General features: G+C 58.5%; 46 protein-coding genes and 1 pseudogene (1 of these 47 cut by a window edge). 32 read left to right on the top strand and 15 right to left on the bottom strand.

What is annotated here, in order from left to right:
• The first annotated feature begins 160 nt into the window (after positions 1 to 160).
• From CFN46_RS01770 to CFN46_RS01750, 5 genes are all read left to right on the top strand, one after another.
• The gene (locus tag CFN46_RS01770) at positions 161 to 511 is read left to right on the top strand and encodes a PilZ domain-containing protein (RefSeq protein WP_024950595.1); all 351 of its coding nucleotides are present in this window, start codon (positions 161 to 163) and stop codon (positions 509 to 511) included.
• Positions 512 to 707: 196 nt separating this feature from the next.
• Complete coding sequence (locus tag CFN46_RS01765) at positions 708 to 1541, top strand: TatD family hydrolase (protein ID WP_024950594.1); 834 nt, start codon at positions 708 to 710, stop codon at positions 1539 to 1541.
• A 44-nt stretch (positions 1542 to 1585) separates the two neighbouring features.
• Entirely contained in the window at positions 1586 to 2194 is a 609-nt protein-coding gene (locus CFN46_RS01760) for a DUF1285 domain-containing protein (protein ID WP_088742539.1), read from the top strand.
• A gap of 71 nt (positions 2195 to 2265) precedes the next feature.
• The gene (locus tag CFN46_RS01755) at positions 2266 to 4821 is read left to right on the top strand and encodes an ATP-dependent helicase (protein WP_254918374.1); all 2556 of its coding nucleotides are present in this window, start codon (positions 2266 to 2268) and stop codon (positions 4819 to 4821) included.
• A 92-nt stretch (positions 4822 to 4913) separates the two neighbouring features.
• Entirely contained in the window at positions 4914 to 5840 is a 927-nt protein-coding gene (locus tag CFN46_RS01750; protein WP_254918373.1) for a sulfurtransferase, read from the top strand.
• A gap of 84 nt (positions 5841 to 5924) precedes the next feature.
• Here the strand turns inward: CFN46_RS01750 and CFN46_RS01745 are convergent, their stop codons facing one another.
• Together CFN46_RS01745 and CFN46_RS01740 are read right to left on the bottom strand one after the other, a co-directional pair.
• Positions 5925 to 7154 carry a dicarboxylate/amino acid:cation symporter gene (locus CFN46_RS01745; RefSeq protein WP_088742538.1) on the bottom strand — a complete coding sequence of 410 codons (1230 nt, stop codon included), beginning with the start codon at positions 7152 to 7154 and terminating at the stop codon, positions 5925 to 5927.
• 312 nt (positions 7155 to 7466) lie between these two features.
• Positions 7467 to 9110: an electron transfer flavoprotein-ubiquinone oxidoreductase gene (locus CFN46_RS01740; RefSeq protein ID WP_088742537.1), complete on the bottom strand. Its 1644-nt coding sequence runs from the start codon at positions 9108 to 9110 to the stop codon at positions 7467 to 7469.
• A 726-nt stretch (positions 9111 to 9836) separates the two neighbouring features.
• Here CFN46_RS01740 and CFN46_RS01735 point away from each other — a divergent pair.
• The 8 genes and pseudogenes from CFN46_RS01735 to CFN46_RS01700 all read left to right on the top strand — a co-directional run bounded on the left by CFN46_RS01735 (position 9837) and on the right by CFN46_RS01700 (position 17462).
• Positions 9837 to 10589 (top strand): electron transfer flavoprotein subunit beta/FixA family protein, encoded by a 753-nt coding sequence (locus CFN46_RS01735; RefSeq protein WP_024952558.1) that lies wholly within the window; start codon positions 9837 to 9839, stop codon positions 10587 to 10589.
• Complete coding sequence (locus tag CFN46_RS01730; RefSeq protein WP_024952559.1) at positions 10586 to 11512, top strand: electron transfer flavoprotein subunit alpha/FixB family protein; 927 nt, start codon at positions 10586 to 10588, stop codon at positions 11510 to 11512. Before CFN46_RS01735 ends, CFN46_RS01730 begins: the two co-directional genes overlap by 4 nt.
• Positions 11513 to 11832: 320 nt before the next feature.
• Entirely contained in the window at positions 11833 to 12690 is an 858-nt protein-coding gene (locus tag CFN46_RS01725) for a DUF3450 domain-containing protein (RefSeq protein ID WP_024952560.1), read from the top strand.
• Complete coding sequence (locus tag CFN46_RS01720; RefSeq protein WP_088742536.1) at positions 12690 to 14147, top strand: MotA/TolQ/ExbB proton channel family protein; 1458 nt, start codon at positions 12690 to 12692, stop codon at positions 14145 to 14147. Before CFN46_RS01725 ends, CFN46_RS01720 begins: the two co-directional genes overlap by 1 nt.
• Positions 14140 to 14700 (top strand): annotated as a pseudogene (locus tag CFN46_RS01715) (MotA/TolQ/ExbB proton channel family protein); the annotation flags it as partial. The gene CFN46_RS01720 and the pseudogene CFN46_RS01715, both read left to right, overlap by 8 nt.
• A gap of 82 nt (positions 14701 to 14782) precedes the next feature.
• Positions 14783 to 15181, top strand: a complete 399-nt coding sequence (locus CFN46_RS01710) for a biopolymer transporter ExbD (RefSeq protein ID WP_024952562.1) — start codon at positions 14783 to 14785, stop codon at positions 15179 to 15181.
• Between the two features lies 1 nt (position 15182).
• Positions 15183 to 15974: an energy transducer TonB gene (locus CFN46_RS01705; protein ID WP_088742535.1), complete on the top strand. Its 792-nt coding sequence runs from the start codon at positions 15183 to 15185 to the stop codon at positions 15972 to 15974.
• 237 nt (positions 15975 to 16211) lie between these two features.
• Complete coding sequence (locus tag CFN46_RS01700) at positions 16212 to 17462, top strand: hypothetical protein (protein WP_141103616.1); 1251 nt, start codon at positions 16212 to 16214, stop codon at positions 17460 to 17462.
• A gap of 164 nt (positions 17463 to 17626) precedes the next feature.
• On the opposite strand, the gene xthA is transcribed toward CFN46_RS01700, so the two are convergent.
• Positions 17627 to 18442 (bottom strand): exodeoxyribonuclease III, encoded by an 816-nt coding sequence (gene xthA, locus CFN46_RS01695; RefSeq protein WP_088742533.1) that lies wholly within the window; start codon positions 18440 to 18442, stop codon positions 17627 to 17629.
• Positions 18442 to 18708, bottom strand: coding sequence for a hypothetical protein (locus tag CFN46_RS01690; RefSeq protein ID WP_024952566.1), 267 nt, complete (start codon positions 18706 to 18708; stop codon positions 18442 to 18444). The genes xthA and CFN46_RS01690 overlap by 1 nt, the downstream gene beginning before the upstream one ends.
• A gap of 826 nt (positions 18709 to 19534) precedes the next feature.
• On the opposite strand from CFN46_RS01690, the gene CFN46_RS01685 reads away from it, so the two are divergent.
• Together CFN46_RS01685 and dinG are read left to right on the top strand one after the other, a co-directional pair.
• Complete coding sequence (locus tag CFN46_RS01685) at positions 19535 to 20848, top strand: DEAD/DEAH box helicase (protein WP_024952567.1); 1314 nt, start codon at positions 19535 to 19537, stop codon at positions 20846 to 20848.
• Positions 20849 to 21010: 162 nt separating this feature from the next.
• Positions 21011 to 23149 carry an ATP-dependent DNA helicase DinG gene (dinG, locus tag CFN46_RS01680; RefSeq protein WP_088742532.1) on the top strand — a complete coding sequence of 713 codons (2139 nt, stop codon included), beginning with the start codon at positions 21011 to 21013 and terminating at the stop codon, positions 23147 to 23149.
• A 130-nt stretch (positions 23150 to 23279) separates the two neighbouring features.
• Here dinG and CFN46_RS01675 read toward each other — a convergent pair whose 3' ends face one another.
• Positions 23280 to 24371 (bottom strand): 3-deoxy-7-phosphoheptulonate synthase, encoded by a 1092-nt coding sequence (locus CFN46_RS01675; RefSeq protein WP_024952569.1) that lies wholly within the window; start codon positions 24369 to 24371, stop codon positions 23280 to 23282.
• Positions 24372 to 24901: 530 nt separating this feature from the next.
• Here CFN46_RS01675 and rpoE point away from each other — a divergent pair.
• A complete protein-coding gene (gene rpoE, locus CFN46_RS01670; RefSeq protein ID WP_088742531.1) occupies positions 24902 to 25504 on the top strand; it encodes an RNA polymerase sigma factor RpoE in 603 nt (200 codons plus the stop codon).
• 322 nt (positions 25505 to 25826) lie between these two features.
• Entirely contained in the window at positions 25827 to 26564 is a 738-nt protein-coding gene (locus CFN46_RS01665; RefSeq protein WP_084488101.1) for a sigma-E factor negative regulatory protein, read from the top strand.
• Positions 26565 to 26699: 135 nt separating this feature from the next.
• Here CFN46_RS01665 and CFN46_RS01660 read toward each other — a convergent pair whose 3' ends face one another.
• Positions 26700 to 26945, bottom strand: coding sequence for a VF530 family DNA-binding protein (locus CFN46_RS01660; protein ID WP_024952571.1), 246 nt, complete (start codon positions 26943 to 26945; stop codon positions 26700 to 26702).
• Between the two features lie 150 nt (positions 26946 to 27095).
• Here CFN46_RS01660 and CFN46_RS01655 point away from each other — a divergent pair, with 150 nt between their 5' ends.
• The 9 genes from CFN46_RS01655 to acpS all read left to right on the top strand — a co-directional run bounded on the left by CFN46_RS01655 (position 27096) and on the right by acpS (position 36398).
• Complete coding sequence (locus CFN46_RS01655; protein WP_024952572.1) at positions 27096 to 27566, top strand: SoxR reducing system RseC family protein; 471 nt, start codon at positions 27096 to 27098, stop codon at positions 27564 to 27566.
• A 245-nt stretch (positions 27567 to 27811) separates the two neighbouring features.
• Complete coding sequence (locus tag CFN46_RS01650) at positions 27812 to 29206, top strand: DegQ family serine endoprotease (protein WP_281284645.1); 1395 nt, start codon at positions 27812 to 27814, stop codon at positions 29204 to 29206.
• Positions 29207 to 29405: 199 nt separating this feature from the next.
• Positions 29406 to 31226 carry a translation elongation factor 4 gene (lepA, locus tag CFN46_RS01645; protein WP_088742530.1) on the top strand — a complete coding sequence of 607 codons (1821 nt, stop codon included), beginning with the start codon at positions 29406 to 29408 and terminating at the stop codon, positions 31224 to 31226.
• A gap of 57 nt (positions 31227 to 31283) precedes the next feature.
• A complete protein-coding gene (lepB, locus tag CFN46_RS01640; RefSeq protein ID WP_088742529.1) occupies positions 31284 to 32087 on the top strand; it encodes a signal peptidase I in 804 nt (267 codons plus the stop codon).
• A 332-nt stretch (positions 32088 to 32419) separates the two neighbouring features.
• On the top strand, positions 32420 to 33112 hold the full coding sequence (rnc, locus tag CFN46_RS01635; RefSeq protein WP_024952575.1) for a ribonuclease III: 693 nt from the start codon (positions 32420 to 32422) through the stop codon (positions 33110 to 33112).
• Positions 33113 to 33336: 224 nt separating this feature from the next.
• On the top strand, positions 33337 to 34242 hold the full coding sequence (era, locus tag CFN46_RS01630; protein WP_254918390.1) for a GTPase Era: 906 nt from the start codon (positions 33337 to 33339) through the stop codon (positions 34240 to 34242).
• 140 nt (positions 34243 to 34382) lie between these two features.
• Positions 34383 to 35099: a DNA repair protein RecO gene (gene recO, locus CFN46_RS01625; protein WP_024952577.1), complete on the top strand. Its 717-nt coding sequence runs from the start codon at positions 34383 to 34385 to the stop codon at positions 35097 to 35099.
• Positions 35100 to 35202: 103 nt separating this feature from the next.
• Positions 35203 to 36024 (top strand): pyridoxine 5'-phosphate synthase, encoded by an 822-nt coding sequence (gene pdxJ / locus CFN46_RS01620; RefSeq protein WP_088742528.1) that lies wholly within the window; start codon positions 35203 to 35205, stop codon positions 36022 to 36024.
• A complete protein-coding gene (acpS, locus tag CFN46_RS01615) occupies positions 36021 to 36398 on the top strand; it encodes a holo-ACP synthase (RefSeq protein ID WP_024952579.1) in 378 nt (125 codons plus the stop codon). Before pdxJ ends, acpS begins: the two co-directional genes overlap by 4 nt.
• 110 nt (positions 36399 to 36508) lie before the next feature.
• On the opposite strand, the gene CFN46_RS01610 is transcribed toward acpS, so the two are convergent.
• Positions 36509 to 39490 carry an ATP-binding protein gene (locus CFN46_RS01610; protein WP_088742527.1) on the bottom strand — a complete coding sequence of 994 codons (2982 nt, stop codon included), beginning with the start codon at positions 39488 to 39490 and terminating at the stop codon, positions 36509 to 36511.
• Between the two features lie 332 nt (positions 39491 to 39822).
• On the opposite strand from CFN46_RS01610, the gene cysM reads away from it, so the two are divergent.
• The 5 genes from cysM to ppc all read left to right on the top strand — a co-directional run bounded on the left by cysM (position 39823) and on the right by ppc (position 48301).
• Positions 39823 to 40803, top strand: a complete 981-nt coding sequence (gene cysM, locus CFN46_RS01605; protein WP_088742687.1) for a cysteine synthase CysM — start codon at positions 39823 to 39825, stop codon at positions 40801 to 40803.
• Complete coding sequence (locus tag CFN46_RS01600) at positions 40803 to 42206, top strand: RsmD family RNA methyltransferase (protein WP_088742526.1); 1404 nt, start codon at positions 40803 to 40805, stop codon at positions 42204 to 42206. Before cysM ends, CFN46_RS01600 begins: the two co-directional genes overlap by 1 nt.
• Positions 42207 to 42262: 56 nt before the next feature.
• Positions 42263 to 44527, top strand: a complete 2265-nt coding sequence (relA, locus tag CFN46_RS01595; RefSeq protein WP_088742525.1) for a GTP diphosphokinase — start codon at positions 42263 to 42265, stop codon at positions 44525 to 44527.
• Entirely contained in the window at positions 44524 to 45456 is a 933-nt protein-coding gene (gene mazG / locus CFN46_RS01590; protein WP_088742524.1) for a nucleoside triphosphate pyrophosphohydrolase, read from the top strand. Before relA ends, mazG begins: the two co-directional genes overlap by 4 nt.
• Positions 45457 to 45652: 196 nt before the next feature.
• Complete coding sequence (gene ppc, locus CFN46_RS01585; RefSeq protein ID WP_024950498.1) at positions 45653 to 48301, top strand: phosphoenolpyruvate carboxylase; 2649 nt, start codon at positions 45653 to 45655, stop codon at positions 48299 to 48301.
• A 164-nt stretch (positions 48302 to 48465) separates the two neighbouring features.
• On the opposite strand, the gene CFN46_RS01580 is transcribed toward ppc, so the two are convergent.
• From CFN46_RS01580 to CFN46_RS01545, 8 genes are all read right to left on the bottom strand, one after another.
• Complete coding sequence (locus tag CFN46_RS01580) at positions 48466 to 49512, bottom strand: asparaginase (protein WP_088742523.1); 1047 nt, start codon at positions 49510 to 49512, stop codon at positions 48466 to 48468.
• 116 nt (positions 49513 to 49628) lie between these two features.
• Positions 49629 to 50288, bottom strand: coding sequence for a pyroglutamyl-peptidase I (pcp, locus tag CFN46_RS01575; protein WP_024950500.1), 660 nt, complete (start codon positions 50286 to 50288; stop codon positions 49629 to 49631).
• Between the two features lie 81 nt (positions 50289 to 50369).
• Positions 50370 to 51281 carry a DUF979 domain-containing protein gene (locus tag CFN46_RS01570; RefSeq protein ID WP_088742522.1) on the bottom strand — a complete coding sequence of 304 codons (912 nt, stop codon included), beginning with the start codon at positions 51279 to 51281 and terminating at the stop codon, positions 50370 to 50372.
• A complete protein-coding gene (locus tag CFN46_RS01565; RefSeq protein ID WP_024950502.1) occupies positions 51278 to 52063 on the bottom strand; it encodes a DUF969 domain-containing protein in 786 nt (261 codons plus the stop codon). The genes CFN46_RS01570 and CFN46_RS01565 overlap by 4 nt, the downstream gene beginning before the upstream one ends.
• Before the next feature lie 389 nt (positions 52064 to 52452).
• Positions 52453 to 53652: an MFS transporter gene (locus CFN46_RS01560; RefSeq protein WP_088742521.1), complete on the bottom strand. Its 1200-nt coding sequence runs from the start codon at positions 53650 to 53652 to the stop codon at positions 52453 to 52455.
• Between the two features lie 184 nt (positions 53653 to 53836).
• Positions 53837 to 54451, bottom strand: a complete 615-nt coding sequence (locus CFN46_RS01555) for a hypothetical protein (RefSeq protein ID WP_088742520.1) — start codon at positions 54449 to 54451, stop codon at positions 53837 to 53839.
• 257 nt (positions 54452 to 54708) lie between these two features.
• On the bottom strand, positions 54709 to 55323 hold the full coding sequence (locus tag CFN46_RS01550) for a CBS domain-containing protein (RefSeq protein ID WP_024950505.1): 615 nt from the start codon (positions 55321 to 55323) through the stop codon (positions 54709 to 54711).
• A gap of 297 nt (positions 55324 to 55620) precedes the next feature.
• On the bottom strand, positions 55621 to 56121 hold the full coding sequence (locus CFN46_RS01545; protein ID WP_024950506.1) for a hypothetical protein: 501 nt from the start codon (positions 56119 to 56121) through the stop codon (positions 55621 to 55623).
• Positions 56122 to 56915: 794 nt separating this feature from the next.
• Between CFN46_RS01545 and CFN46_RS01540 the strand changes: the two genes are divergently transcribed.
• Positions 56916 to 57671: the 5' portion of a GGDEF domain-containing protein gene (locus tag CFN46_RS01540; RefSeq protein WP_176426393.1), read on the top strand. Its footprint extends 516 nt past the window's final position; only the first 756 of its 1272 coding nucleotides appear in the window; its start codon is at positions 56916 to 56918; the stop codon falls past the right edge of the window.

Below are 57671 nucleotides of genomic sequence, written 5' to 3'. Positions count from 1 at the left end.
TGCCGACAGGCCGAGTGTGGCCAGTCGCGCTAGACTATTCAGCAGTATGCAGTAGCAAAGGATTCAATCCGCGCTGTGCCCGTCGGAGGCATGAGGTCCGTTGACACGGCGCTTGGTATCGAGACTGGATGCGCCGGCAGTGACCGGCCGGAGGTGAAGGATGCACACCGCTCCACAGCAAGGCCAGAAGGCGCTGTCGCTGACCATTCGTGATCAGAAGACCCTGCTGGCAGCCTACATGTCGACGCTAGTGCGGGGCGGCATCTTCGTACCGACCACTGAGCGCTACACCATGGGGCAGGAGGTTTATCTGCTGCTGACTCTGCCGGAAGAGTCCGAGCGGATTCCCGTCACTGGTCGTGTGGTCTGGATCTCACCTCAGGGTGTCGGTGGCCGTCGCACACCTGGCATCGGGATTCATTTCAGTGAGGAAGATCGCCAGGTACGCGACCATATCGAGAATCATCTGGCCGGTATGCTGGGCAAGGGTCACGCCACCTACACGCTATAGTCACTAGCGAGGAGCCTTGGTGAGAAGCTCTGACGACAGGGTATGGCGAAAGTATCTGGTAAAAGTAGCTGGTAAGAAGTGAGCAGGCTTCGGCCTGCCTGAATACATGTCGACCGGCCGCGCAGTAGCGCCGTGCCGGTCGTCTCCGTTTTTCGCGGCGATTCACGTTGCGCCCATCAGCAAGTGAGAGTTCTGGATGTTTGTCGATTCGCATTGTCACCTTGATCGCCTGAAGCTCGAAGAACACGGCGGCACTCTGTCCGGCGTGCTGGACGCGGCGCGTGCCCGTCACGTGCACCAGTTTCTCGCCATCGCAGTGACGCTGGATGATGTGCCGGAACTCTCCGCCATCGAGCAGGAGCACGACGACGTGGTGATCTCCGCCGGCGTGCATCCGCTGCATCAGGTAGATCCGGAACCAACGGTCGACGATATCAAGAAGTGTGCTGAGCGCTATGGCGCGGTGGCCATCGGTGAGACGGGCCTCGATTATCATTATGAGAGTGTCAGCCGTGAGGTGCAGTACGAACGCTTCACGCGTCACTTGATCGCTGCGCGTGAGCTTGAACTACCGGTCATCATTCACACGCGTGAAGCACGAGAAGACACCTTGGCGCTGATTCAGAAGCATACCGATCCGGCCGTCGGTGGTGTGCTGCACTGCTTCACTGAAGACCTTGATATGGCTCGTGTCGCGGTAGGTCACGGCTTCATGGTGTCCATCTCCGGTATCGTTACCTTCCGCAATGCTGAGCATGTCCGTGAGCTGGCTCGCGCCATCCCGCTGGATCGCCTGCTGATCGAGACTGACAGCCCCTATCTGGCCCCAGTGCCGTATCGTGGTACCTCCAACGTGCCGGGTAATGTGGTCGAGGTCGCGGAATGCATCGCAGCCGAGCGTGGTATCACCGTCGATGAGCTGGCCATGCAGACCACGGCCAACTTCTATCGGCTGTTCCGTACCGCCGCACCTGAGGCACCAGAAGGCGTGCGCGAAGCACTGACCAGCAGTGGCATGCTCAATAACTGAAGCTTCCTTGTGCGGGGAAAGCTTCCTTTAACGGGAGGTGCACCATGAATCCAGCCGCCATCTTGACGCAACTGGGCAAGCAGGCCGAGGGTAGCCAATCGCTGCCGCCAGTCGACCAGTGGCATCCCGAGCATTGTGGTGAGATGGATCTTGTCATCTGCCGCGATGGCCGCTGGTTGCATGAGGGCGCTCCCATCGGGCGGGCGCGACTGGTGCATCTGCTCTCACGGGTGCTCCGGCGTGAAGCCGATGGCAGCTATTGCTTGGTCACACCGGTAGAGAAGATGACTATCCAGGTCGAAGACCGCCCCTTTTTGGCAGTAGATTGCGCGCTCGTTGCAGAGACAAGTCCTTCTAGTGTCGTCTCAGGTGATCACCAAGCGGTATGGCAGCTGACGACCGATCAAGGCGATATCGTGCGCCTTGAAGGCGAGACCTGTCTTGAACTCAGCGAGACGCCAGAGGGCGAGTGGCTGCCCGAAGTGGTGGTCCGCTTCGGACTGGCGGCGAGGCTGCATCGCAATCTCTATTATCGCCTGCTGGAAACGGCTGATATCCGTGAGCTAGACGAGGGTGGTCAGGCGCTAGGCTTCATGAGTGGTGGGCGCTGGCAGTGCCTTGGGCACCTGTCTGCTGCTGAAGCCGATGGCTGACGTGACGCCAGATCGCTGAAATCGTACTCGTCCTCTGTACGCTGTTACCGATGTTTCCCACACAGGTTCTCATGTCTCAGTCATTTCCCCCTCTTGAATCTGAACGGCACGTCTCCTCGCTCAACGACACGACTGCTGAAATGTTGGAGTCGGACGCTACCTCTGACATGCCGGACGCCGCTGTCGCGGAGAGTGAACCAACACCGCTTGAGGCGGCGCTCGCTACTCTCTCACGACGACTGACGAGCCAACAACGTGCGGTGGTCGAGCATCGTGGTCGCCATGCGCGGGTAGCGGCAGTTGCCGGCTCTGGCAAGACGACGACAATGGTCGCGCGGGTGCTTGGTCTGTTGGCTGAAGGCATCGCGCCGCAGCGCATTCTGGTGCTGATGTTCAACCGCTCGGCGCGCGAGGATTTCGTTGTCAAGTTGGCACATTCAGCCCCACCCGGTACGCGCTTGCCCGACATTCGCACCTTCCATTCCATCGGCCATCGCCTGACGACCACGTTGGTGCGCTGGGGCAGTCTTGAGCCGCGCGAGTTGATTCAGCAGGACTGGGCGCTGGAGCGATTGCTCAAGCAGGCGGCCCAGCGCGCGCTGGGCGATGCAGATCGCAGTGAGCGTGAAGCCGCACTTGATGGTGAGCGTCTTGAGGCGCTTGCTCAGTTCTGTGACCTGGTCAAGGCAGAAATGTGTGAGCCGGCGCTACTCTACGAGCGCATGAATCTGGGGGAGCATACTGGTCACTTCGTGGAATCCTTCGTGCAGTTGGAGCAGTTGCTCGAGCAATATCGCCAGATGACCTACGCCGATCTTCTGTATCGGCCGCTGCGTCAGCTGGAGCGAGAGCCCGAGACACGTGCGCGGATCCAAGGGCATCTCCAGCACGTCATCATTGATGAGTATCAGGACATCAACGAAGCACAGCAGCGCATGTTGTCATTGTTGGCAGGCGCGCCTTCGGCTGAGGACGTCGCTGCGGGTGCACCGTCAGACGCCTCTGCCATTGCAGAAGTCATGGCGGTGGGAGATGCCAATCAGTGCATCTATGAGTGGAGGGGCGCACGGCCTGATTACATGTTGACGCGCTTTGCCGAGAGCTTTCCTGAACCGATGGACTTTCCGCTCAGCTATACCTTCCGTCACGGCCATCGCCTAGCGCTGGCGGCCAATCATGCTATCGCTGCCAATGCGCGCCGCCCCGATCAGCTATGCCTTGCCGCGCCCGGTACGCCGGGTACGCGTCTGGCCGAGGGGCAGGGTGCTGCTAGTCTGGTTGCGGCGCTGACAGCCTGGCGGGCGTCGGGGCGCAGTGGCGCTGAAGCCGCCGTGCTTGTTCGCAGTTGGGCATTGTCGGTACCGGTACAGCTGCAGTTGCTCAAGGCGGGAATTCCCTTTCGTCTCGGGCGCAGTGATCGCTTCGTATTTCGCTTGCCACTGGTGCAGGCGTTGGCAGGCTATCTTGAATTGTCACGTGATGCCTCACTGCTGACAGATCCCGTGCACCTGACGTTGCTGTTTACCCAGCCCACCGCCTTTGTCGCGCGCGAACGTCTTGAGCGCCTGTGTCAGCAGCTGGCGGAAAGTCGGCATTGGCCGAGCAAGGAAGACCCGATACTCGAAGGCCTCAAGCCGCTGCAGCGTCGAACGCTCAGGAAGCGCTGGCAGTTGCTGTGCGACTTGCCGAGTCTGCGCGACTGGGCACCGGCGCGCTTGTTGCGTCACGTGGTCGATGAACTGGAGGCCGACAAGATTCTGCGTCGTGCCGCGGCGCGACGCGACAAAGGTGAAGAAGATGTACGGCTGCTGGATGTACTGATCGAGCAGGCAGGTGAATTGGCCAATGATCCAGAAGCCTTCATCATGCTACTCAGAAATCCCGTCGAGGATGCTGCCGATGGTGTGTTGATTACTACGGTGCATGGCGCCAAAGGGCTTGAATGGCCCTTTGTTGGCCTATGGGGCATGAACGAAGAAGACTTTCCGGCCTATTCGCGCGACAACCCGCTGAGTAGTGAGCGCCTCGAGGAAGAGCGACGGCTGTGCTATGTCGGCGTGACGCGTGCCCGTGAACAACTACATCTATGGCGCGATGGCGGTACGCATCCGCCCAGCCGCTTCCTGGCCGAGCTCTGTGTGGATGACTGCACGCGATTGGGTGACTGGGTTCACAGTGCTGGCCAGCGCGCAAAGACCGCTGCGAACACGCAGGATGATACAGCGGCATCTGCGCAAGTCGCTGAACCAGCACTGCGTGTTGCATCGCCGGGGCTGGGGCAAGCCTATCTGGCGCGTTTGCCGCTGGCGCGCCACGGGATTACTCCGCCCACGCTTGAGGCGACACCTGCGGCCAAGGCATCAGCTACATCAACGCGGAAGACTCAGGCAAGTGCGCCACGCTCAGGAGGGACACATTCGCGCAAGGCCTCTTCACGTGCCGAGCCTGTGGTACTGCGCCGGGTGGGTGGTTGGGAGATTGGTCAGCGCCTCCATCATGATGCCTTCGGTGAAGGCGTCATCGAGGAAGTCTCCGGCAATGAAACCAACCCATTGATTGAAGTGCGCTTTGCCGATGGCAACAAGCGCCGTCTGATCGCCACGCGTGCACCGCTGAAACTGCTGTAACGGTCAATGACGGCCGGTATTTATCGATACTTTGATGGAAAACCGGCACTTTTCATTCGTCATATCATCATCACGTCAGACAAGGAGTTCTCATGGCGCATTATCCTGATCCTGCTGCCCTCGCGGCGGCCTCGTCTGCCACTTCGCTACTGACGCCAGGCCAGCGTCAGGCACCGTTGCTTGATGCGGGGCAGCTGGTGACCCAGTTGGCGATGGCCGGTCTGACGTCTCCCGTGGTACTGGATTGCCGTGCGCGTCTCGATGATGGTGACGCTGGTGAGCGGATGTGGCGTCAAGGGCATCTGCCTGGTGCCGTGCATGTTGATATGGACCGCGATCTCTCGGCCTCTGTGCGTGAAGATGGTGTCGGAGGTCGACACCCGTTGCCATCCTACGACGTTGTCGCTGGACTGTTCCGTCGCCTGGGTATCACGCCTGAGCATCAGGTGGTGGTCTATGACGACATGGGAGGTCAGATGGCTGCTGCGCGGCTGTGGTGGATGCTGGCCTGGGCCGGTCATCCGGATGTGCGTGTGCTCGACGGTGGAATTCAGGCTTGGCAGGCTGTGGGTGGTGAACTCAAGCCTGCACCGTCAGCGCCGGTGTCACTTGATACCAGTGACTGGCAGCCGAACTTCGATGACAGCCTGCTGGTCACTGCCGAAGAGGTGGCGGCCGGTCAGGCGGTGCTGCTGGATGCCCGCGGTGAAGCGCGTTTTCGTGGCGAGCAAGAGCCGGTTGATCGGGTGGCGGGTCATATTCCCGGGGCACTGTGCCGTCCGACCACCAGCAACCTCGAGGCCAACGGCCGCTTCAAGGATCGTATGAGCCTGGTACGTGAGCTGCGCAAGACGCTGCCCGATGAGAGTGACGTCGTTGCCTACTGCGGTTCTGGCATCAGTGCCTGTCAGAACATCCTCGCCTTTGCGATTGCCGGCCTACCCCTGCCGCGGCTTTACGCAGGGTCATGGAGTGACTGGATCAGTGACCCCAAGCGACCTGTCGCTACCGGCGAGTAAGGTCGAAAACACGAACACAAGAACGCCCGCCAGAGTCTTTTCTGACGGGCGTTCTTGTTTGGCTGCACAGCTGAATTACAAGGCTTATTCAGGGCTTGTCTGTTTGCGGGCGCGTGAATCAAAGCGTTCCAGTAGCGCGGCATTGGCGCAGTTGCCCATCACGTTGAGCGCCGTGCGTAATCCATCGGTGAAGCGGTCCACACCGGCAACGACAGCGACGCCTTCCAGCGGCAAGCCGGCTGCGCCCAACACAGTCGTCATTGCGACGAGTCCGGCACCTGGCACCCCTGCGGTGGAGAAACTGACCAATAGTCCGGTAGTGAAGACGGTGATCACCAACGAGGTGGTGACATCGATGCCAAAGAGCTGAGCCACGAATAACGCATTGAAGCCCTGTAGTACGGCGGCGCCGTCACGCTTGAGCGCGGTGCCAAAGGGCAGGGCGAAGCTCGCCAGCGACTCATCCATGCCGTAGCTGCGGGCATTGCCTAGTGCGAGTGGCAGGGTCGCGCCGGAACTGGCAGTCCCGAAGGCAAAGCCCAGGCTCTGGCCGAAATGTTTGATGAAGGCAATGGGTCGTGCGCCGCTGATGGTCAGCAATACCAGATAGAGCAGCGCCATCAAGGCCAGCGCGATGATCAGCCCAATTACGTACATGCCCAGTCGCTCCAGCAGGTCAAGCCCCTGGGTGGCGATGACGGAGGTGATCAGCGCGAAGACCCCCAGTGGTGCCAGCTTGAGTACGAAGGACAGCACCTTGAGGCTGATGGTGTAGCCGCTTTCGATCACGCGGTGCAGCGGGGCGCTTTCTTCAGGCAAGGCGCGCATGGCTAGCCCGATCAGGGCCGCGGCAAAGATGACCTGCAATAACCCGCCTCCGCCAAGCGCAGTGAACGGATTATTGGGCACCAGACCTACCAGCCACTGGCTGAGGCTATCGGCATTGCGTCCTTCAGGGGCTTGATTTACCAGACTCTCGGCGCCGCTACCCGGGCTAAGCCAGTAAGCCACCAGCATGCCCAATGTCAGTGCCACGGCGCTTGTCACCACGTAGCTGCCTAGCAGACGGCCCGCTCGGCGGCCAACATCAACGCCACCCTCGCGGTTGGTCAAGCTCATGATCAATGCGCCGAAGACCATCGGCACCACCACAAATTGCAGTAGACGCAGGAATATCTGCCCGACCGGTGTCAGCACATTGGTGTCCAGCCACGCCACACTGCCTTCAGGCAGGGCGTTGGCACCGGTATTCAGGGCAAGGCCACTGACGATACCCAGTACCAGGGCAAGCAGAATCTGGCGAGTGACGGACATGAGTGCTCCGATGGCAGTCGATGAAGTAGAGAAAGTCGTGTCAGCGCGATCAAACGTTATTCGACAGGGAGCGCTAATGTGCTACCGAGTGACGGTTATATCAATGATGCATGTAAGATCTTTTTAGAATATATCGAGAAGCTGCCTGCTAGCGGTCAGCATAAGTCTGGTCCGTCGACTGGCATACTGATAGAGACGACAACGCCGCCACGCGATTAGCGTGGCGGCGTTGTTTATACGGGCAATGATCTCAGCGGCTGGCCTCTCATGCAGGCCACTGGATCAGATCATGGCAGCAGGTGCGCCGTGGCCTCACATGTTCGGATAGTTTGGTCCGCCGCCACCCTCGGGAGCGACCCAGGTGATGTTTTGTGCCGGGTCCTTGATGTCACAGGTCTTGCAGTGCACGCAGTTTTGGAAGTTGATCTGGAACTGCGGCTCACCGGCTTCCTCGATGATCTCGTAGACACCGGCCGGGCAGTAGCGCTGGGCGGGCTCGGCGAAGCGCGGCAGGTTGTCTCGCACCGGCAGCGCCGGGTCGGCCAGGCGCAGGTGACACGGCTGGTCTTCCTCGTGATTGGTGTTGGAGAGGAACACTGAAGACAACTTGTCAAACGACAGCTTGCCATCCGGCTTGGGGTACTCGATCTTCGTGCACTCATCCGCCGGTCGCATGCGCGCATAGTCAGGCGTGGTGTCATGCAGCGTCGGCAGACGGCCGCCACTGAGTTGATCGAGGAAGTTGTAGGCACCGCCGAGGAGGGTGCCGTACTTGTGCATCGCGGGGCCAAAACTGCGTGAGGCTTCCAGTTCCTCATAGGCCCAGCTGTCCTTGAAGCGCTTGCCGAAGTCGACGAGGTCTTCACCGCCTTCATCGCCACCCTTGATGGCCGCGAACACGCTTTCCGCTGCCAGCATGCCGGACTTCATCGCGGTGTGCAGGCCCTTGATCTTGGCGAAGTTCAAGGTGCCGGCATCACAACCGATCAGCAGGCCGCCCGGGAAGCTCATCTTGGGCAGGCAGTTGAGGCCGCCCTTGGCAATGGCGCGAGCCCCGTAAGAGACACGCTTGCCGCCCGTCAGATGCTTGGCCAGCGTCGGATGCTGCTTCATGCGCTGGAATTCATCGAAGGGTGATAGCCACGGATTGTCGTAGGCGAGATCAACAATCAGTCCGACGACCACTTGCTGATTGTCAGTATGGTAGAGGAAGAAGCCGCCCTCGGCGTTACCTTTCAGCGGCCAGCCACTGCCATGCACTACCAGGCCCGGCTGGTGCAGCTCAGCGGGTACGTCCCACAATTCTTTCAGACCGATGCCGTAATGCTGGGCATCCGCGTCGCTATCCAGTGAGAAGCGCGAGATCAGTTGCTTGCCTAGATGGCCACGGCAGCCCTCCGCGAACAGGGTGTACTTGCCGCGTAGCTCCATGCCCGGCATATGGCCATCCTTCTCGCTGCCATCGGCGGCTACGCCCATGTCACCGACCACGATGCCGCGCACCGTGCCATCTTCGCCATGCAGCACTTCCTGGGCGGCGAAGCCCGGGAAAATCTCGACGCCCAGCTCCTCGGCCTGCTCACCCAGCCAGCGGGTCAGGTTGCCAGCACTGATGATGTAGTTGCCATCGTTGTGCATGGTCTTGGGCACCAGCGCATTGGGAATGACCTGTGCTTTCTGGTCATCTTTGAGCAGCACGACTTCATCACGGGTAACGGCGGTATGGAGGGGTGCACCACGCTCAGCCCAGTCAGGGAATAGCTCCGTCAATGCGCGCGGCTCCATTACCGCGCCAGAGAGGATATGTGCACCGATTTCGGAGCCTTTCTCGACTACGCAGACCGTCATTTCATGCTCGGCTTCGTTGGCTTGTTGCATCAGTCGGCAGGCTGCTGCCAGGCCCGAGGGGCCTGCACCGACAATGACCACGTCGAAATCCATGAATTCGCGTTCCATGACCCGTCTCCTCAGTCTTGACGCCGCGAAGGCCCCGCGGATCTGGCGGGGCGGGCGTGTCACGTCCGGTCTTTGCCGGTCGTTGGGCTGTTGATATCCATCGTGCCGCGTCTAGTCAGGGGCGCAGGCTCGACAGAGAAAATAAGAGGCGCAGCAGCGGTGCGATCGGCAAAGACCCATGATGTCATCAGGCCGGTAGACGCTGCTATACGCGATGCAACCGCATAGCATGCCGCAACAGTAGCATTTAAAACGACCGTTTGTTTATTATGCTTGGGTCTGAGGTAATGCTCCGCCGGCTGAGTCTTTTGCATTGATAAAGACTCATCGCGCAATGGTAACCGTTTTTGATAGGTGGGACAGGCAAGTGATGTCGGCAGCAGAGGCGTGTGAGAGCTTCGTGATAATCACGTCAGCGTTGCAAGAGTCAAGCTGGTAAGTTTCAGGTGTCAAGGGCGTTCGGGAGGCTGCTGGGTTTGACCCCAGCGGGCAATTCTGCGCAATATGCCCCCATGAGAATGACGATTTGCTGGCAAAATAGAGCCGGTTGTCAATGACTGGCAAGCAACGGTCAGCGAGTATCTGGGTCGTGAAGATGAAGCGTCACAACACGCGCTTGTCAGCACGACCTATTTTGGATGATATTCACCTATCAAACGCTTGCATGAATCGGGTGATGCTAGCCACGATGCAGGCTTCGCCCCATGAGAGATCAGCGAGGACACCATGAAAGTACTCGTCGCGGTGAAACGCGTCATCGATTACAACGTCAAGATTCGCGTCAAGGCAGATCAGTCTGACGTCGACCTGACTAACGTCAAGATGGCCATGAACCCCTTCTGCGAAATTGCAGTGGAAGAAGCGGTTCGCTTGAAGGAAAAAGGCGTGGCGACGGAAGTCATTGCCGTCAGCATTGGTCCGAAGGCCTCTCAGGAGCAGCTGCGTACCGCGCTGGCACTGGGGGCTGATCGTGCCATTCAGGTACTGACAGATGATCCCGTCGATTCTCTGGCGGTTGCCAAGCTGTTGGCCAAGGTCGTTGAGGAAGAGCAGCCCGGGTTGGTGATTCTCGGCAAGCAGTCCATCGATGCCGACAATAATCAGACTGGGCAGATGCTCGCAGCGTTGACCGGCATGGGGCAGGGAACCTTCGCCTCCGAAGTCGTGGTGGATGGTGAAAGCGTCAATGTCACGCGTGAGATCGATGGCGGTCTGCAAACCGTCAAGCTGAGCCTGCCGGCAGTGGTCACCACTGACTTGCGCCTCAACGAGCCGCGTTACGCCAAGCTTCCAGACATCATGAAGGCCAAGAAGAAGCCGCTGGACGTCAAGACACCGGAAGAGCTGGGTGTCTCCACGGCGTCCAAGGTCACGCTGGTCAAGGTGGCACCGCCGGCTGAGCGTCAGGGCGGCATCAAGGTCGGCTCCGTCGATGAGCTGGTAGATAAACTCAAGAACGAAGCAAAGGTGATCTCATGAGCATTCTCGTCATTGCCGATCATCACGATGGTCAGCTGACCGGCACCACTGCCAATGTGGTCGCGGCGGCAACGGCCATCGGCGGTGACATTGATGTGCTGGTCGCGGGTGAGGGCGTTGCTGGTGTTGCTGAACAGGCGGCGACGCTGGCCGGCGTCACGCGTGTGCGTGTGGCCGACAATGCCGTTTACGCCCACCAGCTGGCCGAGAATATCTCGGCGTTGGTCGTGGCACTGGTCGGTGACTACAGTCATGTGCTGTCGGGCGCCTCCACCACTGCCAAGAACTTCATGCCGCGCGTCGCTGCCCTGAAGGACGTGGCGCAGATTTCCGAGATCATCGCGGTAGAGAGCGCGGACACCTTCCGTCGCCCGATCTACGCCGGCAACGCCATCGCGACCGTCAAGAGTGATGATGTGCTCAAGGTCATCACTGTGCGCGCGACAGGTTTCGATCCGGTCGCACGTGACGGGCAGGCCGCCATTGAAGCGGTTGATGTTGTCGAAAATGCCGGTGTCTCCAGCTTCGTCAACGAGACTCTGGCCGAAAGCGAACGTCCTGAGCTGGGCGCCGCCAAGGTCGTCATCTCCGGCGGTCGTGGCATGGGTAACGGTGAGAACTTCGCGCTGTTGGATGGAATCGCTGACAAGCTGGGCGCCGCGATTGGTGCTTCACGTGCTGCGGTCGATGCCGGCTTCGTACCCAACGATATGCAGGTGGGTCAGACGGGCAAGATCGTCGCGCCGGACCTCTACATTGCCGTCGGCATCTCCGGGGCGATCCAGCATCTGGCAGGCATGAAGGACTCCAAGGTCATCGTGGCGATCAACAAGGACGAAGATGCACCGATCTTCCAGGTGGCGGATTACGGCCTGGTCGGTGATCTCTTCGAGGTACTGCCACAGCTTGAAGCCAAGCTGTAATGTCAGCGGCTGATGTCGAGGGCTGAGATTCGAACGCTGATGCATGATGAGTGCTCGACAGGTACCTGATGAATCAACAACGCGACCCGCTTTGGCGGGTCGCGTTTTTTTTGCTCGCAAGGCGCTCAGGATGATGTGAATCAGAGATCGATCAATTGATAATTGTTCTTGTTTGTAATACCGTCCGTGATAGTGATTTGCATTCCTACTCGGGAGTCGCACCACTCCTGATCCGCCACTCTGCTTGATGGAGGGCTGGCCGAGAGTGGTTTTCTCGATTCCCGAGGGTGCTTACTTGTCTTGTTTTTCAGGAGATGTCCGTGCGGCTTTCGCGTTCCCTTCTTCCCCGCCCGGCACATGCGTTGGCGCGCCTGTTGCCAGCGCTGGTGCTGATGGTGCCTCTGGCACCTGCCGCCCATGCCGATGACCTGCGCAGTAGTGCAGCCCAGCATCAGCAGACCCAGGACGAACTCCAGTCACGTATCGATGCTGCCGACGACGAGACCCGTGCGCTGCTGGTGCGGCTGCGTGAAGCGCAGCAGGAAGCCTCGCGTCTTGAAAGCTATACCGCTGAGGTCAAGCCGCTGAACGCTGATCGTGCAGCGCGTATCGAGCGCCAGCGCACGGCCTTGACCAATCTTGATGCCACGCGTGAAGCACTACCGGGCTTGCTACGGCAGCAGGTCGACGAGCTGCAAGCCTTCATCGAGCAGGACCTGCCATTTCTCAAGGAGGAGCGCCTGGCGCGTGTTGAGCGGCTGCGCGATAACCTCTCCAACGCCAGCCTGAGCAACGATGAGCGTCTCGATCAGCTGCTCAATGCCTGGAAGCTCGAGCTGAGCTATGGCCAAGGGCTGGATACCTGGCGGGATGGCTTGATCGGCGCTGAGGATACCGAGGTGCAATACCTGCGTGTCGGTCGGGTCGGGCTTTATTATCTGGCGATGGATGGCCAGCACGGTGGCGCCTGGAAGACTGCGACGGGTAGTTGGCAGGTGCTGGACGACTCGGCACTGGCGGAATTGCGCTTGGGTATCAGCATGGCGCGCGATCAGCAGGCCCCGAATCTGGTCACACTGCCGCTGTCTGTACCGGTAGAGAGTGTTGAGCTCGAACAAGCTGGCAATACTTCATCAGCTGTTACCGCTTCCCCCCGTTCCGAGCAGGAGTCCAGCTGATGTTGACGACAGCAAAGGCAACATTGGCCCCCTTGCAGCGACTGCTACTGGCAGCTGGCCTACTGGGCGCGTTATCCATGACGGCGCTGCCGGCTTATGCCGTGACAGGCACTACTGATCAGCCTTTGAGCGTAGAGCAGTTCGAGCAGGCGGCGGGTCAGGCGGAAGGACGCGACCAGCAACGTCTTGGGACGCTGTTGGAAGACAGCGCAGCGCTGAAAGCAGCGGTGACTAAAGCAGAAGCACAACGTGACACGCTGCGTGAGGCGCGCCAGCAGTTGGAGGCCGACGCTACGCAGCAGCAGGCAGTGCTCAAGACATTGGATCGCGAGCGTGAAGCGAAACAGGGCGATCTCGGCCAGGTCTTCAAGATTGCGCGCAAACACGCCCGCGAAACACGTGAAGCGCTGGCGGGTAACTGGTTGCTGGTCGGTGGGCAAGCTCAGCTGCCGGACCTTGGCCCGCGTGATGAAGTGCCGGGGCGCGAGCGCTTGGCTGCGCTGACGGCCGACATGAGCAGCATCGCACGTGAAAGTGGCCGTGCGCTGCGCTTCAATGCAGCGTTGGCGGGCACCGATGGCAGCATCAAACCGCGCGAGATCGTGCGTGTCGGTGAGCAGATGGCCTTTAGCGGTGATCATCTGCTGGCACCGTTATCTGAAGACAAGGCGGTAGATGTCGAGAGCGCACTCAAGGGACTTGGGCTGACAGCCAAGACGCCGTCGATGGTGCGTGATCAACTGGCCGCCTTCAACGCAGGTGACAGTGATCGACTGAGCTTTGATCCGACCGGCGGTGATGTCACCCAGGCATTGGCACGTGCGCCGGGTTTGGTTGAGCGTCTCAAGCAGGGCGGGGCAGTCGGTTATGTCATCGTCGGGCTTGGCGTGCTGGGGTTGATCATCGCGCTGATTCAGCTGATACGTCTTGCGCTCACACGCCGTGCCGTCAAGCGTCAGGAGGCCAATCTTGCCATCTTGCGCGACGATAACCCGCTGGGGCGTGTGCTGCAGCGATTCGAAGGCATGCGCCACGATCACGAGCCGGAAGCACTCGAAGCGCGTCTCGATGAGGCGCTACTGGCGGAACAGCCGAAGCTTGAGCGAGGCCAGGCATTGGTCAAGCTGCTGGCGGCCATCGCTCCGTTGCTTGGTCTGCTGGGCACCGTGACCGGCATGATCGGCACCTTCCAGTCGATTACCGTATTCGGTACAGGTGATCCGAAGCTGATGGCGGGCGGTATCTCCCAAGCGTTGGTGACGACCGTGCTGGGTCTGGTGACGGCCGTGCCGTTGCTGTTTGCCCAGACAGGGCTCTCAAGCCTGTCAAAAGGCATGATGGGGCGTCTGGAAGGTCGCACCAGTGCGAAGCTTGCAGATCACCTGGAGCGCCGTGCACCGAGTGTGACTGTCGAATCCACTGGCAGTGTGCACAAGCGAGCTGCCGAGCATGCCTGATTTGCTGGCATCGCCATCGTTGCTGGCGGGTGTGCTGTCGCCGATCATGCGGCTAGTGGACAGCGGTGGGCCGCTGATCGTGGTCATCTGCCTGATTGCCATGCTGTTGTTCGGGCTGGCGTTGGAGCGCGGTCTGTATTGGCAGCTGGTGCATCGTCCGGCGCGCCAGCAGCTGATTCATGACTGGGTCGCCCGCACGGAGCATCACAGCTGGTCGGCACTCACGCATCGTGAGGTGCTGACACGCGCGCTGTTGTCACGACTGCGGGCCCCGCTGCCGTGGCTCAAGCTGCTGGTGATGATCTGCCCGCTGGCCGGTTTGCTGGGCACCGTGACCGGCATGATTCATGTATTTGATTCGCTGGCGATCGCCGGTACTGGTCAGGCTCGTGCCATGGCCGACGGTGTGGCCCGCGCGACACTCCCCACGCTCGCAGGCATGGCGGTGGCTGTCGTCGGGTTGTTGTTCGTGACGCGCTTCGAGCGTGTCGTGCGTCGCGAAGACCAACGTCTGCACGACCGCCTTGCGCGTGCTGTTGATGATGCCCGTTCTGGCGAATCTCCCACTCGTGAGCCCCAGCCTGCTGCCCATCGCGCGGCTGGCTCCGTTTCCTCTGATACAAGCGAGCCCCCACATGCGTAGACGTCGCATGGATACTGCCGAAGACAGCGGCGAGATCAACCTGACGCCGATGCTGGATGTCGTGTTCATCATGTTGATCTTCTTTATCGTCACGACCAGTTTCGTCAAGGAATCCGGAGTCGAGATACAGCGCCCTGAAGCATCACATGCCACAGCACGGCCGGATGCTGCCGTCATGGTCGCCATCACTGCTGAAGGCGCTGTCTGGGTCGATGGCACGCCTGTCGATGCACATCGCGTGGGGGATGCAGTCGCAGACCTCGCTGATGGTCAGCCTGTCGTGATTCAGGCCGATAGCCGCTCGCGCACCGGGCTTTTGATCGAGACCATGGATGCCCTGCGTAGCGCCGGCGTCCAGGACATTGCGGTTGCCGCATCAAAAGGCGAATGAGATGACGCGACGCCTGTATGCCAATCGTCTGGTGGGCTTGATCGGTGGTGCCGTGCTGGCACTGGCGCTGTTCTATGCACTGGCACTGCTGGTGGCGCCGCCGGTCAATGACGCGCCGCCGCCGGAGCCGTTGTCAGTCTCGACGGTTGAGGCACCTGAGGAGGCGCCGACGACGGATGCCAGCGCCAGTGAGGCGTTACCGACACCGCCGTCACCCCCGCCTCCGCCGCCGAAGGCTGCTCCGATGCCCGCCCCGACGGCGCAGAGCCCGATTGCGATTCCTGACGTCAAGACACCGCTTCCCCCGACGCCAGAGCTGACACTGGATGACAGCCTGCCGCCGCTGGACGTCGAGCGCCCGCCAGAGCCCAAACCCAAGCCAAAGCCGACACCCAAGCCGGCGCCCAAGGCGAAATCAGAGCCCAAAGCGGTGGTAAAGTCTTCGAGCGCGTCGTCCTCAAGCGCCAACTCGTCTTCTGCCAAGTCGTCGCAGTCCGCAGCCAAGCCTTCCAAGGCGGCACCGGCGGCGCAGGGTGGTTCACCGCGCCCGACAGTGCGCACGGCACCGGAATATCCGAGTCGCGCACGTCGACGCGGAATCGAAGGCTTCGTGGAAGTCGCCTTCGTGATTCGTCCTGATGGACATGTCGATGGCAACTCTCTCAAGGTCGTGCGGGCTGAGCCTTCGGGTACCTTTGATCGCGCAGCGCTCAAGGCCATTGCGCGCTGGGAGTTCCCGACCTCGGGTTCTGCTCGTCAGGCACGACAACGGCTTGAGTTCCAGTTGCGTTGATGCAACCCATGCGAACCATCAGTGGTGTCTCTTGTTCATGTCGCCTTGACAGGATGTGGTGTAGAACATGACAAGGCAGGCATGAAGCCTGAGACGCAGAAAGCAAAGGATATCTGCATGATGTCGAAGCAAGAACGAGGACGAAAGCGCACGTCACGTGCGGGGTCATCATCGACTGAATCCTCACTCGTGGAGCCATTCACGGATGAGCTGTCGCAGCCTGTCGCGGGAAATGTCATGAACCGGTTACTGGTGCGTGTTCGGCGCGGCGGGCGACGCCTGATGCGTCTGACGCTGGTCTCCACCTGCTTGATGCTGGTGATGGAAGTCAGCGGCGTGACGACGGCCAGTGCGGCCATGCGAGTCTCTGCTGAGGTCGCCGGACAGTTGCGTACCTTGCAGTCGCGGTTGGACGAAGGCGATTACGATGAGGTCAGTGAGCGTGCCGAACGTGAGGCGAAACGTCAGCGTGGTGAGGTGCGCGCCCTGTATCTGTCCTTGGCCGCCAGCGCGCGAGCGCGACAAGGTGACCAAGCACAGGCGGCACGTCTTTACGGCGAAGCACGCCGCTTGCCGGGTGTTGATGCCAAGCAGGCCCGGGAGTGGTTGCGCCGTGAGGCGATGCTGCGTCTGCGTGCCGGTGAACAGGAAAGTGGTACGGCGCGTCTGGCGGAATACCTTCACGGCGGCTCGGCCAGTGCTGATGATCTGTGGCTGGCCGTGAGTCTTGAGGCGAATCGTGGTCAGTGGGCGCGCGCTGAGGACTGGCTAGAACGCGCCAGCAAGGCGAGTGCGCCGTCAGGCGATCGAGTGAAGCTGGCAGTGAGTATCTATCAGCAGACAGGGCGACATGCCGCGGCGGTCGCTCTCGTTGAGCAGACGCTGACTGAGAAAGGTCAGGCTGGCTCGCAGAATCTCGAGGATTGGCAGCATGCAGTAGCGCTGTATCAACGACTCAGTCAACACACGCGCGCCGCCAGTACCTGGGAGGCCGCATGGGCAGCTGGTGTTGCCAGGGGGCGCGAGGCTTATCAGCAGCGGATTGACCTGCAGTTGGCTGCTGGTGCGCCAGCGCGTGCAGCAGAGTTGATTGAGGCCGGGCTTGCCAAGGCGGCCGGCCATGCGGGTCGGCCGCTACTGGATGACACGCCGGCGCTGCGTCGGCAGTTGGCGCAGGCCTGGACGGCCGCTCGCGATACCGATCACTCTCTGGCGGCCTGGGCCACGGTGTCTGAACAGAGCGGGGCACTTGAAGATGCGCGTCAACGCGCTGAACTGGCGTATGACTGGGGCCGTTGGGATGTCGCAAGCGAGGCGCTGGCCAGCGCCGGTGAGCGTGGCGATGATTCGGCCCGCCATTGGCTGCTGTCAGGTATCGTCGCCAATCAGCTTGAGCAGTTCGATCCGGCACGCGATGCCTTCAAGAAGGCGCAAGAGCGTGGGGCCGAGGGGGCTGACGCCTGGCTGAAGTCTGTTGCACAGCGTTAAGTTTCAACAATGACCTCGGCAAGTATTGCCGCATGTGATGTAGTGACAAATAGCAGAAACGACAATGCCGCTTTCCCTTATCGTCAGTTGACGGGGGAAGGCGGCATTGTCGTTTAGGCCATTGCTCGGCTGATGACAGTTTGCTAGTGCCTGGCACCAGAAGCTCAGGCGCCGATATCTGTCCATACCGGTGCGTGATCTGATGGTTTTTCCATACTACGCAAGGCGTAGTCGACACCGGAATTCTTGATCAGCGGGGTCAGGCCCGGGCTGGTCATGATCAGGTCGATGCGCAGGCCGCGCTTCGGCTCCCGCTCGAAGGCGCGGGAGCGATAGTCGAACCAGCTGAACTGGTCGTCGACCTCCGGGTGCACATGACGGAAGCTGTCGGTCAGCCCCCAGGCATAGAGGCGATCCATCCACTCACGCTCGATAGGCTGGAAGCTGGTCTTTCCATCGCGCAGCCAGCGCTTGCGATTGGGTTCGCCGATGCCAATATCACGGTCGCTGGCCGAGATGTTGTAATCGCCCATCACCACCACGTGTTGGTCTGGGGTGTGGTCTTCTTCCAGCAGGCGGAACAGCTGCTGATAGAAGTGCGCCTTGTAGGGAAACTTCACCGGGTGCTCGATATTCTCACCTTGGGGGAAGTAGCCGTTATAGACGATCAATGGCTTGCCATCCGGGCCGTCTATCTCGACGCCGACCATGCGTTTCTGAGCGTCGTCTGCGTCATCAGGCATGCCGTAATGTACTTTCTTTGGCACCTGACGTGTCAGCATGGCAACACCGTAGTGGCCTTTCTGGCCGTGCCAGACAACGTGATAGCCTAGCGCCTCAATGTGCGCATGTGGAAATTCGCTATCTTGTACCTTGGTTTCCTGCAGGCCAATGACCTCGGGCTCATGCGTCTCGATCAGCGCTTCAAGCTGATGCGGACGTGCGCGAATGCCATTGATGTTGAAGGAGATCAGGCGCATTACTGCTCGCCTCCGCCATCATCTTTCGAACTGCTGTCCTCTGCTGCGGGAGCGCCAGGGTGTAGCGGTAGCAACGGAGCGGCCTTCATGCGTTCCAGCTTGGCAGCAGCCTGAGTCTTGCGCTGCTCCTTCTTCTTGGAAACGTAACGCGGGCCAGAATGTACCTGGTCCGGATTCTCGGCGCGCCACTTCTTGAAATCCTTGCGACGGCCGGTGCGAATCTGCACCTTGTCGGCGATGGAACGTGTCTTCTTTCTGCGTGTCATCTGCTGCTGTCCTGTTCGGTGTCGGCAGTCGCCAGCCTTGAGTCGCACGGCAAGGCCGCGGCACGCGGGCAACCGCATCAGTTGACGAGCATTCTATCAGCCTGCATGGGGCGCATGCCATGAGAGCCTGATGCCTATTCGCAGCCCTGGCAGGCGGGGTTGCATGACTGACGTGTCACCGCTCGAGATGCATGGGGCGCGGAGAGCGTATTCTGCTGGTACAATGTGACGGCGTTACCGTTGTTACCCGTGGGCGACGCTCGCGACTGGCAGCAGGATCCGGGGTCTTTCCTCAGGACGCGCCACCGTCGCAGTCGTTCCCTGCACCGTACTATCAGGCCGCCCTAGCGTGATGTGCCGTTGCACAGCATTGCCGGTTGCCCGTGAAGAAGACCATTCCACCGACACGCAGTATTGGCCGCCCTTGTGGCGACCCACGAGCCTGCTTGGCAGCGCTCCCCGGCGATGACATGTCCGGGGGGTGCGTGATCAGGCCCTCGTGGCTGACGTCCGCTTCGGACTCCTGTCGAATACTCGAGCAGGAGAATTCCGGATGCGTGAATCCGTGCAAGACAGGTGAGAGCATCCGTATATTTCTGCACCTGAGGCCTGCGTGGTCTCGGAGATGCCCGCGTCAGGCGGTGCCCGCAGAGATAGACGTGATGGCTCCCAGCTCGGCAAAGGCGCATGCAGGTCGTGATACCGGTTCATGAAGAGCCTTTATGACGCATCGGCATGACGAACCAGTCGGGTGTGGCCTGTTATAGCGGGATTCCGAGAGCGGCCCGAGCATGTCGCATACGAACCCTTGAAAAGAACGGATTACATGAGCGAGACGGATCAGACCCAGCCAGCCGCTGAGCAAACTCAGCCAGAGCCGCAGGACCCGAACCAGAAGCCAAGAAAGCCCAAGCGTCGTCGTCGCAAGCCGCGTCGCTCCCAGTCCAAGTGGAATCTCGACCAGTTCCAGGTAGCCCCAGTGGCTGACCAGTGGCGCTTCCACGATTTCGATCTGCCGTTGCCGTTGATGCGTGCGATCCAGAAAGCCGGCTTTGAATATTGCACTTCGATTCAAGCGCAGACCTTCGAAAAGGCGCTGTTGGGCGGTGATGTCGTCGGCCGCGCTCAGACAGGTAGCGGCAAGACGGCCGCCTTCTTGATCGCCACACTGGCCTATTTCCTTGAGGAAAAGGCGCCAGAAGGCCAGAAGCCGGGTGCTCCGCGTGCCGTGATCATCGCGCCGACGCGTGAGCTGGCGTTGCAGATCGAGAAGGACGCCAAGGCGTTCTCCGAATTTGCACGTATCTCCGTGGCCTGTGTCGTCGGTGGCATGGACTACCAGAAGCAGCGCGAGCGCCTCGAACGCAAGGTTGACCTGTTGGTCGCAACGCCAGGCCGTCTGCTCGACTTCCACACCAAGCGCGATGTCGATCTCTCCGAGACCGAAGTGCTGATACTGGACGAAGCGGACCGCATGTTGTCGATGGGCTTCATCCCTGACGTCAAGCGGATCATCCGCGCGACGCCGAAGCCGGAAGAGCGGCAGACATTGTTGTTCTCCGCTGAGCTATCATCCGACGTACTGGGACTGGCGGAGCAGTGGACGCACAAGGCTGCTCAGGTCGAGGTTGAGCACGAAGCTGCTTCCACCATTGCCGCGGGCGACAGCGACACCGTGCACGCTTACAGCGTCAGTGATGAAGACAAGCTTCGGCTGTTGATCAATCTCGTCAAACAGACCGAAATGGAACGTGTGGTTGTCTTCGGTAACACGCGAGAGCTGGTGCGTCGTATTGATGCGGGTCTGCGTGAGGCCGGTATCGAGGTCGGTCTGATGTCCGGCGCCGAGACTCAGGCGGCTCGTCTGGAAGCTCAGGATGCCTTCCGTAATGGCAAGCTTCAGGTGCTGGTGGTCAGTGATGTCGCGGGACGTGGTCTGCCGCTCGAAGATGCGACTCACGTCGTCAACTTCACGCTGCCGGAAGTGCCGGAAGACTATGTGCACCGTGCCAGCGGTAGCGATGTCACCCTGATCAACTTCATCGGTGAGGAAGATGTCTTCTCCCTGCCGGAAATCGAAGCGTACATTCAGGAAACATTGCCGCGTAAGGCACCGCCGCAAGGTCTGCTTCAGGTTTGAAACTGTGTGGCAGGTTTGGTAAACGGCAAGCGTAGACAGTGAATGAAGCGGTGCTGCTTGGCAGTACCAGGCAATGCAAGACGGCGGACAGCTTTGGCTGTCCGCCGTCTTGCGCTCGGGGTTACCCATCATGGGGCGGCCGGGGTGAAGGAGAGACACGCAATGCTGGAAGACAGTCTCAAGGGCGAGATTCAGACGGCCTACCGCAAGTTGCTTGAAGGACTTGAGCTGACGCCGCGTTATGGGCAGCGCCTGATGATTGCCGAGATCGCACGTACGCTGGGTAATATCGAGCAGAATGCGGAAGGCTATCGCCTCGGCAATGAGCACGTGTGCGTGTTGGAGGCCGGTACTGGTACTGGCAAGACACTGGCCTATCTGCTCTCGGCACTGCCGGTCGCCAAGGCGCGCGGCAAGCGATTGGTTATCTCTACCGCCACCATCGCGCTGCAAGAGCAGGTCATGCATCAGGACTTGCCGTCGCTCAAGAAGCATTCGGGACTCAGCTTCGACTTTGCGCTCGCCAAGGGACGCCGTCGTTATCTGTGTGTGCAGAAGTTGGATCAGGTGTTGGAGGGGGTAGAAGACAACCCCACAATGGCCCTGTTCGAGCGCGAAATGATCGCAAGCGATGGCGGGGGCTTTGTCGAGCTCGCCGGCAAGATGGCTGAGGATTATGCCAGCGGCGAGTGGGCGGGAGATCGCGATAGCTGGCCGCTGGAAGTCGAAGACCGCGACTGGGCACGCCTGACTACGGACCACCGTCAGTGCACCAATCGTCGTTGTAGCCACTTCTCGGCCTGTGCCTTCTTCCGTGCGCGCCGTCAGTTGGAGCAGGCGGATGTCATCGTGGCGAACCATGATCTGGTACTGGCTGACCTGTCACTGGGTGGTGGATTGGTACTGCCGTCGCCGAGCGATTGCATCTATGTCTTTGATGAAGCGCATCACCTGCCAGACAAGGCGCTGAATCACTTTCATCACCGTACCCCGATCAACCAGACGTTGCGCTGGCTGGGTAACCTCAAGAAGTCGCTGACAGAGCTCAATGCTGCGCTGGGGAGTCAGCCGACGATTGGTCGCTTGCTGGCACGCATGCCAGAGCTGCTGGCTGATATCGAGCCGCGTCTCGGTGAGGTATTCGCGCTGGGTCATCAGTTGGCCGATCTTCCCAATGGCGCAGGTGATGATGCAACCAATCATCGTTTCGAGCGTGGCCAGGCGCCTGAAGCACTCAAGGAAGTGGGGCATAACCTGCTCAAGGGCTTTGCCGAGCTGTCACGAGCACTGGAGCAGATTGCCGATATTCTGCGTGAGAGCCTCGATCCCGAGAAGGCGACGGGGCTGCCGAAAGAAAACGCCGAGGACTGGTTGCCACTGGTGGCCTTGCTGCATGGGCGTGCACTGGAAGCGCATGCCCTGTGGGAGGCGATTGGTATCAGTGATCCAGTGGATAATCCGCCGCAGGCGCGTTGGCTGACATTTGAGCGCTTCAATGGCGAGCCGGAAATGACGGTGTCGGCTAGCCCTGTGTCGGCTGCTGAGACGTTGGCGCGTCACCTGTGGGGAGCGTGTTTCGGTGCGGTGTTGACCTCGGCGACGCTGACGGCACTCAATCGCTTTGAGCGCTTGCAGGAGCAGGCAGGTCTCGCCAATCGCTATCGCTATCAGCGCTTGCCCAGCCCCTTTGATTACAGCAAGGCGGTGTTGTCGATACCGCGAGAAGCGGTCGAGCCAAGCCCGCCCGGTCCGCATGAGAAGGCGATCGTCGACTTTGTCAACGCGCTTGATGTGCGTGAAGCTGTGCTGGTGTTGTTCAGCTCGCGCAAGCAGCTGGCGGCGGTCAGCAAGGAAATGGATGCCCAGACGCGCAAGCGGGTGCTGGCGCAGAGTCGTCTGCCCAAGCATGAGCTGCTCAGCCAGCATCGCAAGGCGGTGGATTCCGGTCAGGGCAGCATCATCTTCGGGTTGGCGAGCTTTGCCGAGGGCATCGATCTGCCGGGGAAGTATTTGACCCATGTGGTGATTACGCGGTTGCCCTTCGCGGTTCCCGATGACCCCGTCGGCGCGACACTGGCCGAGTGGATCGAGTCGCGTGGTGGCAATCCTTTCATGCACATTGCGGTACCGGATGTATCGATCAAACTGGTGCAGGCATGTGGGCGCTTGATTCGCAAGGAGGCTGATGTCGGCCGTATCACGATTCTGGATCGCCGCATCCTGACCAAGCGTTACGGGCGGCAGTTGATCGAGGCATTACCGCCTTTCGTGCGTGAGATTGATGGCGTGCGCCAAGGCTAGGAAGTGTCGGGTAGTGGTTATCAGGCTGTCGTGCTGCACACAGAAAAGCCCCGCCAGTTGGCGGGGCTTTTTGATGACAGAAAGCAGGCTCAGGGCGCAGATTCAAGCATCTGGTGCCATGTGTCTGTCATCAGGCATCGGCAGCTTGTTCCAAGCGCGTGCGCAGCACGTCCTTGAGCTTGGCATCCATGGTTCTGAAGGTCGTCTCGGTCGTTGCCCAATCGATGCAGGCATCAGTGATGGAAATGCCGTATTCCATCTTGCTGCGGTCGGCGTTGATCTTCTGCGCGCCCCAGTTGATATGGGACTCAACCATCAGGCCCATGATGGAGCGGTTACCCTCGAGAATTTGCTGGGTGACGTTCTCCAGTACCAGTGGCTGTAGGCCCGGGTCCTTGTTGGAATTGGCGTGCGAGCAATCGATCATCAGGTTGGCGGTAGCGACGCCGGCCTTGGTCAGCTCCTGCTCGGCCAGTGCAACGCTGACGCTGTCGTAGTTAGGCTTGCCGTTACCACCTCGCAGCACGACATGACCATAAGCATTGCCGCGGGTACGGATGATCGCAACCTGACCAGCCTGATTGATGCCGAGGAAGTTGTGGCCGTGCGACACGGACTGCAGTGCGTTGACGGCGACATCCAGAGAGCCGTCGGTACCGTTCTTGAAGCCGACCGGACATGATAGGCCAGACGCCATCTCGCGGTGAGTCTGGGATTCGGTCGTACGCGCGCCGATGGCAGACCAGCTGATGCAATCTTGCATGTACTGCGGAGAAATTGGATCGAGTGCTTCGGTAGCCAGCGGCAGCCCCATCTCGGTCAGCTCGACCAGCAGGCCGCGCGCGATGTGCAGGCCTTCTTCTATTTCAAAGGAATCATTGAGGTGCGGATCGTTGATCAGCCCTTTCCAGCCGACGGTGGTACGTGGTTTCTCGAAGTAGACGCGCATCACGATATAGAGGCTATCTTTCACTTCCTCGGCCAGCACCTTGAGGCGGCGTGCATAGTCACGCGCAGCGTCGAGATCATGGATGGAGCAGGGGCCGACGACGACCAGCAGGCGGGGGTCTTCACCGTCGAGAATGCGCTGAATGGTGCGGCGACCTTCGATGACGGTGGTTTCGGCCTTCTCGGTCAGCGGGATTTCCTGCTTGAGCGCTTGTGGGGTGATCAGTACATCCTGGGACAGGACGTTGAGGTTATTGACGTGTTGTTCTGACATGACAGTGTCCTGAGCGTTGTTCATCTGCAGTTGTGACCGCAGAAGCAGGCTGGCGTCTTGGCACCGGCCGTTAATGTGTTCACGGTGTATGAGTCCATGTTATCTGCTGCTTACCTGCTTGTCAGCGCCCTTTGCTTAATATTAATCACCTGTCAAGTGATTGGGTGTTGAGAAAGAGGGTTGAATGACAAGCCATACGACGGCGTGTAAAGAAATCGTTACGAATAAACGTGTCAGCGTCGCCAATTAAAGTCAGCATGTGCAACAACACGTAAAACCTGTCGCTTTGAGCGCAACGTGTCTTGCCGTACAAATGATAAACAGGAACACTGTGCGTTGATTTTGGTCGCGTAAGCGGGTCGCCGATAGTGTTTTGGCTGTCCGCTGATCTGCGTATCCAACAGCATAAACCTCAAAGGGGCCGGATAACGCATGCGCAAGTCGCAATTCCTATCAGGTACTGATGCCCCGGGGATTCCCGATGTGGAGTCCGCAAGCGGTGCCTCCACTCCCGCGGAGGGAGCGAGTGAATGAGTGTCAATGAAACAGATCAGCAGCTGGTCGAGCGTGCCCAGAAAGGGGATAACCGCGCCTTCGATCTACTGGTCAGGAAATATCAGCACAAGATTCTTGGTTTGATCAGCCGTTATGTTCACGATCATTCTGAAGTGCAGGATGTGGCTCAGGAAGCCTTTATCAAGGCCTATCGCGCGTTACCTAATTTTCGTGCGGAAAGTGCCTTCTATACCTGGATGTATCGTATTGCCATCAATACGGCCAAGAATCATCTGGTCTCGCGCGGCCGTCGTCCGCCGGGGACTGACATGGATATCGGCGATGCCGAGATGATCGATCAGTCCGGGCGGCTCTCGGACATCGAGACGCCAGAAGCTGCCATGGCGCGTGATGAGCTTGAGAAGGTGGTTTTCGGCGCCATCGAAAAACTGCCGGAGGATTTACGCACAGCGATTACGCTGCGTGAATTCGATGGATTGTCCTATGAGGACATTGCTGAGGTCATGCAATGTCCGGTCGGCACCGTGCGTTCGCGTATCTTTCGCGCGCGCGAGGCGGTCGACAAGGCAATACAGGGGTTGGTTAGCCCTGCGTCAGTCGCAGCTGTCGCTGATTAGTGTTGTTGCTGATAAAAGTGGCAATTGACTGCTTTTGTGGCGGGCAAATATTGATGGTGAGTGGTGAGATATCGTTGCGATATTTTTTGTCGGTTATCTACGACATGAGTGTCAGTAAAAACAATGGCTTGGGTATTTTGTGGCTGAAAAGTGAATGTTTTCTGAACGCATGGTGGAACGATCCGTGCGGCACGTGATCATAGTGTGCAGATTGCCGGTTTATTCTGGCGGGCCGCCAACCGTCATGGTGAATGACGCCATTTGTTGTCAGGAGTGCAGGTTGAATCTTTTATCAGCCTGACGAGTGTGAGGGTATTTACGCATGAATCTGAAGACTACCGAATCCGTGAAAGAGTCGCTCTCCGCGCTAATGGATGCGGAGGGGGATGAGCTGGATCTGCGTCGTGTCCTCAAGGGACTCGATGAGTCTCCTGAGACTGCAGATACCTGGCGTCGTTATCATCTGGCGCGCAGTACCATGCACCGCGAACGCGAAAGCGTATTCACCATGGATATCGCAGCGGCGGTCAGTGCTGAAGTCGAGATGGTGTCTCGAGAAGCGCCGGCGGTCGAGCCGGTAGCAGAACGCCGCAGCCTATTCTCCTTCGCTGGGTCCGCAGCCATTGCCGCTGGCGTGGCCGTGATGGTGATTACTGGCGTGCAGGTCTTCAATGGCAGCGAAAGCGGTGTACCGACCAGCGTTACTGGCGGCGCAGAACTTGCCAGTGGTGTGCCAGGCACTCAGAGCGGCGGTAACTTGCGTCAAGTGAATCAATCATCGACAGCCACTGAGGCGCCTCAGTGGTCGTTGCCGGCAGCAGGTAATGGCCTGATGCAGGTAGGCGCGACGCCAATGAATACCAGGCCGATGTTCATGGCGCCTCAAGGCGAGAGCTATGGAGGTCAGAATACGTCTTCCAACGGTCTGTCTTCCAGTAACGTTGCGGCAGCGGATCTAGCCCAGCGACGTCTGCTTGAAGCCTACCTGAGCAAGAACTCCACGCGTGGCCCGGTGCCGGAGCGTAGCGAGTGGATCAGTCTGCAAGATGTCGCTCAGTAACGTATGACGCTGACAAAAAGTTTGATATGGGTGAAATAATGCCCTGTATCTGCTCATGAAAAGAGGGAGTCGCCTGAGTAGGCGCCTCCCTCTTTTTTTGCGCGTCTTTTCACGCTGTCGACTGCTTGCGTTGCTTCAGTCGTGTAGATAGCGATCCGCAGTCTGAATATACAATGTCTCTACCTTGGTGCGCGCCCAGGGTGTGCGGCGCAGAAACTTGAGGCTAGAGTTGATGCTTGGGTCACTGGTGAAACAATTGATGGGAATCAGTTCGCCGAGTGTCTCGAAGCCGTAATGATCAACTAGCCAGGTGAGCAGCGCCTTCAAGGTGACCCCATGGAGTGGATCGAGACGCGAGGTGGAGGGCGGTGCTTCGCTCATGAGAGCTCCTGCTGATGAAGTCGAAAGGGATCACTCTCAGACGTTGTGCCAAAGGTGCGCATAGGACGCAGCGTGAAGAGTGCCCCTGAATAGCGCTATTCTACCCGTATGTGCCGCCGATGCGTGGCGAGATTTTCAGGAGTCGGCAAGATGATGCAGGAAGAAGGTCAGGTCATGGGACATGGTCGGGAAGGGGTGTGGGTCGAGACCCAGCGCCGCTCGACCTGTGGCGCGTGCAATGCGCGTAGTAGCTGTGGCAGTGGCCTGCTGAGTCAGTTCTCAACGCGTAAGCCACATCGTGTGCTGATTCATGTCCCTGATGGCGAAACCTGGCCAGCGGTAGGAGAACGAGTCGTGATCGGCATCGATGAATCTGCCTTCTTGCGTAGTGCGGGTCTGCTCTATGGTCTGCCGCTGATCAGTGGAATGCTGGGCGGTATTGTCGCGGAGCAGCTTGCAGGAACTGGTGCGCTAGCGGTGCCGCTGGGCTTTGCGTTATCACTGACGGCGGGGCTTCTGGTGGTGCGCTGGCATGCGGCACGCCCTGATCAGCAAGCACTTTATCGGCCCATGTTGCTGCGTCGACTGGGAGTCGATGCGCTCGCGATCAAGGCGGTGTGATCAGTTAGCGACTCAAGCGCTTGAATATAACGCCCAGCTGCAGGATGTCGCTTCTCTGCGACTCGCGGTTGCGTTGAGCGCGGCGCCAATTGATGAACTTCAACGCCATGACGACGTCAATGAGAAGGATGCCTCGGCAGTCAAGAGCATCGGCGTCAGCATGCTATATGACAAGTGCCAGCACGTCTCATAACAAGTGACAGGACGTACCAGGAGCCGCATTGATGAAATCCCTTTCCCGCCTGATGGTACCCGCACTGGCCATGGCTGCCCTGATGGGTACTTCCATGGTTCAGGCAAACGAATTGCCCGACTTCACACAATTGGTCAAGGATTCTGCGCCGGCGGTGGTGAATATTGCGACCACTACCGAGGTCAAGCGTGCCTCGAACCCTGTATTCCGTGGGCCGAATGGCGAAGAAATGCCAGAGTTCTTCCGGCGCTTCTTCGGTGACCAGGTGCCCGGTCAGGGGCAGGGTGGCGTCGAAAAGCGTTCCAGTCTCGGGTCTGGCTTCATCATCTCCGATGACGGTTACATCATGACCAATGCGCACGTGGTGGATGGTGCCGATGAGGTGATGGTGCGTCTGAATGATCGCCGCGAGCTGAAGGCGCAGGTGGTCGGCGAGGACAAGAAGACCGATGTCGCGTTGCTCAAGGTCAGCGCTGAGGACTTGCCGACTCTGCCGTTGGGTGACAGTGGTGCGCTGGAAGTCGGTGAATGGGTCGCAGCGATTGGCTCACCGTTCGGCTTCGATCACTCCGTGACAGCTGGCATCGTCAGTGCCATTGACCGTACCTTGCCGTCAGATGCCTACGTGCCCTTCATCCAGACTGACGTGGCGATCAATCCGGGCAACTCCGGTGGGCCATTGTTCAATCTCGACGGTAAAGTGGTGGGCATCAACTCCCAGATCTATACCCGCTCCGGTGGCTTCATGGGCGTGAGCTTCGCGATTCCCATCAATGTCGCCATGGATGTTGCTGACAAGCTCAAGACAAACGGGCGTGTCGATCGCGGTTGGCTGGGTGTAGTCATTCAGCCAGTCTCCAAGGACCTCGCTGAGTCGTTCGGGCTGGATCGCGCTCGCGGTGCGCTGATTGCAGATCTCGACCCGGATGGGCCCGCTGCAGCGTCAGGCCTCCAGAGCGGTGACATCATTACGGCCGTCGATGGCAAGGATGTAGAGAGCTCTGCCAATCTGCCGCGCATGGTCGGTATCAGCTCGCCGGGTGACTCGCTGAAGCTCTCACTGCTGCGTGATGGCAAGAGCCAGACGCTAGACGTCAAGGTTGGCCATTGGCCGGGCAGCGAGAAGAATCAGGTCACCAAGGCAAGTGATGACAAGCAGGGTTTGGGTATCGCCGCCGCTGACCTCGACAAGGCTGCCTTGAAGGAGCTGAATCTTGATAACGGGGTGCGGGTGATGGAGGTAGACCCGCAGGGCGTTGCCGCCGAAGCCGGTATCGCGGCAGGTGATGTGCTAGTGGAGCTGAACCAGAAGCCACTGACGAGTGTGAAAGACTTGCGTGATATCGTTGCGGCGCTGCCGACGGATCGACCCGTTTCTCTGCGTCTGGTGCGTAATGGTCGGCCGCTCTATGTCGCGCTGCGCATGCGCAAGGACGCTGGCAAGTAATTCAGACGCCATCATCATGCCCTGTCTGTTGTCATGCGCCAGCCCCGAGTGCGGGGCGGGATAGGAGAAGGCTCAAAAGGCAACACCTTCTATCATCGCCTCAAGTCGGACTGTACAATGCGTGCAATTCGATTTCCGTTGTCTCCCGTGATGGCCATGTGTTTTCACGGAGGCGGGCACAAATACAGAGCAGTGATCCATGACCGAACGCGTAACGCCGCCGTCCTTGAAGCATATTCGCAATTTCTCAATCATCGCCCACATCGATCACGGCAAGTCCACGCTGGCTGACCGTATCATTCAGCTGTGCGAAGGGTTGAGCGTCCGTGAGCTCAAGGAGCAGGTGCTTGACACGATGGATATCGAGCGTGAGCGCGGCATCACCATCAAGGCGCAGTCGGTAACGCTCGACTACCACGCCGACGATGGCAATACCTATCAACTGAACTTCATCGATACTCCGGGACACGTCGACTTCTCGTATGAAGTCTCGCGCTCGTTGTATGCCTGTGAAGGCGCTCTGTTGGTTGTCGATGCCGGGCAGGGTGTTGAAGCTCAGTCGGTTGCCAACTGCTACACGGCTATCGAACAGGGGCTTGAAGTCCTGCCGGTGCTCAACAAGATGGATCTGCCGCAGGCGGACCCGGACAAGGTCTCTCAGGAAATCGAGGAGATCATTGGTCTGGACGCGACGGATGCCTGCCAGGTGTCTGCCAAGTCCGGTATGGGCATGGAAGCACTGCTTGAGCGTCTGGTGCGTGATATTCCGCCGCCCAAGGGCGATCCGGAAGCGCCGCTGCAGGCGCTTATCATCGATTCCTGGTTCGATAACTACCTCGGCGTCGTCTCGTTGGTGCGTCTCTTCGACGGTACCCTCAAGAAGGGCGAGAAGATTCGCCTGAAGTCTACCGGCCGCGATTGGGAAGCCGGCGCGATTGGCATCTTTACGCCCAAGCGCAAGGAAACGGGTGTCCTGCGTGCGGGGGAGGTGGGCTTCATCGTCGCCGGTATCAAGGACATCATGGGCGCGCCGGTGGGTGACACCATCGTGCACACCAAGACGGCCGACAAGGTTGAACGTCTGCCGGGCTTCTTGAAGGTCAAGCCGCAGGTTTATGCGGGCATGTTCCCGATCAGCTCCGATGATTTCGAAGATTTCCGTGATGCGCTGCAAAAGCTGGCGCTCAACGATGCTTCACTGGACTACGAGCCGGAAAATTCCGACGCACTGGGCTTTGGCTTCCGCGTCGGTTTCCTGGGCACGTTGCACATGGAGATCATTCAGGAGCGCCTGGAGCGTGAATACGGTCTTGACCTGCTGACGACCGCTCCAACGGTCATCTACGAAGTACGTATGAATAACGGTGACGTGCTACCGGTCTCCAATCCTTCGAAGCTGCCGGACATGGCCAACGTCGATGAGCTGCGTGAGCCTATTTGCCGCGCCACCATCCTCGTGCCACAGGAATACGTCGGTAACGTCATCACCGAATGCGTCTCTCGTCGTGGTGTTCAGCTCGACATGCAGTTCCTCGGCAGCCAGATTCAGCTGATCTACGAGCTGCCGATGGCAGAAGTCGTGATGGACTTCTTTGATCGCCTCAAGTCGATCTCCAAGGGCTATGCGTCACTGGATTACAGTTTCGACCGTTTCGAGGCTGCCAAACTGGTGCGCCTTGATGTGCTGATCAATGGTGACCGCGTCGATGCACTGGCTTCCATCATCCACCGTGATCATGCGCATGGCCGTGGCCGTCTGCTGGTCGAGAAGATGAAGGATCTGATTCCACGTCAGATGTTCGACGTTGCCATTCAGGCGGCTGTCGGTGGTCAGGTCGTGGCGCGCTCTACCGTCAAGGCATTGCGCAAGAACGTGACCGCCAAGTGTTATGGCGGCGATGTCAGCCGCAAGAAGAAGCTGCTCGAGAAACAGAAAGCGGGCAAGAAGCGCATGAAGCAGGTCGGCCGAGTGGAAATTCCTCAGGACGCCTTCCTCGCTGTGCTCAAATTGAACGATTGAGGTAGGCCGCCGACTGGCGGCTTGTCATCATGACCCAAGGCAGACACAGGGACGACGATGGATTTCTCGCTAGTATTGGTGATTGCCGTGGCGGTGGCTGGCGCGGTTTGGTTGGTGGACCTGATAGCGCTGCGTGGAAAGCGTAAGGCTCGGCTCGCAAGCGCCGAAGCGTCCATCGAAGGTGAGCTGGACGGTGAGTCGCGTCAGAAGTTGATGCGCGACCCCTGGCCGGTGGATTACGCCAAGTCGTTCTTCCCGGTACTGTTGCTGGTACTGGTGGTACGCTCCTTTGCGTATGAACCCTTTCAGATTCCTTCGGGCTCGATGCTGCCGACGTTGAAGATCGGAGATTTCATTCTGGTCAACAAGTACGACTACGGTCTGCGGTTGCCGGTCGTCAATACCAAGGTGTTGGAAGTTGGTGAGCCTGAGCGCGGTGATGTGATGGTATTCCGCTTCCCGGAAGACCCGTCGACCAATTTCATCAAGCGAGTTGTCGGGTTGCCTGGCGATACTGTTCGTTATGAGGGCAAGCAGCTCTACGTCAACGGCAAGTCCGTGGGTAAATCGATCAATGCGCGTAATGTCAGTGAGCAGCCCGGCGAGAATTTGCTGGACGAGACACTGGGGAAACACGCTCATCAAATCTACAATAATCCTCGAGACCCTGGCCCGCAGTTACGCGAAGTTCGGGTGCCGGAAGGTATGTACTTCATGATGGGTGACAATCGCGATCACTCCAACGACAGTCGTTACTGGGGCTTTGTCCCGGAAGAGAACATCGTTGGCAAGGCGGTAGCGATATGGATGCACTGGAAAGACGGGTTCCCTGACTTTTCCTCGGTACGCCTGATTCATTGATCAGTGCATTCACCGGGCCGCCGCAAGGCGGCCCGTTCGTGTTTGGCAGAGTCGCTTTTTTAGCAGCCTGCTGATCATTTCGACATGGGACGATGCGTCGTGCCTGCCATGTCAACCTGCTGTTCATCATGTTGGACCCGCAGCCACAAGCTGGCGGAGATCGCAGCTGACGAACATCGGATTGGGATGGTGGCAACCGGCAATTCCTCAAGCCGTGCTGGCTTCGGGCATCGCGCAGCATGTCGAAGACTACAGGCACCTGCAGAAATGACGGGTGCATCATTCGACAGGACGCCTACGGGCGTCAGCGATAAAAGAAAGTAGGGAGACCTGTGAGTAGCACGCTGAATGCCTTTATAAAGCGTATCGGCCATACCTTTGGTGATGCCAGTCTGCTGGAGCTGGCACTGACACATCGAAGCTACGGTGGTCAGAACAACGAGCGACTCGAATTTCTTGGCGATTCCATCGTCAATTTCTTGATTGCCGAAGCGTTGTTTCTGCGCTTTCCCCAGGCCCGTGAAGGCCAGTTGTCGCGCCTGCGCGCACGGCTGGTCAAGGGCCAGACCCTGGCTGAGCTTGGCCGTGAGTTCAATCTGGGTGAGAACCTGCGCTTGGGGTCCGGCGAGATGAAAAGTGGTGGTCATCGCCGTGAGTCCATCCTCGCCGATGCCGTAGAAGCCGTGATTGGCGCCATCTATCTGGATGCTGGCATGGCCGTCGTGCGTGAACACGTACTGCGCTGGTACGCCAGCCGTCTTGAAGCACTGAATCTTCAGGACACTCAAAAAGATCCCAAGACGCGTCTGCAGGAGTTTCTACAGTCGCGCCAGGCGGCATTGCCGCGCTATGAGGTGACCAGCGTCGAAGGCGAAGCACATTCGCAGACCTTCAGCGTCGATTGCCACGTCGAGATGATCGACACTAATACCACCGGCGTCGGCTCTAGCCGTCGTCACGCTGAACAGCAGGCGGCCGAGTTCGCGCTGCAACTGCTCGAACCTGCCCGCGGAGCCCGCTCATGAGCCATACCCCAGAAAACGATTCCACCTCGAGCGGCACGTCTGACGCTGCTGACGTCGCTAAAACTACTGATGTCGCCAGTGCGACTGATGCTATCGATGCTGATACGGGCGAAGCCTCTCAGCAGGCTGCTGATGTGCAAGACACCAGCGCTCAAGATGCTGATATGACAGAGCACGACACTGTAGAACATGACGTCGTAGAAGCGAGCCTGGAAGAACAGCCTCTGCCGGATACCCGCTGTGGCTTCGTCGCTATCATCGGCCGCCCCAATGTCGGTAAATCGACCCTGATGAACCATATCCTGGGTCAGAAGGTGTCGATCACTTCACGTCGTCCGCAGACCACACGCCACCAGGTGATGGGTATCCACACCGAAGGTGGCACACAGTGCGTGTTTGTCGACACCCCCGGGATTCACATCATGCAGCGCGATCGCAACAAGGCGATCAACCGTTACATGAACCAGGCTGCCACCCAGGCACTGCGTGACGTGGACGCTGTCGTCTTTATCGTCGACCGTACGCGCTGGATGGAAGAAGACCAGATCGTTCTCGAGAAACTGACCAACGTGAAGGCACCGGTCTTCTTGGTCGTCAATAAGATCGATTGGCTCAAGGACAAGAGTACTCTTGGCCCGTGGCTGAAGAGTCTGCAGGAACGTCGTGATTTTACCGCCATCATTCCGATGTCAGCCAAGCACGGTACCAACATTGATCTGCTGTTGGAAAACGTGATGGCGCATTTGCCGCAGGGCGAACACATGTTCGCGGATGACCAGATCACCAACAAGAGCTCGCGCTTCCTGGCCTCAGAGCTGGTACGTGAGAAGGTGATGCGTCAGCTGGGCGACGAGCTACCGTACCAGATGACCGTCGAGATCGAGGAATTCAAGACCGATCAGCGCGGCACATTGCACATCAGTGCGTTGATGATGGTCGAGCGTCAGGGCCAGAAAAAGATTCTGATCGGCGAGAACGGCGAGCGTATCAAGAATATCGGTCGCGAAGCGCGTCTCGAGATGGAGCGTGCCTTCGATGCCAAGATCATGCTCAACCTGTGGGTCAAGGTTAAGCGCGGCTGGTCCGATGACGAGCGCGCTCTCAAGAGCCTTGGCTACAATCACGATTAAATGTTCGTGAATCACGCCGGATCAGCCTGCGCCTCACTGCTCTGGTGCAATGGATGGCTATCCACCGCGTGGCACGATTTATCATGACCGACCGGCGCAGAAGGCTTTCTGTCTTCTGCGCCTGATGCGAGCTCTGCCTGATGACGCCGCAACCGGCCTTTCTGTTGCACCGCAAGCCCTACCGCGAAACCAGTGCCATGATCGAGCTATTGACGCTCGAGCATGGTCGCGTGCGTGCTGTTGCGCGTGGCGTACAGCGCCCGGGTAGCAAGTCACGTTCGCGACTACAGCCGTTCACGCCTCTGCATGTCACCTGGCGAGGCGAGAGTGATCTCAAGACGCTCAACCTGATGGAGACCGGCGGTAGTGCCAGTCTCTTGGCGGGCGAAGGCTTGCTATGTGGTTTCTACGCCAACGAGTTACTGACACGCACCTTGCCGATAGAAATGCCGGTACCACAGCTGTTCGCGCTCTATTCGTTGACGTTGGACGAGATTGCACTGCCGGCAAAGCGGGCTCCCGCGCTACGGCGATTGGAATACAGCCTGCTGGAAGCCCTTGAGCAGCTGCCACAGTTCCGTACGTTGGAAGACGAGATGCTGGCGCCCGATGTGCGCTATGACTATGTGGTCAGCGAGCGGCGGTTTCGTGCTCAGCCGGAGGGTGCTCGCGGTGTCGAGGGGCGTGCGCTCAAGTTGTTGGCCAGTGAAGACTGGGGGCATGTCGGATTGGCGCGTGAGAGTCTGTGGTTGGCGCGTCGCGCGCTTGCTCCATTGCTGGGTAATCGTCCGCTACGTTCGCGTGAACTGATGATGCAATTGACGGCCAGGCGTCGTGAGAGCCGTCAGGGTGCTTGAGTCATGAGTCTTGTGTCATGAGACGTGCGGCTAGTCTGTACTTCATACAAGATGTCATCTTGTAACAAAATATATTCGTGTCATCCATTTCAAGGAGCTGACCATGCATCCGCTGCGTATCCTGCTCGGGGTCAACATTGACCACATCGCCACCTTGCGTCAGGCCCGTGGTACTCGTTATCCCGACCCCGTGCAAGCTGCTCTGGTGGCTGAAGAGGCCGGTGCTGACGGAATTACCGTTCACCTGCGTGAAGACCGTCGTCATATTCAAGAGCGTGATGTGCGTATCCTCACTGAGGTGCTCAACACGCGTATGAATCTTGAGATGGCCGTCAGTGAAGAGATGCTGGCACTGGCGGAAGACGTGCGTCCGGCCAATGTGTGCCTGGTGCCGGAAAAGCGTGAAGAGTTGACCACCGAAGGCGGACTGGATGTCGCGGGTGATCTGGCGCGTATCAGTGCTGCCTGTGAGCGTCTGGCGGCAGCGGGCTGTGAAGCCTCGTTGTTCATCGATCCTGAACCCGCGCAGATTCGTGCGGCGTTCGAGGCGGGTGCTCCGGTCATCGAGCTGCATACCGGCGCCTATGCGGATGCCAGTGGCGAAGCCGCGCGTATTGAATTCGAGCGTATCGCCGCTGCCGCAGAACTGGCCAGCGAGCTGGGGCTGATCGTCAATGCCGGCCATGGCCTCAACTATCACAACGTCGAGGCGATTGCCGGTATCTCCGGACTCAACGAACTGAATATTGGCCATGCGATCATCGCACGCGCCATGTTCGTGGGCCTGAAGGATGCCGTCGTCGAGATGAAGCGCCTGTGCATTGCTGGTCAGGAAGCGGGATTGATGGCCGCATTGGATGCACATGACCACGATCATGAAGAAGATGATCATGAGCATGTACAGGGCTCGGGCTGCTGCGGATGATTGTTGGTATAGGCACGGACATAGCGCGAATCGAACGCTTCGAAGTGGCCATGGCACGACATGGCGAGCGCTTTGCCCTCCGCCTGCTCGGCGCTGAAGAGCTTGAGCGCTTTGTCGGGCATTCGCAGCCGGCGGCGTTTCTGGCCAAGCGTTTTGCGGCCAAGGAGGCCTTTGTCAAGGCGCTAGGCACTGGATTGCGTCAGGGCATGCGCTTTACCCAGATTCAGGTAGTCAATGATGCGCTGGGCAAGCCGTCATTTCTGCTCTCTGATGAAGCCGAAACGCTGACGGCACGTGCCGGCATTCGTCATTTGCACCTCTCGATCAGTGACGAGCGTGATCAAGCCATCGCTTTTGTCGTGCTGGAACGATAGTGATATAGCGGTAGCATGAAAACGACAACGCCACCCCGCCTTACGGCATCGGGTGGCGTTGTCGTTTATGGCCTCTGAGGCCATGGCACGGTTATGCCTGAGACTATTCGTCAGAAGGGGGGGGCTCCAGAAGGGGCGGCCTCGGCAGAGGGAACGACCGCATTGTCAGGTGTGGCCAGTAGTGTCTGGCCCTCGGCTGTCTCGGCCCAAACCTCGAGGCTCGCGATGGCGGCAAACAGTGCATCGACATCGCTTTCCAGCTGGGAGAGTCCGCTGACGCGAATGCGCGTTTCAAGTGCCTCGACCAACAAGGCAAGGCGCGGCACGCCACAGTAACGACAGGCGCCGTTCAAGTAGTGCACACCCTCCACCATGGCGTCGTTATCACGGCTTTCCCAGGCATTGCGGATGCGCGCTTCGCTGTCTGGCAGGCTCTGAATCAATAGTCCCAGCATTTCCAGCGCGAGTGCCTCTCGGCCACCGGCCATTTCAATGCCCAGTGACATGTCGACCACAGGGAGTTCTGCATCCTGCTCTATCGCCGCTGGTGCCACCACGGTAGCCGCCACCGTGGGAGCTGGTGCAGAGCGGTAGGTAGAGGACGAGTAGCCACGATAATGGCTAGCTGTCGGGGGAGGACTCAGCGTAATACCCAGATGACGACTCAGCATGTTGGCGAGCAGGCCCTCATCAATTGGCTTGATGAGGTAATCGTCCATGCCTTCTGCCAGCAGCTCACGGCGCTCATGTGCTAGCGCATGTGCTGTCAGTGCAATGACCGGCAGATGGCCATGTCCTTCGCGACGCAGATGGCGCAATGCATGAGTGGCTTCCAATCCATTCATGCCTGGCATTTGGATATCCATCAATACGGCGTCCAGTGGCTGTTGCTGGGCAAGGGCCAACGCCTCTTCGCCGCTTTGAGCCGCGAGGGTATCCAGACCCATGTCGGTGAGCAGCTCCTCTGCCAGCAGGCGATTGGAAGGATTGTCGTCGACCACCATGACGCACTTACGCGGCAATGGTGAGGCAGGCTGCTGCACGGAGGCACTAGCCGTGCCTGCTGAATGGGCACTGAGTGACGTGCTTCGCGTTGGCTCAGGCGCCATGCCCGCTGTTGTCATGTCTGCTGCAGGTTGCATGATGCTCGAGGGCAGGCGTGCTGAGGATGAGGCATTGCCCAGCGGTATGAATGGCGAGGCATCCTGTAGGCTGGATGAGTCACGCCTAGGCGAATGCAATAGATTGGCTAGCTTATGACGCATCTGAAGTCGAGTGACGGGTTTGCTGACGATTTCGTCGATGCCGTAATGCTGCAGGTTCTCGGCATTGGCCGGTAGCGGAGCATTAAGTAGGCCCAATACGCGACAGGGTAGATGCTTGAGTCGCTGCCCCCACTCATCAAGACGCTTGAGGTCACTGCTTTCCAGTGCGACGACGACGAGGTCTGGCTGCTCGTCGATACCGACCAGTTCCAATGACCAGCGTGTCAACAGGTAACTGAGCGCCCTGCGTGTCGCTGAGTGAGGCTCAATCAGGCAGATGCGCTGATGATCGAACACCACCTCACGTGGACGCTCTTCAATGCTGCTGATGGCGACAGGAACGCTGAACAGGAAGGTGGAGCCGTGCCCCGGCAGGCTTTCTACCTGGATTTCGCCGCCCATCTGCTCGACCAGGCGCTTGGATATCATCAGTCCCAGCCCGGTACCGCCAAACTGACGCGCGCGTGACGGATCACCTTGAGAGAATGCCTGGAATAGGCGATTACGCTGAGCGCCATCCATGCCGATGCCGGTGTCAGCGACGGCAATCTTGAGTCGTGTGCTGCTGCCAGATAAATCATCGACCATCACGCGCACGATGACCTCACCGCGCTCGGTGAACTTGACCGCATTGGCGACGAGATTGGTGACCACCTGCTTGATGCGCAGTGGGTCGCCTTCGAAGCGCTGGGGAACATCGTCATAGACTAGGCCCAACAGGTGCAGATTTTTGCGATGTGCCTCGGGGGCGTGCATCGCCAGCACTTCCTCGATCAGTGGCTCGATATCCATCTGGACCTTTTCGAGCTTAAGTTTGCCTGCTTCGATCTTGGAAAAATCGAGAATGTCATTGATCAGTGACATCAACGACGTAGACGCATTTTGCATGTGCCCCAGCCAATCGCGTTGGCGATTATCGAGATCACTACGCCCTAGCAAGTTGCTGAAGCCGATGATGCCGTTGAGCGGCGTACGGATTTCATGGCTCATGTTGGCCAGAAACTCTGACTTGATACGGTTGGCTTCCAGTGCTTTGCGTCGCGCCATGTCCAGCTCGATATTCTTGATCTCGACCGTTTCCATGGATTCGTGCAGGTCTAGCGTCGTCTGCTCAATCTGGTCCTGCATATCTTCTCGAGCGCGCTTGAGCTGATCAACACTCAGGTTGTAATGCTCGGCTAGCTCGCTCATGTCGTCATTGCCGTGTATGGGCAGGTGTTGGTGCGTCTCACCGCGTGCCAGTCGTGTCATGGCCTCGCTGATGTCATGTAGGGGTAGCAGCATCTTGCGCGATGCATGGTAGGCAAACAGCAGTAGCCCAAGCCCGAACACCAGGTTCGCCAATCCGTAGCCGACCAGCAGCTGATAACGATGCAGTACGAGGCGCGTATCGGAGGCCTCCAGCACCAGCCATGACATCTGCTCGCCGCGCCTGGATTCGCGCCATGGGTCGATCACCGGCATCACTAGTACCAGTGCTGTCTGCGATGCGGGATAGGCATCGCTCTCCAGCATGGTCTTGGTGTCCGGACGCTGACTCGGGCCGAGGTGCAAAAGAGTGCCGCCGCTTGAGGTACGCAAGCTGAGCCCGCGCACATCCCGTTGGTCGATCAACATCTGAGCCTGTTCGTGCAAGCGCTGGTCATCAGCATCCAGGGCGGCGTTGGCCAGTCCCGGCATTATCGCCTGCATGCTGGCCTGAAGGCGCTCCATCATGGCGATTCGCTCACGGCTGGTCTCGCGGTCGACCACATACAGACTGAACAACAGGCTCGTGGCGAGGGGCAGTAGAAGCAGAGCAAGCTGAAATCGGGTTCTAAGCAGCATGGCAATCCATCGTGACAGGGCAGGCAGTCGAGATCGGCCTGCTGGATAATGATGAACGATGACGGAGACCGTACGAAAACGGCGCGCGCCGCAAGAGGAAAAACCACGTCAGCCAGTGGTTGGCACTGCCGACGATCATGATCGGCCCAGCATACCCTCCGGACTTGAGCGATGCGATGGTCACCGCCCTGACAGGGGTGAGCGGGAGCGATATACTGCGCGCATCATCTACATCCCGACGCGGCCCCCCGGTCGTCAATAGTCATGATGTCAGCGGCCTGACTCGCTGTTATCTGACTGTCCGGACGCAGCGTCTTTGGAGTCTGCCCCTCATGTCTCATTTCCGCGAATCCACTGGGTCCGCCGCGTCTCCCGTTGCAGAGTTTCCCAGCCTTGCCGAGATTGTCGGCAATACGCCACTGGTCCGCCTGACGCGGATCTCGGCAGGCCGCAATAACGTATTGCTAGCCAAGCTCGAAGGTCACAATCCGGCTGGCTCCGTGAAGGATCGTCCGGCGCTTTCCATGTTCACAGAAGCCGAAGCACGTGGCGACATCACGCCGGGTGATATCCTGGTCGAAGCGACCTCCGGTAATACCGGTATTGCGCTCGCCATGACGGCGGCCATCAAGGGGTATCACATGACCTTGATCATGCCGGCCAGTGCCTCTCCCGAACGCAAGCAGGCCATGGGAGCTTACGGCGCAACGTTGATTGAAGCCGACAACATGGAGCACGCCCGTGATCTCGCCGAAGCAATGATCGCGCGTGGCGAGGCCAAGGCGTTGGATCAATTTGCCAATGAAGACAATCCGCTGGCGCATTATCGCACCACCGGCCCTGAGCTATGGCAACAGACCCATGGGCGCATCACGCACTTTGTGTCTTCCATGGGTACGACAGGCACGATCATGGGCACTTCGCGTTATTTGAAGGAGTGTAATTCCGAGATCGAGATTGTCGGCCTACAACCTGCAGATGGCGCGAGCATTGCGGGCATTCGTCGCTGGCCCACTGAATATATGCCGCGCATCTTCGATGCCACGCGCATTGATCGCACGTTGGATATCGAACAGCACGAGGCTGAAGTCTGCATGCGGCGATTAGCGCGTGAAGAAGGCATCCTTGCCGGTGTTTCTTCCGGCGGCGCACTTGCAGGCGCACTCAAGGTTGCCGAACAGGTCGAGAACGCCGTTATCGTGTTCATCGTCTGTGATCGTGGCGACCGTTATCTCTCGACAGGCCTTTATATGAACGATGTTACTGACACGAGCACTGACAAGACCAGTATGACAACAGGAGAGTCTTCCTGATGGCCCTGCTCGGACAGAAACGCCCGGCACGCAAGCCGACCCGTCGCGAGAAGGAAGTGGCCAGTCGCGATACACGCGATGTCGATGATGCGGATAGTCAATGGCTGACCGTCGTTCGCCTGGCTCACGATGGCCGTGGCATCGCCCACGATGCGACTGGCAAGACCCAGTTCATCGATCGTGCGTTGCCTGGCGAGCGTGTCACGCTCGCGATCCACCGTAACCACAAGCGCTTCGATGAGGCGCATGTGCGCACACGTGACAACGCCGCAGAAAATCGCGTCACGCCGCCGTGTGAGTATTTCGGTATCTGTGGGGGGTGTGAGCTTCAGCATATGACACTGGCCTCGCAGCGCACTCATAAGGTGCATGTACTGAGCGAACATGCCACTCGCAATGGCGTGGATCTGCCTGACATTCAGTCGCTGGGTGAAGACGAGAACCGTTATCGTCGTCGTGCGCGCATCGGTGTACGAGTGACGGATGCTGGCGAGATTCAGTTGGGCTTCCGGAGTCGCGGCAACAACAAGCTGGTCGATATCCAGACGTGTAGTGTGCTGGTACCGGCGCTTGCGAATCTCATTGCCCCTCTGCGTGAGCTGATCAACACACTTGAAGCTCCCAAGCGGCTGGGACATCTTGAGCTGCTGGCAACGGATGATCAGGTCATCGTCATTGTGCGCCAGATGAAGGCCGTGCCGCGCGATGCGGAGCGCTGGCAAGCCTTTGCCCAGGCGCATGGTCTGGTCTTCGGCTGGCGGGTGGGAAGTGATCCTGTCGTCATGGAGTGGCTGGCGGGTACGCCAGATGCTGCCTATTCGCTGACGGTGGGTGAAACATCACTGCGTCTTGCTTTCTCACCGGGCGACTTCGTACAAGTCAATGCTCCCCTCAATCAGCGTCTGATCGACACGGCGTTTGAATGGCTGGGCGATGTGACGGGCCTGAACGTGATGGATCTTTACGCTGGCGTCGGTAACCTGACATTGGCCGCCGCTGCCGCAGGTGCCAAGCAAGTTACCGGTATCGAAGGCAGCCAAGGGATGGTGGATCAGCTGATCGCCAATGCACATGCCAATGGGCTTGATCAGGTCAGCGCGCGGCGTGCCGATCTTAGCCGCTCGCTACCGTCACTCGAAGGTATCGACCTTCTGGTACTAGACCCGCCGCGCGATGGCGCTCAGCCTCTCTGCGAGGAGCTGGCACGTCATCTGCATGCAGGGAAGGTCAATCGTGCACCAGCACGCGTGCTTTATATTGCCTGTGATCCAACCACCCTGATGCGTGATGCACGATTGCTTCAGGATGCTGGCTACCGCGTCACGCGCGCCCTGATGGCAGACATGTTTGTACACACCGCACATCTGGAATCGATGCTGCTGCTGGAGCGGGCGGCAGACTGAGGCAAGGCCGCGAGGCTCTGTCATCAAGATAGCAAGATATTCAAGGACATAGGGTCATGGTCAAGGTGCGCGAAGATCAGCCGCTGACCGATAGCGGTGGTGTGGACATCCCAATGTGGGTCACGCGTTTGCGTGAGGAAGTCCCGTCGGTGAATGCCGATGTCATGACGCAGGCCTGCGCAGTGGCGCTCAAGGTGGCGCGTGAGGCAGACGCTCGCGGTGATAAGCCCTGGCGCGAGCCGTTGGTCAGTTTCCGGTTCAGTCTCGAGATGGCCGATATCCTCTCGGAGCTGAAGCTGGATCAACCTGCGCTAGTGGCTGCGGTGCTTTATCGCGCTGTGCGTGAGGGCCACCTGGGTCTTGAGGCTATCGACAAGCACTTTGGCGCGGAAGTCGCGCGTCTGATTGATGGCGTGCTCAACATGGCCGCGATCAGCCAGCTGCAGGCCCCGAGCCATGGAATGGTTCAGCACGATCAGCAGGACAATCTGCGCAAGATGTTGGTCTCGATGATCGATGATGTGCGTATTGCGCTGATCAAGATCGCCGAGCGCACCGTCGCATTGCGTCAGGTCAAGGACGCCCCGCGCGAGAAGCGCATGCGCGTTGCCGGTGAAGTCTTCGATATCTACGGCCCTCTCGCCCATCGCCTTGGCATTGGCCAGCTCAAGTGGGAGCTGGAGGATCTGTCCTTCCGCTATCGCGAGGAAGATGAATACAAGACCATCGCCAAACAGCTGTCAGAGAAACGCCTTGAGCGTGAGCACTATATCGCTGACTTGTTGGTAGACCTGCGTGGCCTGATGAGCGAGCAGGGCATACGTCACTTCGATGTTGCCGGGCGCGCCAAGCATATCTATTCCATCTGGCGGAAGATGAAGCGCAAGCGCATCGACTTCTCCCAGGTTTATGACGTACGTGCAGTTCGTATTCTGGTCGGCACGGTCAGTGACTGCTATACGGCGCTTGGCATCGTGCATTCGCGTTGGCATCACGTGCCGCACGAGTTTGATGATTACATCGCCAATCCCAAGAAGAATGGCTATCAATCGTTGCATACCGCAGTGGTTGGGCCTGGCAACAAGGTCATCGAGATTCAGATTCGTACCTTCGACATGCACGAAGAGGCGGAGCTGGGTGTCTGTGCCCACTGGCGCTACAAGGGCCATGATGTTGGCCATAAGAGCCGCAGCTACGAAGACAAGATTGCCTGGCTGCGTCAAGTACTTGAATGGCAAGACGAGGTGGGTGAGAACGGCGGCCAGGAGGCGATTCGCGAAGGGCTTAGCTCCGACGTCGCGCCTGATCGCATCTACGTATTCACGCCTGAAGGGCACGTCATCGACTTGCCCAAGGTCGCAACGCCGATCGATTTCGCCTACCGCGTGCACACTGAGGTAGGGCATCGCTGCCGTGGTGCCAAGGTCAATGGGCGCATCGTGCCACTGACCTACAAGCTCAAGACCGGTCAGCAGGTCGAGATTCTAACGGCCACCAAGGGCGGTCCGAGTCGCGATTGGCTGAATCCAAACCTGGGCTATGTGCGCACTTCGCGGGGGCGCGCCAAGATTCAGGCCTGGTTCAAGCTGCAGGCGCGTGACCAGAATGTCGATGAGGGGCGGGGTCTGCTTGAGAAGGAATTCTCGCGGTTGGCGCTTGAGAACCTCGATCGCGACAAGTTGGCCAAGGCCGTCAATTACCCGACGCGTGACGACATGTATGCCGCGATTGGTGCGGGTGATTTACGTGTAGGCCAGGTGTTGCATCAAGCTCAGCAGCTGTTCGGGGATACCGACGATCAAGAGCAGCTCGAACGCCTGCTGCGTCAGCGCAAGCCGCAAGGTAAGGAGAAGCCTGACACGGTGATGGTGCTGGGGGTGGGTAACCTCAAGACTACCATGGCCAATTGCTGTCATCCGGTGCCGGGTGATCAGATCGCGGGCTTCATCACTCAGGGGCGCGGGGTCACGGTGCACCGTCAGGATTGCCCGAACCTGATTCAGTTGCGCTCCGATGAGCCGCGTCGCATCGTCGATGTTGAGTGGGGGCAGCGCTCGTGTAGCCAGTATCCGGTAGATATCGAGATTCAAGCCTGGGATCGCTCTGGGCTGCTGCGCGATGTCACCAATGTCTTGAGCGGTGACAAGGTCAATGTACTGTCAGTGAACACCCGTACTGATCAGCTCGATAATATTGCAACGCTGAAGATTACGCTGGAAGTCGAAAATCTGGACGTCCTCGGGCGTGTGTTCGCGCGTATTCAACAGCTACCCAATATCATCGACGTCAAACGTCTGCGTGTCGGGGGTGGCAAGAAATGACGTCGGCGGCACATGATGGCCTCAAGTGTAACGATGCGCGCTACAGCCTCGATGACCTGCTGACGCTGATGTCCGTACTGCGTGATCCGCAGTACGGCTGTCCGTGGGATCTCAGTCAAGACTACGCAAGTCTGGTACCGCATACCTTGGAGGAGGCATATGAGGTCGCTGATGTCATCGAGCGAGCGGCGTACGCTACCGAGAATCGGGATGAGGTGCTGTCTGAGCTGCCGGCCGAGTTAGGTGACCTGCTGTTTCAGGGTGTGTTCTACGCACAGATTGCCCGTGAGCAGCAGCGTTTCGATTTCCATGATGTCATTCATGTGCTGACGACCAAGATGTTGCGGCGTCATCCGCATGTCTTTCCTGATGGCACGCTGTTGTCACGACGTGAAGGCGTGCTGCCTCACGAAGTGGATGAGCGTGCTGTCAATACGCGTTGGGAGCAGATAAAACAGCAGGAAAAGCCTGCAACATCTGAGTCTCCCGCTCTTGAGCGTTCAGCTGTTGAGGGTTCGCGTGACGACGCTAGCGTGCTGGATGGCGTGCCACTCGGGCTGCCGGCGTTGACGCGTGCGATGAAATTATCGAAAAAGGCCTCGCGGTCTGGCTTTGACTGGCCCGATGTCAGTGGTGTGCTGGCCAAGATTCGTGAAGAGCTGGGGGAGGTGGAAGAGGCGCTGGACGAAGGTGATGAAGCTCATGCGCGTGAAGAGGTGGGCGATCTGTTGTTTGCGGTTGTCAATCTCGCACGCACGCTCAAGGCGGACCCTGAGCAGGTGTTACGAGGCACTAACGCCCGCTTCGAATCACGTTTTCGTCATGTGGAAGCCGCAATTGCAGCCCAAGGGGGCTCCCTCCAGCAGACGACACTGGCTGAAATGGACCTCCACTGGGAGGCTGCCAAGCAACGTGAGGCGCGTAGCTGAAATGTAGTAAATTTACGCGATGGTCGGATTGTGACGTAGTGGCCCGTGGACGTATGCTGAAGGGAAGCGATCAGGATAATTATCATGTCCTGCTTCCGGTCTGCTGCGCTGCGGGTCATTTTCGTTTCTTTGCCACGCGCAGAAGACGCGAGAAATTTTTTACCGTAGCAGCACCGTCACTCCCAAGGAGGGTTTCATGAGTCACGATCTGCATGAATCGCTGCGCGACAATGTGCGTATTCTCGGCGATAACCTAGGACAGACTATCGCAGCCGACCTCGGCGATGATTTCGTTGAGCGTATCGAGCTGATTCGCGCGCTGGCCAAACGGGGCCAACAGGGCGATCTGGCGGCGCGTCATGAGCTGATCGACTATCTGCGCGACCTGCCGGACAGTGATCTTCTCCCGGTCACGCGCGCGTTCAATCAGTTTCTCAATTTATCGAACATTGCTGAGCAGCACTATCGCGGCCGCTTCAAGCGCGTTGAAGACTATCGCCCTGGTAGCCAGCCGGACCTGGGTGAGCTGATCACGCGTATTCGTGCCCGTGGCTTCAGCCCCCAGAAAATCGTCGAAGAACTCTCGGCGATGCGGGTTGATCTGGTGCTGACCGCTCATCCGACGGAAGTCATCCGCCGTACGCTGATTCAAAAATACGATGCCATCGAAGGCTGTCTGACGCAGATGGAAGGGGCTTGTGATCGCCCTGAACAGGCCACGCTTGCCCGTGCTCGTCTGAGTGAGCTGATCAGCCAGGCCTGGCATACCGACGAGATTCGTCACGAGCGTCCGACGCCGGTAGATGAGGCCAAGTGGGGGTTCGCGACCATCGAGAACTCGCTGTGGCAGGCCGTGCCTGACTTCCATCGTCAGCTGGATGAGATGACGCTGGAAGCGGCCGGTGAGCGTCTGCCGCTGGACGCTGCGCCAATTTGCTTTGCCTCTTGGATGGGCGGTGACCGCGACGGCAATCCCAACGTGACGGCGCGCGTGACACGTACCGTGCTGTTACTGGGGCGCTGGATGGCAGCAGACCTTTATCTGCGTGACCTTGAGCAGCTCAAGTCAGAGTTGTCGATGTGGAAGTGCTCCGCAGCACTGCGCGCTGAGGCTGGTGACGTGGCAGAACCGTATCGTGAAATTCTGCGTCGCTTGATTCTGCGTATGGAAAGCACCCGCGATTGGGCCAAGGCGGGTCTGGACGGCAAGCGCCACGAGGGTGTCGATATCATCGAAACCCGTGAGCAGCTCTATACGCCGCTGCTGGCTTGCTATCGCTCGCTGTGTGATGTCGGACTCGACACCATTGCCAATGGCGCGCTCCTTGATACCCTGCGTCGCGTCACCTGCTTCGGTGTGACGCTGACCAAGCTCGACATTCGCCAGGAAAGCACTCGCCATTCACAGGTCTTTGATGAGCTGACCCAATCGTTGGGCCTCGGTAGCTATTTTGATTGGAATGAGCAGCAACGTCGCGACTTCCTGGTCCGTGAGCTGAGTAACCGTCGTCCGCTGATTCCGCATCACTGGGAGTGTTCCACTGATACTCGTGAAGTCCTGGATACCTTCAAGGTTATCGCTCGCGAGCATCGTGAGGCACTGGGCACCTACGTCATCTCCATGGCCGGTCAGGCATCGGATGTGCTGGCAGTGGCGCTGCTCATGAAGGAAGCGGGAGGAGATGCGCGTCTGCCCATCGCACCACTCTTCGAGACGCTGGATGACCTGGATCGCTCAGGTCCAGTGGTGGATGATCTGTTGGGTATGCCGATTTATCGCGAGCATGCCGGTAATCGTCAAGAAGTGATGATCGGCTATTCCGATTCCGCCAAGGACGCCGGCCAACTGGCCGCTGCCTGGGCGCAATATCGTGCTCAGGAGACGCTGGTCGAGATCACACGCAATCATGGCGTCGAGCTGACCTTGTTCCATGGCCGTGGTGGCACGGTGGGTCGTGGGGGCGGTCCGGCGCATGCGGCCATCCTGTCCCAGCCGCCGGGATCGGTGACAGGCTCTCTGCGCGTGACCGAACAGGGCGAGATGATTCGCTTCAAGTTTGGTCTGCCGGATATCGCCAGTCGCTCCATGGAGATCTACGTGTGCGCCGTACTGGAGGCCAGTCTGTTACCACCGCCTGCGCCCAAGCAGGAATGGCGTGATGAGATGACTCGTCTGGCCGAGGTGGCTCACAAGGCCTACGTGGGTGTCGTGCGTGAAGATCCGAACTTCGTACCGTACTTCCGTGCCGTCACGCCGGAAACGGCACTGGCGCGTCTGCCACTCGGCTCGCGCCCTGCCAAGCGTCGCCAGGATGGGGGGGTTGAGACACTACGTGCGATTCCGTGGATCTTCGCCTGGACCCAGATTCGTTTGATGCTGCCAGCCTGGCTGGGTAGCGGCGAAGCCTTCTCCAAGCGCCTGGATCAGGACGGTGGGCTTGAAGTATTGCGCGAGATGATGAATGACTGGCCATTCTTCTCGACCTACGTAGACATGCTGGAGATGCTGCTGGCCAAGGCCGATCTGTCCACGGCTGCCTACTATGAGCAGCGGCTAGTCGACGAGCCAGCACTCAAGGCGCTGGGGAAATCTCTGCGCGACCGGCTGGAGCGTCTGGAGGCAGTGGTGCTGGAAATTCGCGATCAGCAGGCATTGCTCGAAAACATGCCGTTGATTCGCCAGGCAATCGACGTACGCAACCCGTATATTGATCCGTTGCATGGCTTGCAGGCTGAACTTCTGCAACGTAATCGGGATGCTGATGGTGCCATTTCCGCAGAGTTGACACGTGCCCTGATGGTCACGATGGCCGGGATTTCAGCAGGCTTGCGCAATACAGGCTGATGGGATCGGGATGATTGAACTGACCGGCTTTTGTTGGCTTGCGCCTGTCAGGCCGTTCCGGCGGGTTAGCATCCAATAGCGTTTGGCTAGAGCGTGAATGAAAAATCCCCCACTAGAGGCTTTCTATTGGGGGATTTTTTTGTCATGACGCTAAAACAATAGGTTCAGAGAAGGCCACTGGCACGCTCTGCGACAAGCGGCATCAAAAAGCGCTCACGTTGCCATGCCTCATCTTGATTGAGTGCTACCAGATGCAGGAGTTTGGTGAAGACTGCCTCTAACGTCATATCATCTCCAGAGAGCACACCGATGGTGGCGAGCCCTGCACCTGCCGCGTAATGGCCGATGCTCACCGGGCCATGTGGGCACTGACTGATACCGGCGAGCAATTTTCCTTCGCCACGGGCATCGGCCAGCACGCCGAGAAGCTCGGCATCCTCGGGCAGGTTGCCACTGCCCCATAGCTCCAGTACGGCGCCCTTTACCTGTGTGCGCATCAGTTGGACACGCACGCTCTCGGCGCTGATGCCGGGATAAAGCGGCAGGCGAATGATGGCGTCCTGACCGAGTCGCGCGTAATCCGGCAATTCAAACGCGGGGCCTTGATCATCCAGCAGACGCCCGGCATAAAGCACCACTCGGTCATCCACCCATTCTCCCAGCAGTGGCGCATTGGGCGTGGTGAAGCCGCGATGGTCCTGTGTGAACCACTTGCGGGTGCAGACACCGCGCAGTAGCTGGCCACCGAAGGCGACGACCACCTCGTTGAGCATCGGCTGAGCTGCCGCAGCCAGTGCCAACTCGACATTGGTCAGTGCATCACTGCCAGCTGCCTCAAGCGGAAGCTGGGCACCACTGACGACCACGGGGCGCGCGGTTCCCTTGAGCTGGAAGGCCAGGCTTGAGGCGGTCCATGCCAATGTATCGGTGCCTTGCAGCACCACGAAGCCGTCGAAGCTATCGTAGGCATCGGCGATCTCGGCGGCGATCGTCTGCCAATCGGCAGGGGTGGCTGACGAGGAGTCGATCAGCTGAGGAAATTCGCGCAGCGTGAAGATAGGCAGGCGGCTACGACGACTTGGCGAGAGTTGGTCCAATGCCTTGCGCAAGCGCTGATCAAAGTCACCGGCGGTCACCAACCCCTGCTCACTCTCCACCATACCTAGCGTGCCACCGGTATAGAGCACCAGAATATGTGTCTCGGGAGTCATCACGTCCACCTGCCGAAAATAAGAAAGCCGGCATTATAACGTATGCCGGCTCACACGTGCCTGTCAGTTGGTCGGCTGCAGCGGGAGGGGGGATATGCAAAAGTTAAAGCAAAGCGTTAGCTGATATTGCCACCACCGATGCGCACGTCTTCGTGATGTGACATGGCACTGAGGCATAGGGTGCGCACACCCTCCAACAGGCTGTCGAGGCTCATGGTCGGCAGACGGCCATCGAGACTCTGCTCGGGTAGGGCGGGGATGTGCACGAAGCCTGAGCGGATGGGGCTATCGGCCAGGTGACGTTGGATCCCGTAGAAGAGATGATTGCAGACAAAGGTGCCCGCACTATAGGACACGCTGGCGGGGAGTCCGGCAGCCTGAAGATCACTGACCATGGCCTTGATGGGGAGCGTCGTGAAGCAGCCATCAGGGCCGCCTGGTTCGACGGGCTCATCCACCGGCTGATGCCCACCATTGTCCGCAATGCGATAGTCATCGAGATTGATGGCAATCCGCTCTGGAGTGATAGCACTGCGGCCACTGGCCTGGCCCAGCATGATGACCACATCGGGCGCGTGCACGCCGATGGCCTCGACGACACTGTCGATGGCAGCGAAACGGGTGACGGGGACACGACACGCGATGATCTCTACTGAACCGTGCTCCCGGTCAGGCAGTGCCAGCCTCTGACCATCAAGTGCTTCGATGATATGGAGGGCGGGATTGACGCTGTCGGAGCCAAAGGGCTCGAAACCACAAAGCAGAAGACGAGGCATGGTGATATTTCCATGGCAGTGGCCTGCGCCACCTCAGGGCTGATAATCATGAGGTGGCAGGCGAGATGGTCGGAGTCTGGATTAGAACGCCAGCAGTAACATCAGGCTGATATTGGCGGTCAGCATGACCAGTGCCGGTACGATCTGGGTACGAATGATGTGATAGCGATCATCCAATTCCAGCAGGGCAGCCGGTACGATATTGAAGTTGGCGGCCATGGGCGTCATCAGCGTGCCGCAATAGCCAGACAGCATGCCCAGCACGCCGACGATGGCCGGATTGCCGCCATGCAGGGCGATGACCAGCGGATACCCGATGCCCGAGGTGATGACGGCGAAGGCAGCAAAGCCGTTACCCATCAGCATGGTGAAGATCGCCATGCCTAGGCAATAGGCGATGACACACGCCACCAGACTGGTATCCGGGACGACACTTGAGACGAGTTCGGCGATGGTCTGGCCTACGCCGGCCTGATCAAACAAGAGTCCCAGTGCTGCCAGAAACTGAGGAAGAATCGCGGCCCAGCCAATGGAATCTGCCAGGCGCCGCCCTTCCTGAAGCCCGGTGGTAGGGCGCTCGCGTAGCATCAACAAGGCCACGGCAAAGGCCAGCAAGGTAGCCACTCCAAGTCCTACCAGCGCACTCTGGCCAGTGGTCAGGGTGTAAATGAAGGTGCCAGCCGGAATCAGGAGCGCCGGAATGAAGAGCCGTGAGCCGAAGCGCTGCATGCGTGCCTTGCGGACCGTGTCACTCAGCTGGCCATAATTCCCAAGGCCGAGTTGTCCGGTAGCCGCCAGTAGCGCGAGCGCCAACATGGCCAGACCTACCACCACATCGGGTAGCCAGCCGCCAAAGGCCAGACTGATGCCAAAGATCATCCAGAAGGCACTTGTGCCCAGGCGGCGCGGGTGATCACGATCAGTGAGCGTCAGTACGGCAAAGGCCATGGTCGCGAGGCCGGTGATCAGATACAGAATGTCGATACCGCTCATGACTGACTCTCCCGTACTGAGATGGAATGAGTGTCCGAGCCGCTATCCGCACTTTCTTTTACACCACCTTCATACGACAAGTCAGGATATTCTTCGCGCAACAGGCGCTGCTCGCGGCGGATATTCCTGTCCAACCGGCGACACATGACGAACATCACCAGTAGCGAGATAAGGGCGGTTGGGATGGCATATAGCGCCATATCGGCAAGGCTGACACTGGCGTCACTTTTGTCCAGAACGCTTTTGATCAGCAACAGGCCACCGGAGGCGACAAAGATCAGCTGACTGAAAAAGTTGCCGAAGTTCTCACTGACAGCGTTCAGCACACGAATGCGCTGGCTTAGAGAGTGAAAGCGGGGCGAGGCGATGGCTGCGCTGGAGAGGTCTCGCTCAGCGGCACCGACGGACATGGGGGCGATCAACGGACGAATCATGGCCGGATGGCCGCCCAGCTGCAGGCCAAAGGCATTGGTCAGCTTTCGCAGCACGAGATAGCTTAAGGTGATGCGTCCGGCACTCGCAGCACGGAATTTTTGCACAAGACGTTCAGCCTGATCGCGCAGGCCATTACGCTCGAGTAGCCCGATGACGGGGAGAGTGATGATGAAGAGAGACACGGCACGATTCTGTGTGAATGCATGTCCCAGCGCCTCCAGAATTTCCGTGGGGGTCATGCCTGCCACCAAGCCAGAGCAGAAACCCGCGACGAGTACGACGAGCAATGCATTCAAGCGCAGAGCCAGGCCGACGACGATGACGACGACACCGATTAGCGACAGCATTGGCGACTCCTCGGAGTCTGAAAAAGACAAGCTGTGAGTCTCATTGGAAGATCTCTTATTGTTTTATTCATGTGTTGTAGCAGAGGGAGTAGGCACGCTGCTGGAGCATGCCTTGTCAGAGAGTAGGCGCAGCAGGTCGTTATCCAAATGAGACATTCGGAATATATAAATTAACCTGAACTAAATTATTGGCATAGCCTATCGAAAAGGCAGTGAATTACCCTTGAAGGCTGTCTTTAATGGCTGATATTCGCGTCTCTGCTCTGCATGAGAAAAGCTGCACTGCACAACACAGAAAAGGCCTCAAGGCTCCGCTTCATGGCGGGCCCTTGAGGCCTTTTGGGTAATGGCAATCAGACGAACCAGTACTCAGACACGTCGCGAGCAGATCAACCCTCGACGACTTCAGCACCTGTGGTTGGGTGTGCCTGAATACGTAGACGACGTCCTGCCTTGAGGCCGAGGATGGCGGCGGCGAGCAGGATCAGTGCGAAGAGGGCGGCGATGACACGTAGGTCATCGGTGACTTGCAGCAGGATACCGACTGCCAATGGCCCGAGTGCCGCGAGCATGTAGCCAGTGCCTTGTGCCATGCCGGATAGAGCCCCAGCGAGACGAGCATCGGCAGTGCGAAGCACCAGTAGTGTGAGAGCCATGGAGAAGCTGCCGCCTTGGCCGAAGCCCAGTAGTACGGCGAAGACCCAGCGTAGCGACAAGGGGCCGATCATGAGCCCCAGCAGTCCAATGGCGGTGCACGTCAGCAACAGCAATATAGCAGGGCGCTGATCGCGGCCCATACGGCCTATCACTGGTGCGAGTAGAGCAGTCAGTACCTGAGACATCACTGAGGCGGCCATCAGCCAGCCGGCCTCGACCTCACCAAGCCCGCGTTGCTGAAGCAGAAAGGGCAGCCAACCGAAGACGATATATGCCAGTGATGACTGACAGCCCATGAAGAGCGTAATGTGACGCGCCAGTGGTAGATGCCACAGGCGCGGCGCGGTGTTGTGGATGGTAGAAGTCTGCTCTGGCCACGGATGCGGCATGCTGATCCGCCACACTGACAGTGCCACGGCCACGAGTAGCACCCAGCAGGTCAGCGAGGCTTGCCAGCTATCCAGAAGATTGGCCAGCGGTACACTGAGGCCTGCTGCTAGTGCCGCGCCCAGACAGAGCGCCATGGTATAGACGCCCGTGAACAGGTCTGCTCGCTCGGGATGTTCGCGTTTGACGATGGCAGGCAGCAGAGTGCCGGCCACACCAATACTGCCGCCGCACAGTAATGTCCCGAGATAGAGCAGTACGGTGAGATCGCTGGCGCGTAGCCATAGCGCGAAGCCCAGCATGAGCAGTGCCAGGCTCAGAGTGCGTTCTGCCCCCAGGCGATTGGCAAGGCGGGGTGCCAGCGGTGCGAAAAGCCCCAAACAGACAACGGGTAGGGTGGTCAGTAACCCGGCTGCGAGTGTGCTCAGGCCAAGGTCTTGGGTGATACGATCCAGCAGGGGAGCCAGAGAAGACAGCGCCGGACGCAGGTTGAGCGCAACCAGTATCAGCACAAGCAGAAATAATGGGACGGGCATTCGGCGCATTGGACAGGGGATCCTGAGCAAGTGGACAGTGGTGCGAGGATGCCGGCATCACATTGGACTGTCTGCATTGAGTCGGGTTGGCACACTATGCTTTATATCAGTGAAACCGTATATGCGAAAACGCCCAGCAGATGCCGGACGTTTTGGAGAGAACAGGGATTCACTATAAACCTTCAGATTCAGGTCAATATTTGGGTTCTAGCTCTAGTTCACGCACCTGGCGTTCTGCTGTCTGATTATTCATGCTACGCGAAGGTGCATTCACGCTACGCAAGCCGTCGTGGTTTTTGGTGGCAATGCCACGCCATGATGACGCTTTATGAATGCGCTCCGAGCTTGACGGCGTAATGCACACGTTAGGTTGACGATGTGCCTTGGCGCGAATCATGGTCATGTCTTCGGTACTGAGCAGCATCCCCTGAGGGGTACGCTCCAGAATAAGGTGGCCTGTGAAGCGCCAACAGCGCATTGGAGTGTGAGCGACACGATAACGATGTCCACTCACTTCCAATGAGATTGCTTCTTTGAGGCGGCAGCCGGCAGGGTGGAGCGTGACGTCTTCCAAGAGAACCAAACGATTGAAATCGTTTGGTTCAAGCACTTGGTTACCATCATGCATCCGTACTGGGAATGCATGATTATCATGCATCAACTCACGTCGCTTATGGCTGACGCTACCGGCACCTTCAAGTACACCTGCGCCACACACATGCACCAGCTCGCCATCGATTTGCTTGATGACAAGCACTTCGACGTGACGTTGCTTGAAAAGATGGTTACGCAACGAGCGTAATGGCATGGCTGAAATCCTCTTCGACGCCATCCGATGGCTGGGCTTGCTTGTCAGAGCGCAAACGGTGGGCATGACGCCTACTAACTAGTTGCTCCGTACCACCGGACTGAACGATATCCAGTGCTGACAGGCTCATCATACGTCGTTTCGAGGCAGGTTTCCTGAATCTCGATCTCAGATGAGGGGATTTACGACTTATACATTTGGCCCAGATACTGAGCCTGAGCGCAAATATATAAAGTTATCAATATCTTGAGAAAGAGTTACTCGTACTTGCCTAATACTGCACGGCAGATGTCGGAAAAGTTTCGCGCTTCAGGCGGATGTTCCAGGTCTATGCTTAGTGCCTTACCGACACGTGAGGCTGCGATCAACCCACGAATGCTGTGCTGACCATGCTCATCCCGTTCTGTTACCAGCAGGTGAGACTCTCCGCTCTGACGCAGTGTTTCGACCAAGTCACCTACTCGTGCTCGCTTGAGATCTACAAGCGGAATACCGTGTAGCTCAGCGCGTGGCATCTGCACCATGTCGACGGTGATTTCATCGCGCTGGACATCGAAGCGCGTCATGGCACGCATTACCACACGACCACCCTGCAGCTCGCGGGAGGTCACGACACCGGTGAAGGTACCGTCATGATCGTGCACCAGCAGTAGACGAACACCTGCCTGCTTCATGGTCGCTAGTGCCTGCCCAATGGAGGCGCTGCCTTGGATACTGCGCCCTGCTGTAACGGCGAAGTCAGTAACTAGTTCGCTGGCTGGGCTATCCATCGTGATATCGCCAAGGGGCTGAAGTGGCAGGCGCGCAGAGCTGACCTGAGCAAGGTTATCGACCGTGAGGGTATGGTAGGCCGACGGGGCGATGGCATTCATGGACTAGCTCCTGTAACCAATAAACGATGAAATTCTATCTATTGTGAGTCATCTCTTGGTCGGGAGTTTCCTACAAGGTGAGTAACGTCAGGTTGCTCTTATTGCAACATTGACGGTCTGTTCGAATAGAAAATGCTGGCATCTGCTACCGAAGCGACGGAGAAAGGGTGTCCAGACGCAATAACGCCCGCCAGGGTTGCTGGCGGGCGTTATTGCGTCTAACTGAATCACATCATCTTGAGAAGATGAGGCCCGCATGGGACTTGTCTGATCAGATACTGTCTTTCAATGGGAGCATTACAGCCATTCCTTGAGATCGCCGCGGACAGAGTCAAGAAAGGTGATGAAGTCTGTTTGGTCATCGCCATCGCAACGATCGACCTTGCACGCCAATTTCATCTTGGTGCCGGCCACGATCTCGTCGTAAACCTCCAATGTGAGCTTCTCGACAGTTGCATTGACAGGCTCCTGCTCACCATTGGCCAAACTGAAGGTAGTGATCAAGGTGCCGCGCAGGCGTGTAGTACCGCCTTCGGCGACGATGCGACGCACCTTGAGCCAGCCCTCGCGAATCATGGTTTCGCCTTGAGCATCGCGTTGTTTGTAGATGGTGCGGTAACAGGCATTTTCTGAAACACCCTTGGCAGCCATACTCTCGTAGGCCTTTATCATGCGCGTGGCCATGGTGCCCACCTCAGCAATCTTGCGGCGGGCAGCACGGTGTTCACGCTCGAGGCGGTCTTGCTTGGAAAAACGCTGCCACAGGTGGAAATCGTGGGTCAAAGTGGTCGCGTCCATTGCATTCTCTCTTCTTGAATAAGGGGCTGACACCGTCATATCCAAACGGATGTCGTCATGAGGGCGTACAGGTATGCACTCTTTCTGCGTGAAGATGTCAGTAGAAGGCTACCGTTGACCTGACAGAAATGATGCATGTTGTTGATGAATGTCATCATCTCTAATCTCATCTGTGTTGCCAAGATGGACGCTCAAACCTGTAGAAGGTTCCTGCTGCTGTGCTGCTCTGGGTGGATTAGCGCTATCACGTCCATTCCGATGCTGTCAGCCAGTCATCAGACGTACAGGAGTACCACTCTGTAGTAACGCGACTATCTCATGGGCATCATCATGTCGCATGAATTACCGCGAAATAGGCCATGTAATGGGTGTGCCGGAGTACTCGTCATGTGAAAGTCTGTGAGATTCTCTACAAGACTGTTCTCTGAGATGCATAGATGTTTACGGATGGCTCGTGCTTGGGAACAGCGGAGGAGGCGTAGCAACATGGTGTACACCGAATGCCTCGCTCATCAAGGCTCTCGAGGGGCTGTGGGGGCACATCGTGATAATATTCGTACCTGATTAAAGTGCCGGACCATATTGCCATCTAATGCTGTTGCCTTACTGGCGGCCTCAATTTACGCATTATTTTCTAGATGGGCAATATTGAGTCGCTGCATGCTTTAAGTGATACGCAAAAGTGACTGGCACCACGCTTACCGCTGAAACGTCAGGTAAACTTATCATGTTCAGTCAGCATGAGGCGCGTACATGAGGCACACGGAAAGTGCCCGTTCAACGAGGAAGGGAACATGGCGAAATCTGATCGCCGTCGTACTGTTGAAAGGCCGAAAGGCATCTTTCATACGGCGTTGTTGAAATGGCGCTGGCCTGTTCCATTGCGACTGGCCGAGCGCCATGCCAGCCTTTATCAGCTTTTCATGTGGGTCTACATTAGCTCTCTTGGGTGCCACGTAGGCTACTTTGCTCTGCTGAGTCTGCAGCCCTACCCACAGCCCGTCGTGATTAACGTGTTCGGTACCTTGGCTAACGTGTTAGCCATTGTGCTGCATCGTAAGGGCTTCTTGAATGCCGGTCTGCTCATGCTAGCCGTGCCGATGTCGGTCAAGGCAGCATTATGGGAATATCAGTTAGGGGCTGGAGGTGGCTTTGAGTATTTTCATATAGTGGCAGTCTTCTTTATTTGTATTGCCCCAATGTCTCGATTTAATCGACTGGTATTTAGCGGGCTTCTGCTGCTCTTCTATATGGGGACACAATACTTTGTGAGTCCGATATATTTTGTTTCCTACGATTTCATGTCATTGGCCAGTATCGTAAATCTGGTTATCTCGGCAACCTTTATTGCGGTTGTGGCCGTACAGATTGGCTGGGAGGCAGAGCAGCGTGAAAAGCGCTATCGCCGAGATTTACGTCATGACCAACTCACTGGTGCACTCTCGCGCTTTGCCTTGCAGGAAGAGGGCGCGCGTATGCTCAAGCAGGGTGGGCTTGGCGTGCTGATGATTGATGTCGATCATTTCAAGGCGATCAATGACACTCAAGGG

Origin of the sequence: Cobetia sp. QF-1 (genome assembly GCF_002213105.1) — a bacterium.
Lineage (GTDB): Bacteria > Pseudomonadota > Gammaproteobacteria > Pseudomonadales > Halomonadaceae > Cobetia > Cobetia crustatorum.
The sequence above is the reverse complement of the archived record's forward strand: the minus strand, read 5'-3'. Positions and strand labels throughout refer to the sequence as shown.

Excerpts from the sequence above, each read along its gene's own strand:
- acpS (WP_024952579.1), top strand. The coding sequence starts at position 36,021 with ATGATTGTTGGTATAGGCACGGACATAGCGCGAATCGAACGCTTCGAA.
- recO (WP_024952577.1), top strand. The coding sequence starts at position 34,383 with ATGACGCCGCAACCGGCCTTTCTGTTGCACCGCAAGCCCTACCGCGAA.
- lepA (WP_088742530.1), top strand. The coding sequence starts at position 29,406 with ATGACCGAACGCGTAACGCCGCCGTCCTTGAAGCATATTCGCAATTTC.
- mazG (WP_088742524.1), top strand. The coding sequence starts at position 44,524 with ATGACGTCGGCGGCACATGATGGCCTCAAGTGTAACGATGCGCGCTAC.
- CFN46_RS01675 (WP_024952569.1), bottom strand. The coding sequence starts at position 24,371 with ATGTCAGAACAACACGTCAATAACCTCAACGTCCTGTCCCAGGATGTA.
- CFN46_RS01570 (WP_088742522.1), bottom strand. The coding sequence starts at position 51,281 with ATGAGCGGTATCGACATTCTGTATCTGATCACCGGCCTCGCGACCATG.
- cysM (WP_088742687.1), top strand. The coding sequence starts at position 39,823 with ATGTCTCATTTCCGCGAATCCACTGGGTCCGCCGCGTCTCCCGTTGCA.
- CFN46_RS01750 (WP_254918373.1), top strand. The coding sequence starts at position 4,914 with ATGGCGCATTATCCTGATCCTGCTGCCCTCGCGGCGGCCTCGTCTGCC.
- rpoE (WP_088742531.1), top strand. The coding sequence starts at position 24,902 with ATGAGTGTCAATGAAACAGATCAGCAGCTGGTCGAGCGTGCCCAGAAA.
- CFN46_RS01600 (WP_088742526.1), top strand. The coding sequence starts at position 40,803 with ATGGCCCTGCTCGGACAGAAACGCCCGGCACGCAAGCCGACCCGTCGC.
- CFN46_RS01565 (WP_024950502.1), bottom strand. The coding sequence starts at position 52,063 with ATGCTGTCGCTAATCGGTGTCGTCGTCATCGTCGTCGGCCTGGCTCTG.
- dinG (WP_088742532.1), top strand. The coding sequence starts at position 21,011 with ATGCTGGAAGACAGTCTCAAGGGCGAGATTCAGACGGCCTACCGCAAG.
- CFN46_RS01700 (WP_141103616.1), top strand. The coding sequence starts at position 16,212 with ATGAACCGGTTACTGGTGCGTGTTCGGCGCGGCGGGCGACGCCTGATG.
- ppc (WP_024950498.1), top strand. The coding sequence starts at position 45,653 with ATGAGTCACGATCTGCATGAATCGCTGCGCGACAATGTGCGTATTCTC.
- CFN46_RS01655 (WP_024952572.1), top strand. The coding sequence starts at position 27,096 with ATGATGCAGGAAGAAGGTCAGGTCATGGGACATGGTCGGGAAGGGGTG.
- xthA (WP_088742533.1), bottom strand. The coding sequence starts at position 18,442 with ATGCGCCTGATCTCCTTCAACATCAATGGCATTCGCGCACGTCCGCAT.
- CFN46_RS01760 (WP_088742539.1), top strand. The coding sequence starts at position 1,586 with ATGAATCCAGCCGCCATCTTGACGCAACTGGGCAAGCAGGCCGAGGGT.
- CFN46_RS01705 (WP_088742535.1), top strand. The coding sequence starts at position 15,183 with ATGACGCGACGCCTGTATGCCAATCGTCTGGTGGGCTTGATCGGTGGT.
- CFN46_RS01745 (WP_088742538.1), bottom strand. The coding sequence starts at position 7,154 with ATGTCCGTCACTCGCCAGATTCTGCTTGCCCTGGTACTGGGTATCGTC.
- CFN46_RS01560 (WP_088742521.1), bottom strand. The coding sequence starts at position 53,652 with ATGCGCCGAATGCCCGTCCCATTATTTCTGCTTGTGCTGATACTGGTT.
- CFN46_RS01610 (WP_088742527.1), bottom strand. The coding sequence starts at position 39,490 with ATGCTGCTTAGAACCCGATTTCAGCTTGCTCTGCTTCTACTGCCCCTC.
- CFN46_RS01770 (WP_024950595.1), top strand. The coding sequence starts at position 161 with ATGCACACCGCTCCACAGCAAGGCCAGAAGGCGCTGTCGCTGACCATT.
- CFN46_RS01685 (WP_024952567.1), top strand. The coding sequence starts at position 19,535 with ATGAGCGAGACGGATCAGACCCAGCCAGCCGCTGAGCAAACTCAGCCA.
- CFN46_RS01720 (WP_088742536.1), top strand. The coding sequence starts at position 12,690 with ATGTTGACGACAGCAAAGGCAACATTGGCCCCCTTGCAGCGACTGCTA.
- CFN46_RS01740 (WP_088742537.1), bottom strand. The coding sequence starts at position 9,110 with ATGGAACGCGAATTCATGGATTTCGACGTGGTCATTGTCGGTGCAGGC.
- CFN46_RS01580 (WP_088742523.1), bottom strand. The coding sequence starts at position 49,512 with ATGACTCCCGAGACACATATTCTGGTGCTCTATACCGGTGGCACGCTA.
- CFN46_RS01765 (WP_024950594.1), top strand. The coding sequence starts at position 708 with ATGTTTGTCGATTCGCATTGTCACCTTGATCGCCTGAAGCTCGAAGAA.
- CFN46_RS01650 (WP_281284645.1), top strand. The coding sequence starts at position 27,812 with ATGGTACCCGCACTGGCCATGGCTGCCCTGATGGGTACTTCCATGGTT.
- pcp (WP_024950500.1), bottom strand. The coding sequence starts at position 50,288 with ATGCCTCGTCTTCTGCTTTGTGGTTTCGAGCCCTTTGGCTCCGACAGC.
- pdxJ (WP_088742528.1), top strand. The coding sequence starts at position 35,203 with ATGCATCCGCTGCGTATCCTGCTCGGGGTCAACATTGACCACATCGCC.
- CFN46_RS01665 (WP_084488101.1), top strand. The coding sequence starts at position 25,827 with ATGAATCTGAAGACTACCGAATCCGTGAAAGAGTCGCTCTCCGCGCTA.
- relA (WP_088742525.1), top strand. The coding sequence starts at position 42,263 with ATGGTCAAGGTGCGCGAAGATCAGCCGCTGACCGATAGCGGTGGTGTG.
- CFN46_RS01755 (WP_254918374.1), top strand. The coding sequence starts at position 2,266 with ATGTCTCAGTCATTTCCCCCTCTTGAATCTGAACGGCACGTCTCCTCG.
- CFN46_RS01545 (WP_024950506.1), bottom strand. The coding sequence starts at position 56,121 with ATGGACGCGACCACTTTGACCCACGATTTCCACCTGTGGCAGCGTTTT.
- CFN46_RS01660 (WP_024952571.1), bottom strand. The coding sequence starts at position 26,945 with ATGAGCGAAGCACCGCCCTCCACCTCGCGTCTCGATCCACTCCATGGG.
- CFN46_RS01550 (WP_024950505.1), bottom strand. The coding sequence starts at position 55,323 with ATGAATGCCATCGCCCCGTCGGCCTACCATACCCTCACGGTCGATAAC.
- CFN46_RS01730 (WP_024952559.1), top strand. The coding sequence starts at position 10,586 with ATGAGCATTCTCGTCATTGCCGATCATCACGATGGTCAGCTGACCGGC.
- lepB (WP_088742529.1), top strand. The coding sequence starts at position 31,284 with ATGGATTTCTCGCTAGTATTGGTGATTGCCGTGGCGGTGGCTGGCGCG.
- CFN46_RS01555 (WP_088742520.1), bottom strand. The coding sequence starts at position 54,451 with ATGCCATTACGCTCGTTGCGTAACCATCTTTTCAAGCAACGTCACGTC.
- CFN46_RS01735 (WP_024952558.1), top strand. The coding sequence starts at position 9,837 with ATGAAAGTACTCGTCGCGGTGAAACGCGTCATCGATTACAACGTCAAG.
- CFN46_RS01690 (WP_024952566.1), bottom strand. The coding sequence starts at position 18,708 with ATGACACGCAGAAAGAAGACACGTTCCATCGCCGACAAGGTGCAGATT.
- CFN46_RS01710 (WP_024952562.1), top strand. The coding sequence starts at position 14,783 with ATGCGTAGACGTCGCATGGATACTGCCGAAGACAGCGGCGAGATCAAC.